Origin of the sequence: Streptomyces sp. NPDC051064 (assembly GCF_044455985.1) — a bacterium.
In the GTDB taxonomy this organism is placed as follows: Bacteria; Actinomycetota; Actinomycetes; order Streptomycetales; family Streptomycetaceae; genus Streptomyces.
Genome location: NZ_JBITFK010000003.1, coordinates 570,987 through 628,657, shown reverse-complemented (window position 1 = coordinate 628,657; position 57,671 = coordinate 570,987). Strand labels below are relative to the sequence as shown.

At 71.2% G+C, this 57,671-nt stretch carries 33 protein-coding genes and 2 pseudogenes (1 of these 35 only partly in view); 27 read left to right on the top strand and 8 right to left on the bottom strand.

The genetic code is table 11. From position 1 onward, the window contains the following. Both eccD and eccB read left to right on the top strand, forming a co-directional pair. Positions 1-1,261 carry the 3' portion of a type VII secretion integral membrane protein EccD gene (gene eccD / locus ACIBCU_RS14550; RefSeq protein WP_362933374.1) on the top strand. It extends 146 nt beyond the left edge of the window, so the window shows 1,261 of its 1,407 coding nt (coding positions 147-1,407); its start codon lies off the left edge, out of view; the stop codon is at positions 1,259-1,261. 48 nt (positions 1,262-1,309) lie between these two features. Next, a complete protein-coding gene (gene eccB, locus ACIBCU_RS14545; protein WP_362933371.1) occupies positions 1,310-2,890 on the top strand; it encodes a type VII secretion protein EccB in 1,581 nt (526 codons plus the stop codon). Positions 2,891-2,994: 104 nt separating this feature from the next. Here the strand turns inward: eccB and ACIBCU_RS14540 are convergent, their stop codons facing one another. After that, entirely contained in the window at positions 2,995-3,210 is a 216-nt protein-coding gene (locus ACIBCU_RS14540) for a hypothetical protein (protein WP_362933368.1), read from the bottom strand. A gap of 127 nt (positions 3,211-3,337) precedes the next feature. On the opposite strand from ACIBCU_RS14540, the gene ACIBCU_RS14535 reads away from it, so the two are divergent. From ACIBCU_RS14535 to hydA, 17 genes are all read left to right on the top strand, one after another. Further along, positions 3,338-3,673: a hypothetical protein gene (locus ACIBCU_RS14535; RefSeq protein ID WP_362933365.1), complete on the top strand. Its 336-nt coding sequence runs from the start codon at positions 3,338-3,340 to the stop codon at positions 3,671-3,673. 89 nt (positions 3,674-3,762) lie between these two features. Beyond that, on the top strand, positions 3,763-4,071 hold the full coding sequence (locus tag ACIBCU_RS14530) for a WXG100 family type VII secretion target (protein ID WP_399231581.1): 309 nt from the start codon (positions 3,763-3,765) through the stop codon (positions 4,069-4,071). 139 nt (positions 4,072-4,210) lie between these two features. Further along, entirely contained in the window at positions 4,211-4,684 is a 474-nt protein-coding gene (locus ACIBCU_RS14525; protein ID WP_399231579.1) for a type VII secretion system-associated protein, read from the top strand. Between the two features lie 127 nt (positions 4,685-4,811). Next, positions 4,812-8,267, top strand: a complete 3,456-nt coding sequence (locus ACIBCU_RS14520; protein ID WP_399231577.1) for an AAWKG family protein — start codon at positions 4,812-4,814, stop codon at positions 8,265-8,267. Positions 8,268-8,448: 181 nt separating this feature from the next. After that, positions 8,449-8,904: a YbaB/EbfC family nucleoid-associated protein gene (locus tag ACIBCU_RS14515; protein WP_362933352.1), complete on the top strand. Its 456-nt coding sequence runs from the start codon at positions 8,449-8,451 to the stop codon at positions 8,902-8,904. 2 nt (positions 8,905-8,906) lie between these two features. After that, entirely contained in the window at positions 8,907-9,275 is a 369-nt protein-coding gene (locus ACIBCU_RS14510) for a hypothetical protein (protein WP_399231575.1), read from the top strand. Between the two features lie 81 nt (positions 9,276-9,356). Continuing rightward, positions 9,357-31,187, top strand: a complete 21,831-nt coding sequence (locus ACIBCU_RS14505) for a hypothetical protein (protein ID WP_399231573.1) — start codon at positions 9,357-9,359, stop codon at positions 31,185-31,187. Between the two features lie 36 nt (positions 31,188-31,223). Continuing rightward, entirely contained in the window at positions 31,224-31,721 is a 498-nt protein-coding gene (locus tag ACIBCU_RS14500) for a hypothetical protein (protein WP_399231571.1), read from the top strand. Between the two features lie 70 nt (positions 31,722-31,791). Continuing rightward, a complete protein-coding gene (gene ggt, locus ACIBCU_RS14495; RefSeq protein WP_362933340.1) occupies positions 31,792-33,597 on the top strand; it encodes a gamma-glutamyltransferase in 1,806 nt (601 codons plus the stop codon). 163 nt (positions 33,598-33,760) lie between these two features. Then, on the top strand, positions 33,761-34,435 hold the full coding sequence (locus tag ACIBCU_RS14490; RefSeq protein ID WP_399231569.1) for a glycoside hydrolase family 75 protein: 675 nt from the start codon (positions 33,761-33,763) through the stop codon (positions 34,433-34,435). A gap of 136 nt (positions 34,436-34,571) precedes the next feature. Beyond that, the gene (locus tag ACIBCU_RS14485) at positions 34,572-34,865 is read left to right on the top strand and encodes a helix-turn-helix transcriptional regulator (protein ID WP_362933334.1); all 294 of its coding nucleotides are present in this window, start codon (positions 34,572-34,574) and stop codon (positions 34,863-34,865) included. A 19-nt stretch (positions 34,866-34,884) separates the two neighbouring features. Continuing rightward, entirely contained in the window at positions 34,885-35,265 is a 381-nt protein-coding gene (locus ACIBCU_RS14480) for a PPOX class F420-dependent oxidoreductase (protein WP_362933331.1), read from the top strand. A 134-nt stretch (positions 35,266-35,399) separates the two neighbouring features. Then, on the top strand, positions 35,400-36,782 hold the full coding sequence (locus tag ACIBCU_RS14475; RefSeq protein WP_399231566.1) for a hypothetical protein: 1,383 nt from the start codon (positions 35,400-35,402) through the stop codon (positions 36,780-36,782). After that, complete coding sequence (locus tag ACIBCU_RS14470) at positions 36,739-37,668, top strand: serine hydrolase (RefSeq protein ID WP_399231564.1); 930 nt, start codon at positions 36,739-36,741, stop codon at positions 37,666-37,668. Before ACIBCU_RS14475 ends, ACIBCU_RS14470 begins: the two co-directional genes overlap by 44 nt. A gap of 42 nt (positions 37,669-37,710) precedes the next feature. Further along, on the top strand, positions 37,711-38,553 hold the full coding sequence (locus ACIBCU_RS14465) for a nitrilase-related carbon-nitrogen hydrolase (protein WP_399231562.1): 843 nt from the start codon (positions 37,711-37,713) through the stop codon (positions 38,551-38,553). Next, complete coding sequence (locus tag ACIBCU_RS14460) at positions 38,550-39,833, top strand: aspartate aminotransferase family protein (RefSeq protein WP_399231560.1); 1,284 nt, start codon at positions 38,550-38,552, stop codon at positions 39,831-39,833. Before ACIBCU_RS14465 ends, ACIBCU_RS14460 begins: the two co-directional genes overlap by 4 nt. 330 nt (positions 39,834-40,163) lie before the next feature. After that, positions 40,164-41,552, top strand: coding sequence for a dihydropyrimidinase (hydA, locus tag ACIBCU_RS14455; protein WP_362933319.1), 1,389 nt, complete (start codon positions 40,164-40,166; stop codon positions 41,550-41,552). A gap of 147 nt (positions 41,553-41,699) precedes the next feature. On the opposite strand, the pseudogene ACIBCU_RS14450 reads toward hydA, so the two are convergent. Then, positions 41,700-41,829 (bottom strand): annotated as a pseudogene (locus ACIBCU_RS14450) (alpha/beta hydrolase); the annotation flags it as partial. Between the two features lie 390 nt (positions 41,830-42,219). Between ACIBCU_RS14450 and ACIBCU_RS14445 the strand changes: the two are divergent. Both ACIBCU_RS14445 and ACIBCU_RS14440 read left to right on the top strand, forming a co-directional pair. After that, entirely contained in the window at positions 42,220-43,071 is an 852-nt protein-coding gene (locus tag ACIBCU_RS14445; protein ID WP_362933316.1) for a SigB/SigF/SigG family RNA polymerase sigma factor, read from the top strand. 568 nt (positions 43,072-43,639) lie between these two features. Then, positions 43,640-43,768, top strand: coding sequence for an LPFR motif small protein (locus tag ACIBCU_RS14440; RefSeq protein WP_280118781.1), 129 nt, complete (start codon positions 43,640-43,642; stop codon positions 43,766-43,768). Between the two features lie 235 nt (positions 43,769-44,003). Here the strand turns inward: ACIBCU_RS14440 and ACIBCU_RS14435 are convergent, their stop codons facing one another. Further along, complete coding sequence (locus ACIBCU_RS14435; protein ID WP_362933313.1) at positions 44,004-44,924, bottom strand: alpha/beta hydrolase; 921 nt, start codon at positions 44,922-44,924, stop codon at positions 44,004-44,006. A 57-nt stretch (positions 44,925-44,981) separates the two neighbouring features. Here ACIBCU_RS14435 and ACIBCU_RS14430 point away from each other — a divergent pair, with 57 nt between their 5' ends. Next, positions 44,982-45,614, top strand: coding sequence for a TetR/AcrR family transcriptional regulator (locus ACIBCU_RS14430; RefSeq protein ID WP_399231557.1), 633 nt, complete (start codon positions 44,982-44,984; stop codon positions 45,612-45,614). A gap of 156 nt (positions 45,615-45,770) precedes the next feature. On the opposite strand, the pseudogene ACIBCU_RS14425 reads toward ACIBCU_RS14430, so the two are convergent. Further along, positions 45,771-46,079, bottom strand: a pseudogene (locus tag ACIBCU_RS14425) (transposase family protein); the annotation flags it as partial. Between the two features lie 297 nt (positions 46,080-46,376). Here ACIBCU_RS14425 and ACIBCU_RS14420 point away from each other — a divergent pair. From ACIBCU_RS14420 to ACIBCU_RS14400, 5 genes are all read left to right on the top strand, one after another. Next, complete coding sequence (locus tag ACIBCU_RS14420) at positions 46,377-47,855, top strand: aminotransferase class I/II-fold pyridoxal phosphate-dependent enzyme (RefSeq protein ID WP_399231555.1); 1,479 nt, start codon at positions 46,377-46,379, stop codon at positions 47,853-47,855. Between the two features lie 509 nt (positions 47,856-48,364). Continuing rightward, entirely contained in the window at positions 48,365-49,153 is a 789-nt protein-coding gene (locus tag ACIBCU_RS14415) for a VOC family protein (RefSeq protein WP_362933301.1), read from the top strand. A gap of 172 nt (positions 49,154-49,325) precedes the next feature. Next, on the top strand, positions 49,326-50,135 hold the full coding sequence (locus ACIBCU_RS14410) for an SDR family oxidoreductase (protein ID WP_399231553.1): 810 nt from the start codon (positions 49,326-49,328) through the stop codon (positions 50,133-50,135). 17 nt (positions 50,136-50,152) lie between these two features. After that, the gene (locus ACIBCU_RS14405; RefSeq protein WP_399231551.1) at positions 50,153-50,356 is read left to right on the top strand and encodes a DUF5133 domain-containing protein; all 204 of its coding nucleotides are present in this window, start codon (positions 50,153-50,155) and stop codon (positions 50,354-50,356) included. A gap of 184 nt (positions 50,357-50,540) precedes the next feature. Further along, positions 50,541-51,599, top strand: coding sequence for a YihY/virulence factor BrkB family protein (locus ACIBCU_RS14400; RefSeq protein ID WP_399231549.1), 1,059 nt, complete (start codon positions 50,541-50,543; stop codon positions 51,597-51,599). 74 nt (positions 51,600-51,673) lie between these two features. Here ACIBCU_RS14400 and ACIBCU_RS14395 read toward each other — a convergent pair whose 3' ends face one another. The 4 genes from ACIBCU_RS14395 to ACIBCU_RS14380 all read right to left on the bottom strand — a co-directional run bounded on the left by ACIBCU_RS14395 (position 51,674) and on the right by ACIBCU_RS14380 (position 57,506). Next, positions 51,674-52,168 (bottom strand): hypothetical protein, encoded by a 495-nt coding sequence (locus ACIBCU_RS14395; RefSeq protein WP_399231547.1) that lies wholly within the window; start codon positions 52,166-52,168, stop codon positions 51,674-51,676. Beyond that, positions 52,165-54,651 carry a molybdopterin oxidoreductase family protein gene (locus tag ACIBCU_RS14390; protein WP_399231545.1) on the bottom strand — a complete coding sequence of 829 codons (2,487 nt, stop codon included), beginning with the start codon at positions 54,649-54,651 and terminating at the stop codon, positions 52,165-52,167. The genes ACIBCU_RS14395 and ACIBCU_RS14390 overlap by 4 nt, the downstream gene beginning before the upstream one ends. Before the next feature lie 253 nt (positions 54,652-54,904). Beyond that, entirely contained in the window at positions 54,905-55,231 is a 327-nt protein-coding gene (locus ACIBCU_RS14385) for a plasmid stabilization protein (RefSeq protein ID WP_399231543.1), read from the bottom strand. 457 nt (positions 55,232-55,688) lie between these two features. Continuing rightward, the gene (locus ACIBCU_RS14380; protein ID WP_399231541.1) at positions 55,689-57,506 is read right to left on the bottom strand and encodes a thiamine pyrophosphate-requiring protein; all 1,818 of its coding nucleotides are present in this window, start codon (positions 57,504-57,506) and stop codon (positions 55,689-55,691) included. Between the last annotated feature and the right edge of the window lie 165 nt (positions 57,507-57,671).

Sequence of the window (57,671 nt, the reverse complement as noted above, 5' to 3'; positions counted from 1 at the left end):
CGGACTCGACCACGCGGGCTGGGTGCTCCAGCGTCTCGGCGACGCCCCGCTCGACGAGGAGACCACCCTGGCCCGCGCCGGGCTGTCCGACGGTGAGGTGCTCTACCTCCGCCCGCACACCGAGGCGTTGCCCGAGGCGCGACTCGACGACCTGGTGGACGGGATAGCCGACACCGCGGGCCGGCGGCTGCACACCTGGCACCCCGGGGCGTCTCGCGGCCTGTTGGCGGGCACAGCGGTGGCCACCGTGGCGGCCGCTCTTCTGATGGTGTTCTGGCCGGGGGTCTCCGGCTCCGCCTCCTCCCGGGCCGCCTGCGCGGCCGTGGCCGGAATGCTGCTGCTCGCGGGCGCGGGCTCCGCCAGCCGCGCGGTCGGCGACCGCCTCTCCGCGACCGCGCTCGGGCTTCTGGTCGCCCCGTGCCTGGCCCTGGCCGGCTGGGTGCTGCCCGGCGGCGACGTGACCGGCCCGGACGCCACGCAGGTCGTAGGCGCACGGCTGCTCGCGGCCGGCGCCGCGGGCGCGGGCGGCGCGGTCATCGCGCTCGCCGTCACCGCGGTCGGCGCCCCGGCCCTGCTGGCTACCGCGGTGGTCTCCGTGGCCACCGCCGTCGCCGGGGCCCTGATGGGGTACACGGGCCTGGGTGCACCGGCCGCGGTGGCGCTGGTGGCGGTGGTCGTCGCGCTCGCCGCCGGGACGGTGGCACCGTTCGCCTTCAAGCTCGCCGGGATGCGGATGCCCGCGCTGCCGTCCTCCGCCGGCCAGCTCCAGGAAGGCATCGACCCCTACGCGGGCGACGAGGTCGCCGAGCGCACCGAACTGGCCGGGCGCTGGGTCGCAGCGCTCTTCGCCGCGACCGGCATCATCGCCGCGGCCGCCCTGGTCGTCCTCGCCGAACACCCCGACCTGCCCGAGGTGCTGACCGCGCTCGCGCTGAGCCTGCTGCTGCTCCTGCACTCCCGCGGCCTGGTGCACACCGGGCAGCGGCTGACCCTGGCGGTGCCCGGAATCTGGGGGCTGCTGCTGCTCGCCCGAGCCTGGGCGGTGGACAGCGAAGGCGACGGGCGCCTGGTGGTCTTCGCGGTGCTGCTCGCCGCGGCGGCCGGACTCGTGACCGCCTCCTGGACGGTGCCCGGTCGCCGGGTGCTGCCGTACTGGGGCCGTGCGGCCGAACTGGCCCACACGCTCATCGCCGTCGCGCTGCTGCCGCTCAGCCTGTGGGTGGCGGGCCTCTTCGGCTGGCTGCGCGGACTGTTCGGCTGAGTACACCCGCACGCGGGGACATGGGGAACGAGTTGTTGAGGAGAGGCAGTGCAGTCCAAGCGCGACCAGGTACAGGCCCACAGTTTCATGATGGGCAGACTCAGCTCGGGGCTGCTGACGGCCGATCCGGACGCCGCCGAGAGCCCCCTCGGGCGCACCACCCGAGGGGTGGTCTTCGGCGTACTGGTGACCGTCCTGATCGGGGCGGGCGCCACCGTCTTCGGGCTGCTGCGTCCGGGCGGGAACGACGGCTGGCGTGACGGTGAGCACCTGGTGGTCAACCGCGACACCGGTGCCCGGTACCTGTGGACCGGCACCGACGGCGTACTGCACCCGGTGCGGAACTACGCCTCGGCGCGGCTGATCGGAGGCTCCGACCTGGCGACCGCGGACGTCGCCACCGCCTCGCTCCAGGACATCCCCGTGGGGGCCCCGGCCGGCATACCCGGCGCGCCGGACGCCGTGCCCGGTCCTGGTCAGCTCGACGGCGGGGCCTGGCACATGTGCGTCACCGGTCCGGACGGGGCGCTGCCCAGCACGTCGGGCGCCGTGTCCGGTACCGGTGTGGACAAGCCGGGGGTCACCACCGTGGTCGCCGGGGCGCCGCTGGACTCCCAAGGCATCGGCGGGGACCGCGGGGTGCTCGTACGCGGCCCGGGCGACAACGAGTACCTGGTGTGGCGGGGCAGCAGGCTGCCTCTGGACCGCGCCTCCGACGCCCGCAACGCCCTCGGCTACGGCTCCGAGACGCCGATGCCGGTCTCGGCGGCCTTCCTCGACGCGCTGGCGCCCGGCCCCGCCCTGAAACCGCCCGCGGTTCCGGGGCGCGGTGAGGAAGGCCCGGCCCTCGGCGGCGAAGCCAGCCGGATCGGCCAGGTCTTCAACGTCAGCGTGCCCGGCGGCGGCAGCACCTACCACCTGCTGCAGAAGGACGGGCTGATGCCGCTGACCCGGCTCGGCGCGGCCCTGGTGCTGGGCGACCCGGCCACCCAGAAGGACGCCTACCAGGGGCAGTCGCCCGAGGCGCGCGCCGTCGGCGCGGACGCGCTGCGCACGCACCGGGCGAAGGACTCGGTCGCCGCCGGGTCCGCGGAGCTGCCGGACAAGCCACCGGTCCCGCAGTCCGCGCCGCGCGGCACCGCGCTCTGCGCGCAGGTGGACGGCGACGACGGCGGCACCCGTATCAAGTCGGTCCTGGCCCCGCTGACCCGGCTCGCCCCGGTCGTGGTCTCGGAGGGCACCGCTCAGCCGCTGAGCCCCGCCTGTGTCAGGACGGACGCCACAGTGGTACGGCCAGGGCACGGCGCCTTGGTCCGCGCCCTGAACGCGAGCGGCGCGGCGCACGCCGGCACCACCTATCTGGTGGCGGACAACGGCGTGAAGTACCGCGTACCGGCCAAGGGATCGCTGGCCGCTCTCGGGTACGCGGAGGGAGACATCGGCTCGGTCCCGGCACCGCTGCTCGCCGCTCTTCCGACCGGCGCGGACCTCGACCCGGCCGCAGCCTCCGGAGCCTCGAAGCCCAGGGTCACGGCTCCGCAGTGCGGTGCCGAGGTGCCGGAGGGTGACGAGGAGGCGGACAAGGCAGACACCGGGGGCGCTCCCGGCGTAGCCGACTCGGCACCCTGATCCGGTCAAAAGGTGTATACGGCATCGAAGAAATGGAAAAGGTGGCAGACGGATAACTCCGTGCCGTAGGGCCGATTCTTCACGGCCCAACGTGAGGGGGAACCTCAGATAAAGCTCAGATATTCGCCCCGGCCGTTGCCCGTGGAATCCCGTGGATGCGCGCACATGCCCGTAAACGGGCGGCCCGGATGACCGTTCGCCTGTTTTGGCTGCCCGTTTTCCGGGGCAGTCGCGTTGCCCTGCTGCGAGTTGACCTCCCTCGGTCCGAGGCTCGGGCGCGGGTTCATCCCGAGGAAACATTGGAACAACTTCGTTGCCATGTAGGGATTCTGCTGAGCTGACCTATGCTCAAATCTTTCCCACACGCGTTGCGCGGAACGCCGGGTTCTCTTTAGCCTCGGCGGGGCAACGGTGCGACAAGACTGGCCTGTAGGAAGGGAGCGCGACATGGCGGACACTGGCGCAAGGAAAGCGGACTATGCCAAGGGCTTGGGGGGTGTCTCCTCCCTGGAGTCGGCCCGGAGCGCAGTCGAGAAGATCCAGAACAACGTCGCCGAGATCGCCGCGCGTTCGGGCGTCGGCGGCGACGAGGGCCAGGCCCTGCTGAAGCTCTTCCGGAGCTGGAACGGCGAGGCGCAGAAGGTCGTCGTCCAGATCAGCAAGATGGTCGAGGCGCTCCAGGAGAACGTGACCTCGGCCGACCGTCTGGCGAAGGAGAACCAGGACCTGACCGAGGTACTCAACAGCAAGACCAGCCAGGGCGTCTTCGAAGCGCTGCGCTGACCCACCCCCGCGGCACCGGCCCCCGCAGGGGGGGCCGGAACCGGTGAGCGGCCCGGGCCCCGGCGCCCGGCCATCCGAGAGGAGATGTCATGGCTGACGGCATCATCGATGTGCAGTACTCCACGGTCCGGAACGCGATCGAGGAGCTGAAGGGCCAGACCCAGCAGATCATCACGACCCTCAACAACCTGGAGGACGAGCTGAGGCCGCTCGTGACCTCCTGGGAGGGTGACGACCAGCAGATGTACCGCGGTGTCCAGGCCGAGTGGGACCAGGCCACCAAGAACATGGCGCTGCTCCTCGGTGACAGCGGCGACCTGGTGCAGAGCATCCACGACAACCACTCCCGTGACGAGCGCAGGAGCGCCGACAACTGGGGCAGTGTGCGGGCCCGCTAGGCCGCGGCCGGGGCTCGCCCTCCGCATGGACGGAGGACGAGCCCCGGCGTCCGTGCTCCCGCCGGGGCGTCGGCCCCGCAGAGGCCCAGCCCGGCCGCCCCGTACCCCCGTCCGGCACCGAACCGCAGGAGGACGTCCCATGGCTGGTGAGAAGGCCGACGTCAAGCATTTCGACCTCAAGCAGATGGAGAACTTCCGGGACAACGAGGTGCACCCGGCTTACACCGCCGCGAAGAAGTACCGCGAGGACGGCAACGGGTCCGACGTCCGGCCGCTCGGTGCTCTCATCGACGGGCACACCACCGAGGGCAACCTCGACCAGGACAAGCAGCTCCTGCGCATCGGCAAGATGGCCACGGACAAACTGGTCTCGGGGCCGGCGCTGGTGGAGGACATCCGTACGGCCGCCACGGCCATCGACAAGCTGCTGGGCGACCAGATGGAGCTCTTCAAGGAGTTGAAGGCGGCGCTCACCGACACCATCGAGGAGGCGAACAAGACGAAGGACAAGAACCTCGACGCGATCGACGCGCAGACGCTGCTCCAGACCTTCGAAGAGGTCGACACGCTCACCAGCGGATCATCGACGACGACGGGCGAGGAGACCACCTGAGCCCGTGGCGCCCGTGCCGGCCGGCACCCCGGGCGCCCGGTGCGCCGTGTGCGGAACACCCCCGCCGCGCACCCCACGAAGGCGCCGTGCGCCGACATGACCGACAACCGACCAGAGAGGGCGCCCGGTGGCGGAGGACGATCGGTTCGAAGACTCCAAGGACAGTATCGGAGATCTCAAAGACAAGTCGGACCTTTCGGCCGACACCTGGGCCACCCTGGTCACCCACATCACCGGCTATCCCGTGCCGGACCGCAGCACGATCTTCGACACACTCCGGTCCGACCACGGCGGCAAGCTCTTCCGCATGGACATCCAGGAACTCGACCTCAGCCTGGCGGCCAAGGACTCCGGCTTCCTTGTGAACAAGGGCGAGGACTACGACATCTATTTCTTCGACCGCGACAAGACGATGAGCATGATGCAGGCCCGCATCGTCTTCGAGGGGCGTGTGAAGGCCGGCGACGAAGTCATCTTCGCCCATCCCGGATCCGACAACGTCCACGACGCGGACGTCCGCGGAGGCAACGAGTTCACGGACTACAACAAGGACAAGATGAGCAGCATCCCGCTCGCCCGGTACATGAACGGGCCGCGGGCGGCGCTTATCAAGCTGCTGGAAGGCAACACGACGGACGCCAGGTTCAGCGACCTGGGTGTGCCGACGGCCGACATCGTGGACCTGACGTCCTTCAATTCCACCGGGGCTTCCTTCGACCACGCGGCCAAGTTCTTCAGGGAGCACGCCGAACTGCTGAAGGACTGGGAGGACCGTTTCAGCCGGGACGACGCGAGCTGGAAGGGTGAGGCGGCAGACATCTTCCGCGGCCTGCTGAAGAAGGTCCGTGAGAACTACGACAGCTATGTCGAGACCTTCAACGCCACAGCCGGCACCGAGGGCGAGACCGGCACCGGCAAGACGGTCTACTCGCGCGCTCTGTCACTGGGCCGCACCTACCTGGAGAACGCGGCCAGGGAACTGCTGCAGGCGTGGCTCGACTGGGCCAAGTCCGACTACTACGACCCGCACAAGGTGCTGCGCTACGTCCTGGACGAACTCGCGTCCTGGGTGAACCAGAACAACGTGGGCATGACGGAGGTCATGGCGACGACCGGCGGAGGAGGGTACACCACCTACTCCTACGTCTACCACCGCCCGAAGGAAGGCTTCAGCCAGGGGCCCACGGAGCCGGAGATGAACTACGGCGACCTCACGGACAAAGCGAACTGGGCGAAGGTCGGCGACAGGGCGGTCAAGCTCTGGACCCAGGGCGTCGAACAGCACCTGGGCGCGGCAGCCGCGAAGGTGCAGTCGGCCCTGAACAACCACTTCCTCGATCTGGGCAACGACTTCTCCGACAACATCCCCGAACCCAAGTCGACCGGTACGGCCTCCGAGGACTACGCGGACAAGAAGCTGGACGACGAGAAGGACGAGGCGGACCGCAAAGCTGCGGAGGACAAGGCCTACGCGGACAAGTTGCGCGAGGAGGCGAACGCGCAGCGGGCGGCGGACAAGGCGGAGGCGGACAAGCTGCGCGAGGAGGCGAAGGCGCAGCGGGCGGCGGACAAGGCGGAGGCGGACAAGCTGCGCGACGAACAGAAGGCAGCGGCCGATGAGGCCAAGCGCCAGGCCGAGGAGCAGGCAACGGCCCTGGGGGCGAGCCTCGACGGCCTCAACGGTCCCGGCAACGGTTCCGGCGGCGGCAACGACCTGAACCTCAGCGGTCTCGGCGACTTGCTGAACGGAAACAAGCCGGTCACCGAGAGCCTCGGCGACCTGGGTGGCCTGAACAATCCCGGCGGCGGGGGCCTCGGCGGCCTGGGTGACGTGAACAACCCTGGTGGCACGGGCAACAGCGGCCCCGGTGACGTGAACAAGGCGGTCACCGAGACCCTGAACAACCTGGGCGGCGAGATCGGGAACCAGCAAGGGGCCACGGCCCCGCCCCCGATAACCCAGCCCCTGGGCGGTCCCGGCACGCTCAGCAACAACCCGGGCGGGACCAACCGGGCCTCCGACGACGCCAACCGGGCCATCACCCAGAACCTCGGCAGCCTGGGTGATCTGAACAACGTCACCGGCGGTTCCATCGACACCCCCACCGGCGGCAGCAGCCAGCTCGACGGCGGCAAGCTCACGTCGGACTTCCCGGACGGCAGCAGCAGCACCTTCGACCCGGACAGCGGGCTGGTCACCACCACCCACCCGGACGGAAGCGTCACCACGCGAGACCTGGGCAACGGCACCGGAGTGACCAACCCGGACGGGTCGGTCACCTCGCTCGGCGACGACGGAAAGCTGACCACCACCTTCCCCGACGGCACCAGTCAGGTCGTCGACCCCACGACCGGCCAGGCCACCACCACCGATGCCGACGGCGCCACCACCACCCAGAACCTCGGCAGCCTCGGCGACCTGAACGGCCGGAGCAGCCTCGGGGGCCCGACGGACCTGGGGGACCTCGGCGACATCAACGCGGACCTGCCCACCCAGTCGATCAGCGACCTGGACCTCGGGCGACTGAACCCCGGCGGATCCGGCCTGGAGACTCCGACCGGCGGGCACACCGCGCTCGTCAACGACGACTTCGCCACCACGTTCTCGGACGGCAGCAAGGGTGTCTTCGACGCGGACACCGGGGCGTTCACCATGACCGGTCCGGACGGCTCCAGCGTGACCACCGACCTCACCCATGGCGCGACGGTGACCAACCCGGACGGCTCCACCACCGCCCTGGACAACGGCCAGCTGGCGAACACCTTCCCGGACGGCAGCAGGCAGATCATCGACCCGGACACCGGCATCGCCACCGTCACCGACCCGCAGGGCAGGACCGAGACGGTGAACCTGCACGACCTGAACTCGGCCGGTGAGACAGACAGTTCGCGCATCCTCGACGGGCTCGGGGATCCAGGCGGCCTGAACGGGACGAGCGGCCTGGGCGACCTGGGCGGCCTGAACGGGTCCAGCGGCCTGGGTGACCTCGGAGGCCTGAACGGGTCGAGCGGCTCCGGAGGGATCGACACGTCCGGCGGCTCCACCACCAGGGAGGTGCCGCTCTCCGACCTGGGTATCGGCGGGAGCCAGGCGGGCACCAGCGGCCTCGGCGGTGGCCTCTCCGGGGCCGGCTCCCCCTCCCCGGACGGCTTCGGCGCGGTCGACCCCCTCTCGGACGGCTCCGCAAGCAGCGCCGGCACCCCGGTCGCCGGTGCAGCCCAGGCCGGTACGCCAGGAGCACCGGGCACACCCGGCAGCCCCGGCATGCCGATGGGCGGCGGCATGGGCGGCATGGGTGGGGGCGGTGAGAAGGGCAACGGTGAGCGGGTGCGTGCCGTCCTGGTCGACGCGACGGAGGAGAGCGAGCGCCGCAAGCGTCGCCGGCGCAGCCCGTGGAACCGGCAGGAGGAAGGCGACACCTTCCTGGCTCCGGCCTCCCGGGTGGCGACCACCGGCGGCGCCTCCTCCGAGGAAGAAGCGGAGCCGCGACGCGGCTCCACCAGTTCCGCCGGCTACCTGGAAGAGGACGAGGACGTGTGGGGCACCGAGGAGGGCGGCGCCCCAGCCGTGATCGGGCGGTGACGGCTGCTCAGGACGCCCGCTCTCATGGCGCGGAGACGAATCCCACCTGGTTCCGGGTTTCATACAGGCGCCTTCACCAGGCAAGATCGACGGAGCGGTCGATGGGCCGGGGGCCAGGGCGGACGCCAGGACCAGGACGCCCGGACGCGCGAAGAGACCGACGGACCAGAGGGGAGCGGACGTGACGGAACCGCTGGAGAAGCGCCTGGAGAAGGCCATGGCCGAACTTCAGGCGGCCCAGGAGGCGGTCGCGCGCACCGAGCGCGAGCTGCGGACGGCCTCGTTCGCGGCGCTCTCCTCCGACCGTGCGGTGCGTGCCACGTCGGGTCCGCAGGGTGAGCTGGCCGGGATCGAGTTCCTGGAGAACAAGTACCGCGACATGTCTCCGCAGGAGCTGGCCGCCAGCGTCCTGGAGGCGGCGGACGCGGCGCGTCTGAAGATGAACCGCCATGTGATGAAGGCCATGGCGCCCTTCGCCGAGCCCAGCAGCAACGTGCCGGAGCTGAAGGGCTTCGAACTGGACTGGGAGCGCATCTTCGGTCCTGACGTGCTGCGCGAGGACGACGAGGACCCGGCACGCGGTGGCCGGGCCGCTCCCGCCTGGCGGGACGCGCTCGGCGAAGAAGGAGAGGACTGACGATGGGACAGCGGTACTACGTAGACCCGGAGCGCATCGAGGCCCTGGCCGGTCAGCTGGAGGAGATCGGTGCCCTGACCAGGAGCATGACCGAGGAGTTCCTCGACGAGCTGGCACCCACGGTGAGCTGGCCCGGCACGGAAGGCGACTTCGCGGAGCAGGCCAAGCCGCAGGAGCGGAAGGAGCGGCAGACCACCAAGGACACCATGATGTCCATCCGCGAGGCGCTGGTGGGCATCACCGACGCCACGGTCAGCCAGGTCCGGATGATGAAGGACACCCGCGACCACAACATCGAGCAGGTCGCGAAGGGCACCAGCCGCATCGAGACCGACGGACTCGACGGCACGGCCGGGCATGGCCGCCGCTGACCTCCGCACCGTCGGCCGCTCCCGCACCATGCCGGGAGTGGCTGCTCCGTCCTGCCCGCGCAGGCTTCAGGACGGTCCCCGATGAGCATTCATGTGCCGTCCGTGGTCGACGAGATGATCTTCCTCCTCACCGGGCAGAGGCTCTTGGACGCCGACGAGGACCTCGCCTTCGACAGCCGTCTGCCTTACTCCGGACTGGGGCGCAAGCTGGAGAGACTCTCCGCACTGATCGACAAGTCGATCCACGACATCGGTGAGTCCATGCCGGACGACCTCTCCAAGTCGTACGGCCAGGCGATGGGCATGCTCGTCGACGACGGCGGCAAGAACTACCTGAAGGACTTCGCAGGGCAGCTCGACCTGATCGCCGAAGGCCGGCGCAAGACCTCCATGGACATCATGGAGTCCAAGTGGCAGGTCATCGCCGAAATCATCCGGCTGCTCATCGAGATCGCCATCTACCTCGCGATGTCCTTCTTCACCGGTGGCGCCTCGGCCAGCCAGATCCTGCTGGCCAAGCTGCGCAGCCGGTTCTTCATCCTCACCACGCTCAGTCATCTGCTCCAACGGCTGCACCTGGCGCCCTCGTTGACCGAGGCGCTCGCCGAAGCGTTCACCACCTTCGCGGTGCGGCTGGCGATGATCAACTTCGCCCCGGACGGCCGCCGTCCCGACGGCTTCGACTTGGACGCCATCCTCAAGTCCGCTGCGTTCGGGGCCGCGGCCGGCGGCCTCACCAGCATCTTCGACGGCTTCGCGAAGAACATCGTCAACGGCTACGGCAACAACTTCCTGAAGAACGGGCCGGACCTCGGCTTCAAGAACAACCCGAACCTGGGGAACACCCCTGGCCCGGACCCCAAGAACAACATCGGCCCGAACCCCACTCCGACCCCCACCCCGACGCCGCCCCCCACCCCGAAGCCGACCCCCACCCCCGCGCCGACCCCCACCCCGACTCCCAGCCCCAGGCCGACCCCGAGCCCCACCCCGTACGCGAACGGTCCCAACCTCTCGAACACCCCGCCGGTCACCTTCCGGAACGATCCGCTCTCCTTCCAGAACAACCTCAACCTGTGGCGGAACAACCGGATCCTGCTCGACAACGCCGACCGGCCGGGCGCGCTGGCCGGGTACTACGGGCTCAAGGGGGCAACCGACTTCCTCGCAGCCGGCTCCGGGGAGGCGCTCGCCGAGATCCTGATCAAGGGGGCGTTCGACGGCGACTGGTCCACCAGCTGGTCCACATTCGTGGGTGCGGGCATCAGCAGCCAGGTCGAGTCCACGCTCACCGACACCGCCGTGAACAGCGCCGCTGAACTGCGTCACATCATCGACAAGTTGGGCACCCAGCCGCCCACGGTCCCGAGCGGCGCAGGTGACTCCGACAGTTCTCCGCGCTCCGGCGACGGCTCCGGTCGCACCGACGGTTCCCCGCGCAGGGACACCACGGGCGCCGACGGGCCCGCGCTCAGCTCGCCCCCGCCGACCGTCCGGACCACCGGACCGGGCGACGTCACCGGCACCCAGTCGCCCCCGCCCTACGTCGGGGAGAACTCGCCGTACACCACCCAGGCTCCGCCGCCGTACGCCACGGAGTTCCCGCCGGCCTACTCCCCGGGCTCGCCGCCCGTGACCGCTGCCGAGAACGAGCTGTGGCAGCAGGTCCACAGCGGATCCGCCGAGGCCCGTGAGCAGGCTCTGAACGATCTCGCGGCGCTGCGCGGCACCCAGCAGCCGCCCGGCGGTACCGAGATCGGCGTCCGCGACGGCCTGCACGGCAACCTGTCACAACTGCCCGAGGTGCGGGTGGTGCCCGCCGGTAGTGGCCCCGCCACCCAGATCGACACCGACGAGGTGCGCCGCACCCTCGGCGGCTTCGACACCCCGGTCACGATGGACCCCCCGCTCGCGGTTGCCCCGGACACCCACGGCCACAGCCCCCTCACGACCACGACCACGCCCACGACGACGACCACGGCCGACTCCGCCGGAGGCGCCGCGGGAAGCGACAGGCAGGGTGCCGCCCCCGATGCTCCGCCGCCGGAGAACGCGGTCGTGGACGTGCCGGAGAACTCGTCCGTGACAGCTCCGGAAAGCCCTGGAGCCACTGCCCCGGAGAACCCAGGAGCCACGACGCCCGAGAACTCGGCCGTGACCTCGCCGGGGGACACGACGCCGGGGGACACGACCACGACCGTGTCGCCCCCGGAGAACTCGCCCGTGACGTCCGACGGGAACCCGGAGGCCGACGGGAACCCGGAGGCCGACGTCACGAGCCCTCCGGGCGGGTCGGCCGAACAGAACGACCGTACGGCTACGCCCTCAGGTCAAGGGGCGGGTGCTCCCGTCGCCACGGGCAACCCCACCGCCTCCGCGACACCCGGCACGGGCGGCGGTGCCCGGCCGGGTGGCGCCCCCAGCAGTTCCCCGGCCCCCTCCGAGTCCCCGAGCACCCGTACCCCGGACGTCACGGCCCTGGGGGACGGCTCACAGGCAGTGCCGGACGACTCCTCGCGGACGGCACCCGCTCCGGAGGTGACGGCCGCTCCGGACGCCGTCGACCCGACAGGGGGAGAGGGCGCATCCGAATCCACTGAGAACGTCGTCACTCCCACACCCGGCACCACCACCGACCCGGCCGCCGAGTTCGCCGCCACCCCGCCGAAGGTGAGCACCGTCGGATCGTCCTTCGGTGCCGGCGACGCAGGCGACACCACCGCCACGACCGATGTGCAGGCAGGTCCCACCCGCGCCGGGGGGCACGAGCCCCAAGCGGCGCCGCTGACGATCGTGGTGTCGGAGGTGGCGCCGCCGGGGGAGGGATCGCCCGAGGCGGTCGCGCTCCTGGACGGTGCCGGGACCGACCGCGCCGTCGTGCTCGGGCCGGCGGTCGCGCCGGACGGTGCGGGAGGCCCGGTACGCACAGCGGCGGAGCTGACCCGTGAAGGGCCGGGTGCGCCTGTCCGAGTGCGCCCGCTCACCGGCCCGCCGCCCACCGCGATGCCGGACGGCACCGCGGACACCGTGTTCCCCGGCGCGGACGTGCTGCTGCCGCTCGCCGACGCGCTCGGCCCGCCCCCCGCCACCGCGGCGCCCCGCCCCGCCGTGCAGAGCACCGCGCCCTCCGGCGCCGCCACGGCCACGCCGCCGTCCGGCCAGGAGCCCGCCGGGAAACCGGTCCGTACCGAGTCCGCACCGCGCGGCACGGACCCGGTGCCCGCGACGGTGCTTCCGTCCGGGCCGACTCCCGCGACCGTCACCGAAGCCGGCCCGGACGGCGAGCCGACGGTCACCACGACCGCTACTGCCACCGACACCTCCGGCAGGGCTGAACCGGTCACCCCGTCCCGTCCCTTGACGGAGACGGCCACCGATCTGCATGTCGAGTCGGGGCGTGGCGACGGGCACCGGCCGGAGCGGACGCGGCAGCGCGGGACGCTGCGCGACTTCCTGCCGGAGAGCGAGTGGTGGAAGTTCTACATCGACCCCAAGAACCACGACGACGCGCTGGCCGCCTTCCCGGACGATCCCGGCTCCTACTACGACCACGACAGGTCCCCAGGCTTCCAGGAGGGCATGGTCGCGGCCTACACCCGGTTCCTGGACGACCCCGACACGGTCGCGGCCCCGATGGACTCCTCCGCGTACCAGGTCATGCACGGCCTGGCGACCGGCTACCTCAACCGGACGATCGGCTGGTCCGGCGGCCCTCCCACTCATTTCCCGTTGCGTGGTGAGGCCCTCGCTCCCGACATCTTCGACGAGCACATCGCGGACCGCGCTCTGGTGTACGACATGACCACCCACGACTGGTCCAAGCGGCTGGCCTCACCCGGGCCGGTCACCATCTTCACCCGCTTCATGAGCAGTAACCCCTCGCTGTCGACCAACTATCAGTTGGACGACACTCCCCGGCTCGTCGACACACTGTTCCAGCAGCATTACGAGCGGACCGGCCGGCCCGACGCCGACGCCGACGCCAAGCTCGCCTCCATCGCCCGGACCATCCGCGCGCTGCATGTCGTCCACCCCTTCCAGGACGGCAACCTGCGCTCCAACGTCCAGATCCTGCTGCCCAAACTTCTTCTGGAACAGGGCTTCCGCCCCGTCGTGCCCGACAACATGTACAGCCTGTTCCAGGGCGGCCGCGCGGTACCGGAGATGGTCGACTCACTGGTACGCAACGGTGTCCTGGACACCGGCCGGTCCGGCCCGTCCCAGGACCAGGCAGCGACGGGCCCGCTCCTGGAGTCGGGACGCGGCGACGTGGACACCTCGGCCGGACAGGGCCCCGGCCGCGGCGACGCCGACACCACAGGTGGAAACGCCCCCGCACCCCGCTCGGGCGATCCGGTCGTCACCACCCTGGACGGTCGCACAGTGCCCGTCGCGCAACTGCGGCGCCTGGTGCCGGAATCGGCTGTGGGGCCCCGGCCGGGGGCACCTGTGCAGACGTTGACCATCTCGCAGAGCCCGGCCGAGGACGGTACGGGACGGAGTGCGGGGCGCAGGGCGCTGCTCGGCCAGGAGACCTTCCGTGGCGTGCGTACCACCTCCGGGGCTCCGACACCCGGGACCACCACGGCCCCACCTGCCCCCCGGACGGTGTTCACCGGGCCGCCGACGGCACTCCCCGGTTCGGGCACCGGGCGCGGCGCCGACTACTTCGTGACGCACGGCACCCCCCGTACCGTCACACTCGCTACCGAGGACGCGGCGCGGCCCACCGTGAAGGTCAGCGGTGTGCAACTGGGCGAGGTCCTCAAGTCCTGGGCGCAGGGCGGCCGTCAGGACCGGCCGCTGGTGCTGTTCTCCTGCGAGACCGGGCGGCAGCCGGAGGTGGCCGGGCTGCCGGTGGCCCAGCATGTGGCGAACCGGACCGGACGCCAGGTGTACGCGCCGACCACGGAGGCGGGCACGGCCCGGGACCAGGACGGCCATGTACGCGCGGTGCTCACCGAGGGCCCGGAGGGGCCGGGACGGTGGCGGCTCTTCACGCCGGAGCCCAGCGGTGCCGACCTGGAGGGCCTGGCGCGCGACGCGGGCCTTCACACGGGCCCGGAACCGGCCGACGCCTTCGCTCTGGCCCGTACCCTCCAGCAGGTGCGCACCTTGCGCGAAGTACTCGGCCCCGACGCCGAACAGAACCCGGAGAACCGGGAACTCCTCGCAGGAATCGCCTTCGTGGACGGCCTGCGCTGGCGCAGCCCGGACACCGCGGCCCGCTACGGCGACGGCCGCATGACCCCTGACCTGCTGCGCCGGATGGTCGCCGACCGTCGCGGTGCCACCGGCTCCACCACCGGCGATCCTTCGGCCGAACCGACGGCCGAGCAGTACGGCGACTTCCTGCGCGCGGCGGCCGAGCTGCGTTCCACCGCCGGGCCCGACACCACGCTCGAGGCCCTGTTGCCCCCGCCACCGCCCGCTCTCCCGCCGACCACCCTGGTCTCGCCGGAGGACGTACGCGGTCTGGCCTACGCGCCCACCGCGCGGGTCACCTGGTCGCTCTCCGACAGCCCGCTGCCGCTGTCCGAGCTCGCCCTGAGCCCCGAGGACGTCGCTGAACTCGCCCGTCGCAAACCCGGCCTGGCGCCCCCGCAGAGCCGCCCGGAGAGCCCTGCCGAGGACGTGGCCCTCCTCAGCAAGGCTGCCCCCGGTACCGCGGACACCCTGCACGCGGACGGAGCGGCCTTCAGGCGGCTGGACACCCCCGGCGGTGGGAACTGCCTCTTCCGGTCGCTGCTCGACAGTGCGCGCAGCCAGGACATACCTCCGGCGTGGGCCGCGGGGAACGTCGCCGGTCTGCGTGGCATGCTGCGCGACCGGATCACCGGGTCCGAGCTGGGCGACGCCGTGGCCGTGGCGATCCCGGACCCGGTGTTCGCCGTGGTGGACGACCTGCGGATGCGCGCCGTCGCGGGGGTCCAGGACCCGGCCGAGCTGGACCGGATCACCCGGCACTGGAACCGGACGGCTCGGGACATCGTCACCGACGGCGATTCCGCCGCATGGCGGCGGATCCTCCGGGACAGCGACTACCCCCACCTCGCCGATGTGGCGCCCACCCCGGCCGAGGCGTGGCGGCTCGGCACCAAGGAACTCGTCGCCTCTGCGGCCGAGCTCCCCGCGCTGTGGGCCTCGCCCTTCGCCGACCTGCTGCCGGAGTCGCTGGCGCACACCCTCGACCTCGACCTGCGGCTCGTCCAGCCCGACCCGCAGGCGCCGGGGAGCACCTTCGTCAACACCCTCAACCCGGGTGGCCAGGGCGGTGCCCTGCATCTGGCCTACAACGGACGGGACCACTTCGACGCACTGGTCCCGGCCTCGGCCCCGCTCACGCCCGAGTCGGCTCCGACCGCCACCCAGGACCCTGCCGCCCAGGACCCGCCCGGCTCCGGCCCCCTCGGGGAGTGGCTTCGCAGCATGGGCGGGATCACCGACCTCGACAGCCCCGGCACCGAGACTCCCGACCGTGGCGAGCGGGTACCTCTGGAGACCCAGCTCGAACGGCACCGCCCGGCACGGCTGATGACCGGCCCGGACGCCCGGCCGCCGGGTCCGGCGCCGGCCACCGTCACCTTCGAGGACGGCAGCCGACTGCCCACGGTCCTGCTCAGCCCGGACGCCGACCCTGCGGACGGCACACCGGGCGGCCGGACGGACAGGGCCACGCGGAGTGTCCGGACCGGACTCTTCACCGGCCTGGGCAAGACCACCCTGCGCTCGCCCGAACAGGTTGCGGAGGAGATCCTGGGCAAGCTGCCTGCGAAGCTGCGCGCCCAGTTCGACGAGGCGGACCTGCTGCGGCTGCTGACCGACCAGCCCGGCGCCTTCACCGCCCCGCGTGGTGCGCGTTTCGTGGGACGGGAGAAGTCCGGGGTCGGCCACGAGATGACAGTCGAGGCCATCCCGTACCACCGCTGGGAACGCTTCTCCAACGTGGACGGTGCGACCGTCCGTCTGGACACCATGCGACGCGGCCAGGCAGGCACGGGCGGCGGGCGCAGCGTCGGCTTCGGGCGGCGGATCGCGGGCGGGCTGAGCATGGGCCCGCCGCTCAACTGGCTGCTCAAGCTCGGCTTCTCACTGGGCTGGACCCGCAGGACCGACTTCGCGCAGGGCACACAGGCGTACAACCAGTCCGAGTGGCGCAACTGGGAGGGCTCACACCTGCACCTGGACGACGTCCACTACCGGGTGCGGGTGGACCGCGTCACCGAGGCACCGGCGTCCGCCGGACCGGACAGCCGGCCCGGCGACCCGTCCGTATCGTCGGGCTCCGCCTCCACCCATCCGGGCTGGCGACGCACCCAGGTGCACACGGCGGAGTTCGCGGTGCGCGACGGGCTCAGCTGGCGGCTCCCCGACGACCTCACCGTGCCCTACAAGGGGCCCCGGCTGGCCCCGAGGACGCTCACCTTCCCGGACGGGACCGAGCCGCGGATCACCGACACCACGGGGCTGCACCTGACGGACCCGCCGGAGGACGTGGCTCTCGCCATATCCGGTGCGCGGCCCGGGAGTTCGGCGCACCGCACTCTGGTCTCGTATGTCAGGCCGGGCCGGCTCCTCGCACTGTTCGGCCGGCTCTCGGGGCCGGTCACCGGTCCCGAGCTGACCCGGGGCAGCGGACAGCACCCGCTGGGGCACCTGATCGTGGAGCGGTCGGTAGCGCACCGGGCCACACTGGTCACCGAGTCCGTCAAGACGGAGCTGCGCGACCTCACCCAGACCACGTACCAGAACGAGCGCGGCCACGTCCGTGACACCCGTCTGGGCTTCCAGGTCACCGCCGGACCCAACTACACGCTCACCGGCGCGGAGACCGACGTACGGCTGCAGGGCGGCCCGCTGGCCCGCGTGGACCTCTCCACCGGCCGTAGTCACCATCTCGGCGCCGACGCCGCGCGGAAGACGACCGGCCGCGTGCGCAACCACCCGGTCGCGCTCTACCGGGTCGAGCGCACCCTGATGGTGCGCAAGCCCGGCGAGCTCCCGTCGGCGGCCCGCCCGGTCCGGGTCGTCACCCTGGACTGGATCTCCACCCAGGACGCTCGCCGCCTCGCGGGCTGGGACAGCCGCACCCCCGGCCGTACGGGCCCCCACCCGGATGCCGAGCCGCCGGTGCCCTGGTACCTCACCCGGGAGGACCCGGTCCACCTGAGCGGTCAGGTACGGGCTGAGGGCTTCCGCCCCAGCCGACCGCGGACGCAGGTCCAGCCGCAGCCACTGACGGAGACCCCTGTCCAGCCCCAGCCGCAGCCGCAGGTCCAGACCCAGCAGTCGCATACCCTGTCGCCCGTCCCGACAGCCCAGCCCGCCCCCCAGGACCCCATGCGGGCCTTCGCCGACACCGTCCTGGACACGCTGCACCACTCGTACCCGTCGCTGTTCGCCCCGCCGCTCATGCTGCGGCACCCGCGGCTGGCCAAATTCTGGTACGGCGACGGGCGGATGCGGACCGCGCTGCACAACGACCGCCAGGTGCGCGAGGCACTGAACCGGCCCAGCCTGGCGCAGAGCCTGGACGACCTGACCACCACCGGAGTGCCGGTCACCCTCACCGAGGACGGCAAGGTGCGCCGCGGCCACCACACGCTCGTCCTCAGGGCGCGCCTCACCGACCGGCGGTTCGAGACCACCATGAGTGAGCGCTCGCTGCGCAACGCGGTGATCGGCACCGAGGTCTCCGGCCAGGGGCAGCAGGCAGCCGTCACCCTCTCCAGCGGTGTGGAGCTGGGCATCTCGCCGCGCGACCACGACAAGGTGCCCGAGGCGGGACTGCCCCGCCAGACCGGGAGCGCGTCGGTCGGGGCCCGTCACGCCCGGACCGACACGAAGACCACCAGGAACACAGTCGCGGTCACCCACGACCACCTGATGTTCCAGACGGGTGCCGATCTCTACAGCTACCAGGTGAAGTTGGGTGCCTCCTTCGAGGGCCACCGGAGGCCGCGCGGCTGGGCACGGCTCGCATCGGTCGGCCTGCTGGGCGCGGGTGTCTTCGTCAGCAAGGTCGAGGAACGGCCTCTGCTCACCGAGGGCAACGAGACGGTGGGCCGGGTCGAGCTCGCCGTGCCGGCCGCGCACGGCTCCGAGCGCCACACCCCCGCCGACCCGCCGGCCGCCGGGCCGGCACCGGACGCACCGCAGCAGCTCTCCTTCGCGGAGGCGGACCAACTCCTCGACGGCATCCGCCCGCTGCCGAGGACGGACTCGTCCGACCGGCAGCTCACCGAGAAGCTCCTGAGCGCCCCGCACGTGGTCCTCAGCACCGAGGGCGGCCCGCAGCGCCAACGGTTGGTGCAGGACACCGCCGACCGTGCCTCGAACACCTCCTGGCACGTCAGTGCGCCCGGCGCCCCGGTGCGAACCGCACTGCGCCGGGCGATGGCCAACCTCAGCGTGGCCGGACAACTCGGCCAGTATCTCGGCCCGTTCGGTTCCCGTGTCACCGGCCTCAACGGTGCCGGACCCTTCCGGACGCACTACCTCAAGGCGGCGATCCGCGGCGAACTGAGCAACTTCCGGGTCAGGAGCGACCCCAAGCCGGCCAGCCTCGAGGCCACCGTCGGCAACGAACACCGCGTCAACGGCAGTGCGAGCACCGTCTCGCGCACCACCGTCGGCCTCCAGGGCGCCGACATGCCGCTGCAGCAGGCCCCCGGCCGGCCGGCGGTCGTCGGCTCCTACTCGACCGCCATGCAGTACGCCTGGGGCAAGGGCCGCAGCGTCTCGCAGACCCTCACCCGGGGACGCAACACCACCCTCAGCTACGCCGGGCGGATGTACCTGGTGGTCGCCGACACCACCGAGACCATCGCGGTGCGGGACCGCTGGACGGCGGCGATGGGGGCGGTGGGCACCCGCGCCGGGGCCCTTGTCAGCTCCCTGGCCGGAAGGCTCTCCGAGGGCCTCGGCAACAGCCTCGCCCCGCGCCGCGCCGCCGCCGCGCTCCAGCGCATCCGCGACGCGGTGATGTTCCACCTCCCGATGCAGGACGTCATCGAGGCCGGGCTCGCCCCGGACGGCCTCGCCACCACCACCCCGCGCAACCTCGGCGGCGGTTACCGGGTGCCGCCCTACCTGCGCGGCCGCCGATTCCCCACCCACCCCAGCGGTCAGCTCGACGCCGGCCCCGTGGCGCGGCAGCTGATGGGCCGGCTGGAGAAGGCCGGAGTGCCCTCGCACGACCGCGAGCAGGTCCTCCAGCGGCTCTCGCCGGACTTCCTCGCCGCGCACCTGCACGAGCTGACGACCGACGGCATGACTCTGCCGGTCCGCTACCGGGCCTGGACCAGCCCGTTCCACCTGCCGGTCGGCGGCAGCCCCGGACAGGTCACATTCAAACTGACCCCGGTCACCACCACCGTGGACAGGCTGCGCACCGGCTACGAACTGGAGGACTACCGCACCACCGCCCGCGACGACGCCGGCGGCACCTCCCTGGACCGCGGCGCCGACGGGACGCTCAGCGCGGGCGAGCGCGCGGCGGACAGCGGCCTTCTCGTCGCAAATCCCTCGCTCCAGGGCACCGCGGCCAAGCAGCGGTCGAGCGTCCGGACCCGGGCCTCCGGCACCACCGCGATGCCCAACATCGCCACCACCCAGGCCCACGCCGAGATCGTCACGAGTTACACCCTGACCGTCGCCATGACGGACGCGACCGGTGACCCGCTCGCCCCCGGCGCCGCCGCCGTCCCCGTCGGCAGCCTGCACGAGACCCTCCCTGCGAGCCTGCTCACCCCGGACGGCGACGGCGCCGACGGTGCGCTCACCGAGCAGGACGTGCCGGCGCCCGAGCGCGCGGTACGGATGCTGACGGCCGACCAGGCACGCGCCGAGGGCATCGCCGCCTGGCGCACATCCACCGGAGACACCGGCGGCAGCGCCGATCCTGACGTCCTGCCGTTCGACGACGAGATCGGTTCCGGCATCCTCGCCGTGGACATCCGGGGCGCCGCCAACGTGCGGGACGCCCTGACCCTGGCCACCGCCCGTGCCGACGGCCTCGGCGACAGCGACCTCGGCAGACGGTACACCGGCGCGGCCCTCGACGGACGCGTCCGCACCGCCCGACTCACCCCGCTCACCGGCCTCGGAACCGCCCCCGCCCAGGCCCAGCAGGAGGCCACCAGCCAGGGAGGCCTGACCTCCGGCTTCCGCGAGGCCCTCGGCGCGAACGGCGCATCGCTGCCCACGCAGGCATCCGCCCACCTCTTCGGCCAGTCCCACACCGCCGATTCCCGTCTCTACGCGAGGATGCACCGCCACGGGGCCCGCCTGCTCGCCGTGGAGAACAAGCCGCGCATGGAGGCCATGCAGCGGGCGAAGACCTCCGACGCGCTGGACGCCGGCATCACCGACAACGTCGAGGGCGCGGCGGGCACCGCGCCGCTGGCGGGCAACAGCAACGCGGGCGTCACCAACCCCGGTGCCACGGCCCCGATCGGCGGTACGAACGACGGCACCACACTCAAGGGCACCGCGGACACCACCCTCGGCACCCACACCAAGGTCGTCACCGACCGGAGCATGCTCTTCGCACTTCCGGTGAGCTGGCTGTCGGTGGCCGAGGTGGACCACCGGATCACCGAGAGCCGTCCGCTCCACGCGCTCGGCAAGGCCAAGCGCGGGCCGCGCGCCGCCGAGGCCGGGACCACCGCGCTCGTCTGGCTGCGCGAGGACATCGCCCGCGACTACGGCCTCCTGGACGACTCCACCTTCACCGACGAGGTCCTCGCGGCCTGGGACGGCCAGGCCAAGGCGGCCGGCGACCTCGCCACGGCCGAGAAGGGCTACTACGACGCCCGCGCGCGGGCCCGGGAGGCCTGGCTCGGCCTGAGCGCGGACGAACAGACCGCTCTGGACCGGGACAACTCCGGGCAGGCGGTGACCCCTTCCCCGGCCGTCTCCGCCTGGCAGGCCGCGCGCGACGAAGTACACCTCTGGGAGCAGCGCACCGACACCGCCGCAGCGGACCACCACCGGCTGCACCTCGCCGCCTCCCGCCTCACCGCCCACCACCAGGGCTCGGCCTCGGTCCCGGTGAAGGACCTCCCGCAGGAGTACGCCGAGCCGGAATGGCGCTCCGAGGCGCCCGCGCCGTACGGGATCACCGACGGCGCCGGCTCCGCCCCGCGCACCCTCACCTCGCCGGACGGCACCACGGTGCGCGAGGTGCACGACATGCCGCACGACGGCGCCTCGTTCTTCCACGCGTTGCTCGCCGCCGCCCAGGACCGAGGCCGCCTGCCCCACCTGCTCGTGACCGACCTCGCCGACCGGTTCGCGGGCGACCCCGGCGACCCGGCGGTCACGGCCGAGGCCGTCGGTGCCGCTCGCGACCGCCTGGCCTGGGCGTTGGGCCAGGACGGCAACGAGGACCTGCTCGACGCGCTCGCCCTGGACGTCGCGGACACCTTCACCCAGGCCGAGATCGATGCGGCCGGGATACAGCTGACGGCTGCTCAGCAAGCCGAGTTCGATGCCTTCGGACGTCTCCCGGTGACTGTCTGGCCGACCCCCGCACAGCGGGTGGCACTGGCCGGTGCGGCGCTCTCCCGCCCGTTCGCGAGCGAACCGCGCCAGGACGCCGCGGACGGCGAACCTGCCCCGCCCGAGCGCCGAGCCGGCGATCACGGCGGCGCCGACCTGCTGCCCGCACTCGCTGCCCGGGTCCTTGGCACCCCGCTCACGGTGGTCACCGGCGAGGGCCGCGTTCAGGTCTTCCTCCCGCACCGCACCGACCCGGCCGCCGTGGACCCGGCCGCGGACCCCGTCCTCTTCGCCGCCGGCGGCTTCTTCCACGCCGCCCTTCCGCCGGGCTCCCCGGCTCCGGTCGTCACGCCGCTGCCGCCCCCGGCGACCGAGGAAGACGCGGGTACGGACTCCGCACTTCCCGCATCCGAGCAGCCGCCCGCGCACCGCAGTCACGTCACCCCGCCCTGGATGCCGCCCGCGGACAGCACCGCCCCGCGCTTCCGCCTCGACCGGGACGGGTCCCTCACCGCCCCCGACGGTTCCACCTACACGCAGGGCACTCCCGCCGGGCGTGGCAACGGCTTCTTCGGCGCGCTCTCCACGGCCCTGCACCTGGCGGCGGCGCAGCCCGGGACGGACCGCCACGAGGCGGCACGGCTTCGTCTCCGCGCCGGGGCGCCGCCCGCCCAGCTGATGCGTCTGAACGGACTGCCCGGCGACCCCGGCGAGCGTGGTTCCCTCTTCACGCCGCCACCGATGAACACCCGCCCGGGCGCGCCGACTCCGAGCGCGGAAGCCGAGGAGGGCCACCTGCGCCGCCATCTCGCCACCGCCCCCTGGGGGCCGGAGGCCGACCGGGCCGTCGCCGAGTGGGCCGCCGCGGCCACCGGCACCACCGTCACCCTGGTCGAGGAGAACGGCACCGCCCACACCTTCCCCGGCCCCACCGCCGACGGCCCCTCTCTCCGACTCCGCCGCCGTGGCGGCGACTTCGTCCCCCTGCTTCCCCGCACCCCGGCACCGGAACCGAGGACGCAGGCCGGCACTCCCGTCGGTACCGCCCCGGCAGTACCACCGCAGGACCCGGCCGCAGTTCCGCTGCCTCCCTCGCCCGGGTCCCCGGCCGGCAGCGACCTCCCCGGGCTCACGGGCGACGAGGAGGCGTACGAGCTGAGCACGCTGTCGGGCCAGGACGCCGGCAGCGACGGGAACGTCGCGGGCACGCTCGGCGTGTACGGGAGCGGCCACGTCGAGGGAGTCGACGCACGCCGGGCCGAGCCCCTGACCACGACGGACTACGACGTCGTGGACAACACCGGCACAGGCGTGATCTTCCGCAGGCCCGGCGGGATCCGGGAGAGCCGGCAGACCCCGCGGGCCCTGACGGGCACGGACGACGCACCCGAACTCGCCCTACCCGTGCAGGACTACCACGAGACGCTCGTCACCGAGCGGCCCGTCCTGCGGATCTCCTCGGACCGCACGCTCGCGGTCGAGAGCGGGACGTACGGGCAGCAGGTCTTCGCAACGCAAGAGGCCGTCGACCGCGCGTCGGTCAAGCTGTCGCGTGCGGGCGCCGCGGTGCGTCTCCGCATCGACCAGGACCTGAGCGTCATCCTGCCCACCCCCGGCGGCGGCAGCAGGCAGCTGTTCCAGGTGACCCCCGTCTTCCTGACGCGCTCCGGTCGGTCCACCGAGGAGGTCTGCCGGGACTTCGCCGACATGCTCGCCGACACCTCCCGCACCTCGCACATGGTCTTCCGCACCCCCGGGGCCGGCCCGGTGGTCACCGCGCCGGTCAACGCCTCCGACGGGGTGGAGGTCACCGGTACCCACCACCTCGCCGACGCGCTGGGCCACCTCGCGGACGGGGACACGCATCCGGACACGGCGGATCCGGAGTGGGCGGCCGCGCTCGTCCGCCAGGACGACCGTCCCGCGGGCGGTGACGGCGGTCCCCTGCCCGGCCGCCCGTACGGCAGCGCGTTGAGCCTCGCCCAGGAGGACGACCCGCGGCGCGACGCCCTGTCGGACGCGGCCGGCCGGATCGGGGTCAACGAGCACGCGTGGGCCGACATCGGCGAGGGCTACGTCGTGCAGTCCGTCGCGTCCCCCGGCGAGCAGGGCCAGCCGAGCCTGGAGCACAACTTCGCCAGACCGCAGGAGGGGCCCGGCGGCGCGCACTACGGCTACCACTTCCTCACCGTGGTCCTGGCCAGCGAGGACGGCAGCCATCAGGTCTCGCTGGAGAACCGCGCACGTGTCTCCGGACGCAACCACCGGCACCGCGAAGCGGTCCAGGCGAACCTGCGCAACCACGACCTGGCGGATCTGCGGGAGATCGCGTCGCGACTGCGCCAGGAGATCGAGAAGCGGCCGGACGCGGGTGCCGACAAGCACCTCGTGGAGCTGCGCGGCTACCACGACCTGACCCTTGCCCTGATCAGGGCGAAGCAGGCCCGGACGGACGCGCTGGCGGCGCCCGCCGGCTCACCGGAACGTGCCGAGGCCGAGAAGACGCTGGAGGGCGCCACCCGCGCCGCCGCGCTCCGTATCGGACAGCTCGAAGCGGTCATTCCGGGCAAGCACCAGTGGGACATGCGGATGTACTCGCAGCGCCCGGGCGAGTCGGCCCATGACGCCAACGCGGACCTGCTGGGTGACGGGCCTTCCACCAAGGCCAATCCGCTGACGGCCGTCGTGCTCCGCGGCCAGCAGGCACTGCCGGTGGCCATCTCCTTCGACAAGGGTGTCCAGCAGACGCCCGAGGGCGCGAAGCACTCCATCCGGTACCTGGCCAAGGTGGTGGCCAGGACGGCTCTGTGGAACGAGACCAACGGCCTGCCGCTGCCGGACGTCCAGGTCACAGGCCGGCGCGGTGCCCGCCTCCTGGGCCGGGACATCGCGAAGGTGCGTGCCGAGGCGGTCGCGGCCTCTTTCCGCCAGGAGCTCCGCGCAGCGCTCGCGGAACTCCAGGACGGCACGCCCCAGCCGCACGTCACCGTCGGCCGCTTCACCGTCGAGCCGGTCTCGGTGCGCGACGGCTGGACATCCACCGGCGGCTCCGCGGCTTCCACCGTGAACATCACGGTCGACGACCACCGCGGAGGACCGCGGCACGTCACCACCCGAGGGCTGCGCGGCGGCTCCCTGCCGGGAGGCCTGCCGGGCGGCTCGCGCGAGGACGGTCTCGACCCGGTCGCGGAGCAGTGGCCCATCGGCCGCCCCGTCACCGTCATGCGGCCCCGCTTCGGCGGTGTCGAGCCGGGTTCAGTCGTGTCCGTCGCCGTGGTACCCGCCGCCGCTGTGGCCGCAACAGACGTGTCCTCGGGCACCGCGAGCGCGGACACCGGGAAGGGCAAGGCCCCGGCCGTCGCGACCGCGGACGACGCGCCGGCCGCCGTGGGACCGCAGCCGAACCGGTGGTTCACCTACACGCGTCCCGCCGATTCCCGCTCGGAGCCCTTCCGTTACGAGGTCGCCGACACCGGGCACATCAGGCTCCCCGGAGGGGAGGAGATCCCGCCGGACGGGTGGACGCGCTTCGGCCACGACTTCGTCCACGGGGCGACGGGCACGATCCTGCGGGGCGACAGCGGCTGGATCGGCCGCGTGGCCAACATGGACACGCTCTCGCTCGTGATGGAGGACTTCGATCAGGATTCCGCGCCCCACCGGGTCGTGGCGGACTCCTCGGCCCTCTACCTGGTGCCGGAGGGCGACGGTGACACGGCCGTCCGCATTCCGCTGCGTGAGGCCGACTCCGGTGACACGCCCGTCACCGGGCAGGAGCGCCGCGAGGCCACGGTTCCGAAGACCCCGCCGCCGGCCGGCGCGCCCCGCGCCCGCGTCGACGACCGGCCGCGCATCGTCGTGCGGTCCGCCTTCGACGTACGGCGGTTCACCCACGGCGGCGAGACCGTCACCGACCTGACCGTGCGGCTCGCCTTCCGTGCCACGGACGGGCAGGCCGACACGGACGCCGTCCTGACGCGGGTGCTCCAGGGCGTGGAGGAGTTCTACAACGGGCCGGGGCACACGCTGCCGAACGGCGACCGGCTGCACGTCACCGTCGAGCCCGTCCAGCCCGACCGGAACCCCCACCTGACCGTCGAACTCGTGGGCCGGGACCAGCAGATGAACCAGCGGGCGTGGTGGGCCGACGCCGACCCGGTGGACTTCGCGCACGAGCTGGCGCACCAGCTGTTCCTGCGGGACGAGTCGCGCGACGCGAGCAACCCCGGCCGGCTCGACGCGCCCGGCAGCCTGCTGGGCCCGTTCCGCGAGCAGGCCCCCGATGGCCTGGCGCAGAGCGGACTGCGCCCCCGCCACCTCCAGCTGTGGGCCGCCGTGGCCGGCGAGATCACGCCGCACACCCCGCCGGACGGGACGAGCTGGGACGACGCGAGGACGGGCGCGACGGCGGAGCTCCGGGAGCCGGTATGGGTCGACCCGGTGTCGCTCCCCGCCGCCTCCCCGCAGACCGGTCCGGACGGCGCCGTGCCGCCTCCGCTTCCCCCCGGAAACGTCCTGCCCACACTGGCGGAGGCATCCGACGAGTCGGAGTCCGACACGGACTCCGACTCCGAGGCGGAACCTCCGGTCTGGGCCGGCCAGGGCTGGCTGAACACACTGTTCGGCCCCCTGCTGGGCAGCGTTCCGCGCGACCGGCTCGCGGAGACCTCCGAAGCGCTGTACGACCTCGTCCTGGCGGAGGCGGGCCCGAACCCGTCGCCGCAGGCGCTGCGCAACGGCCTGATCCGCGTCACCCGGCACGTCCTGCACATGGGGAACGGAGCCCGGCCGGGCTCCGCGGATCTCCAGCTGCTGGGTTCGCTGGCGCTCGACGCCTCCTCGGACGACCTCGCGAGCACCGACGACCTCGCCTCGTACTTCGTCGACCGGCAGATCGAGACCGGGCGGGGCGCCCTGGACGAGGGCACGCTCCTGCGCGACGACGACAGGAACGCTCTCGGACGCGACTTCACCGGACCGGGGCGGCCCGCTCCCGAGACCGCGTCCTACGCCGTGCGTGGCCGGGGCCGGGTCGTCCCGCGGCCCGCTCCGTGGCAGAACCCGTACCTGGTCGTGGCAGAGGGAGCCGGCCACGGCGTCGAAGTCGTCATACCGGGACGGACCTTTTGGGTCGAGAGCCCCGAAGAGCTGGCCAGGCTCATCTCGTACGACTCCCGGCGGCCCCGAGGCGCGGACATCGTCCTGGCGCTCCCCCCGGAGTACGCCGCGATCGTCGCGTCCCTCGTCGCCGGGACCACCGGCTGCCGCGTCTGGCACCCCGAGGCGCCGGTCGGTGTGGCCACACATCCGACTGCCGGGACCCGCCACCTCATGCTGGACCTGAACGACGGCAACACCGGCGCGAGCTGGGCCTCGACCGACCCGCCGGAGGACGGGGGCCTGCCCGGAGCCCGTGACCTCGGCAGCGGGAGCGACACCGACAGCGTGTCCGACCCGGACAGCGACGACGACCGGTCCAGCAGCGACGACGGGGACGCGGAGTTCGACCGCCTGGCCGATCAGGCGGTCCGCGAGAGGCAGATCGAGGCGCGCCGCCCCCGGCCGCTGACGACGCGCGACTACGGCGTCATCGACCGGCGCGGCACGGGGGTCCTGTTCACCCTGCCGCTCCCGCGGTCCGTCGGAGAGGTCCGGGCCGGGGACGGCACGGGGCCCGACGCGCTGGTCCTGCCGCGCCAGGACCACGGCGACGTCCTCATGGCCGACCGGCCGCCGCTGCACATCTCCGGGGACCGGACACTGGCCATGTACGCGGCGGGCGACGGCGATCCCGGCCGTAGCCAGCAGGTGTACGCCACCCGCACGGCGATCGAGCGCTCGTCGGCGCGGCTGGCAGCGGCCGGGGCAGGGGTGCGGCTGAAGGCAGACGAGTCGGTGGGCGTACTGCTGCCCAAGGAGGACGGTTCGTACGGCGAGCCGCTCTTCCGGGTGGAGCCGGAGTTCCTGACGGCCTCCGGCGGTTCGGAGCACGCCTTCACACGGGACTTCGCCCAGATGGTCGCCGGCGTGACAGCCGCGCCCCTGTCCCACGTCGCCTTCCGGGGCCCCACCGGCGGCATCGTCGCCACTGCCCCGGTGAACGGGATGCACGGCCGGGAGGTCACCGGCACCCACCATCTCGCCGAGGCACTGGCGGACGTCGCCGAGGGCACGAGCCCCGCCACCGACGTGACCCCCCGCTGGGCCGCACGCCGCACGGGCCTGGACAGCCGCTTCACCGGAGGTGTGGTGGGTGCCCCCACACCGGGGGAGCGCTACGGCAGCGCCCTGAGCTACGAGCCCCAGGACAACCCGGCCCGCACCCGGCTGGCCACCGCCGCGCGACGTATCGGCGTCAACGAGTACGCCTGGGCGGGGGTCGGCGAGGGTTACCTGATCCAGTCGGTCAGCACCACGAACCAGGGCGGCGGTCAGCTGTTCACGCACAACCACGCCAAGCCCGGAGACCGGGTGGGCCCGCACGCCCCGTACCACTTTGCCCAGGTGGTCCTGGCGGCCGAGGACGGTACGCATCAGATCACGCTGGAGAACGAGACCCACTCCAGGAGCGAGATCCCGGCAGAACTCCTCGACGACGTCATCGACGAGAACCTCGACCGCTACGGCGAGGACGAACTCACCACGCTGGCCGCCGGAACCGAGCGGCGCCTCGCCGAACTGCGGCGCAGCGGTGCGGACGAGGCGGAGATCTCCCGCACGGAGGGCTTCGCGTCGGTGGCCAGGGCCCTCGCCGACGTCCACCAGGCGGAGCAACTTCCCTGGTACTTCGACGAGGGCCGCCCCGAACACGCGCTGGCGCTGCGCGAGGTGGACGGGGCGCGATCACGCGCCAAGGAGCTGATCCGGGCCGCCGCGCCGGTGATCGAGAACAAGGACCAGTGGTTCTTCCGGGCGTACAGCAAGCGCCCGGGCGAGTCGGCGCACGAGATCAACGCGAGCCTGCTGTCCGAGGATTCGCCCGCCGTGGCCAACCCGCTGACGACGGTGGTGCTGCACGGCCACACGCCGCGCCTGCACCAGCGCACGATCCACTTCGAGGAGAAGCGGCACGACGCCCCCGCCGACGCGGACGACACGCTCGACGGCCTCGCCCACGCGCTGGCACGTGCGGGGCTGTGGAACCGCGCCCACGGCCTGCCGATGCCGTCGGTCACCGTCACCGGGCACGGCAACCGCTCACAGGCCAGCGGCCGGGCGCGGGCCGACGCCGTCACCACGGCGCTCGCGGCCAGGCTGGCCCGGATCCTCGGCACCTTCCAGGCGGGAGCGGACGGACCCCGCGTCGGCGTGAGGGACTTCGGCCTCACCAAATCCGCGAAGCGGATGCGCAGCGCCGTTGACCCCGCCCGCGGACGCGTGGTGACGATCGACATCGACGACCACCGCACGGTCACGCCGACGCCGTCCGGCCGCACCACGCCGACCGGGGAACCGGCCCCGTCCGGCGATCCCGTGGCCACGCCGCCGACGACCACCGAGCCCGCGCCGACCGCCGAACCGGCAGTCACCCGGCCCGCGACCCCGGAGTCCGTGACCACCACCGAGCGTGAGAGGTCCCTGCCGCCGGGCCGTTCCGCGCAGCCGAGCCCGGAGCGCAGGAACAGCGAGGCGCCCCCGTGGGTCCTGGCGCGTATCCGCTATGCCGAGGAGTCCGTCGCCTTCGACACGCGGCTCGGTGAGTATCTCGCCGAGCACGAGGCGGTGACGAAGGAGTTCCGGAAGATGGCGAGCGCCGCGTGGGCGACGGCGCGCCGGCGGTATCCACGCGAGCTGGCGACGTTCGGCGACATCAACAAGGCGAAGGCGGGTGTCGTCGGCAAGACCCGCGATGCGCTCCAGCGTGTGGTGAGGAGCGGGAACCTGCGGGAACTCGTGGCGTTCCTGTACGAGGGGATCTCCAACGATCTCGTGCCGGAGATGCTCGGCGGCCCCGAGGAGATGCACCCTGAGATCACCGCGGAGCGGCCGAGCCGGCGGCAGCGGGAGGTCTACGCCGAGTTCATGCGGCAGGCCATGGAGATCCAGGCGTCGGACATGCCTCTCGCGGAGAAGGAGGCCGCGGTCGCGGAGTTGCAACTGTCGGTGGTGACCCCGGCGGACCCGGACACCGCGCGTCCGCCGTTGAGCGCGGCGGAACGCCGGTTCGCGGTCAACGAGGCCGGGCTGACCTGGATGCCGGCGAGGTCGGTGTACGACCTCCCGATGAACACCGGTTTCCAGGGCGGTTCCGAGGACTCGGGCGGCCTCGTGGCGACCGGCACCGCCGGATCCACGTACCGCTTCATGCTGCAGGCGGCCCGGATGCGGGAGCAGTGGGGCGTCGACCTGGATCTCGGTCTGATCCGGGCCGGAATGCTGGCCATCTCGCTGACGGTGGGCCACCACACCGTCCACGAGGTGATGCGCGGAGCCCAACTGGCGCTGAACGACGTACCGGGCCACGATCCGGCCCTGGACTACACGGACAACTGGGGCCGGTACTGGAACATCCATCCCCTCACAGAGCAGGAGTTGCGCGAGAACGTCGCTCGGGACGGGCTCTTCCCCGACGAGCACGCCCAGGCACTGCTCGACGAGATCACCGGGCCCGCCACGGACACGGGGACGCGTGAAGGCGGAGCGGGCACCCACACCGTCCTCCCGCACCGTCCGGGACCGGTCCGGCCGATCCCCACCCGGCCCGTCGCCGAGCCGGACCGCCCGGTGCCGCAGGCGCCGAACCCGCCCGGAGTCCCCGCCACCGGCCGGGCCGCCGCTTCCACGGCCGAGGCCGTGGACGAAGCCGCCGACGCGGACGAAGAGACCCCGGTCGTTCCGAGGGACGCAGGCCTGCGCGGTTGGATCGCGGGACAGCTGACCGAGGGGGACCTGCCGCTCGCCCCGCCGGGGCCCGCCGAGGGCGAAACGGTGGGCCGGGATGAGCTGGGTGCCGTCGGCATCACGCTCTCCCAGGGGCAGCGGACCGAGATGGCGCTGCGCGGCGACGGCCGGTTGCCCGCGGGCGAGCTGTCGCCGCTGGACCTGTTCCGGGTGCGGATGACACGCCCCGGTACCTGGTCGGACACCATGGACAGGGCCGCCGCCCGGGCGTCACGGCGGCTGTGGGCGCAGGCCTACGCCGACTTCGAGGACGCGGCACCCGACGGAACGGACCCGACCGACACCACCCGTGCCTGGGCCGGCGCCGTCTCCCTGGTGCTGCCGGCGGAGCCGCACCCGGTGCTCGCCGACTCGCGGTACGCCGGCGACGGCTTCCGCGACGCGGTGCGCCGTGTCGCCGGCCACCTGCTGGGCGGGGCGACAGGCACCGGGGTCGCGGCGGAGCTGGCCGACACCCTCCGCTCCGGGCTGGGCCTGCCGCAGCGCCGGACCCCGCCCGCCACGTGACCCCCCTACGCCGTCCTGGCCGACGGGCGCCACGACATGGTGACGGCACGGCTGCCCGACGGGACGACGCGGGACCTCGACGCCGACGACTTCGCCGAACTGGTCGCGGCCGACCTGGAACGGCAGGGCGTGCCGGTCACGACCCCGATGGTGCCGGCCGTCCCCTTCGCCGGGGAACGGCACCTGGAACTGCCGAGGAAGCTGGCGGAGCGCACCGGCCACACGGTCCGGGCGCACAGCGGTCTGGCACGGCGTCACCCCGATCCGGCCGGACCGAGCACCATCGCCGTTCCCGGTGGCCGTCTCCACCGACCGGCACACCGTGTGGGGCTACGGCCAGGACGATCCGACTTCCACGTGTTCATGGCGGAGATTCCGTCGCTCGGACTGCGAGGCGAGTTACAACCCCGGCGGTCCCTCCGCCTGAGGCGCCACCGACATGACCGGGCGGGTGTACTCCGAGGGGCCGGCCTGGGACTGGTACGCACGTCGTCATTCATGAGCGGGGATGGCAGCGGCCGTTCGGACGTGTGACCGAGGCGATCCTGACGAGGCGGGTGTTGCGGCGTTACCCTGCGCGGACGATCCTTCACAGGAGGTACGGATGCGTCATTCCGTCGGCCGGAATGTGTCGTTCCCACTCGTGATCGCCGTCATCGGTTCGCTCGGTGCCGCGGCCCCCGCGGCCTCGGCGCCACCCCCACCGCCTCCCAAGTCCCCGGTGGCGGTGGGGTACGGGGGAGCGGTGTCGAGTGTCGACGCGGACGCCTCGGCGGCCGGTATCGAGGTGCTCCGCAAGGGTGGCAACGCCGTCGACGCGGCGGTCGCCACCGCCGCCGCGCTGGGCGTCACCGAGCCCTACTCGGCGGGCATCGGAGGCGGTGGGTACTTCGTCCACTACGACGCGAGGACGGGCAGGGTACAGACCATCGACGGCCGCGAGACCGCGCCCCGCAGCGCGGACTCCTCGCTCTTCCTGGAGAACGGGAAGCCGGTCCCCTTCGCCGACGCCGTCACCAGCGGACTCGGGGTCGGCACACCCGGCACGCCCGCCACCTGGGAGAAGGCCCTCGACGCCTGGGGCACCAAGTCGCTCGGGCGGCTGCTCGAACCGGCCGAGCGGCTGGCGCGCGACGGCTTCGTCGTGGACGAGACCTTCCGCTCCCAGACCGCCTCCAACGAGGCCAGGTTCGCCGACTTTCCCGCCACCGCCGAACTCTTCCTGCCCGGCGGCGAGTTGCCGGTGACCGGATCGGTGTTCAAGAACCCCGACCTCGCCCGTACGTACAGGACGCTGGGCCGCGAGGGCGTCGACGAGCTGTACCGGGGCGACCTGGCCCGGGACATCGTGTCGACGGTACGCAAGCCGCCCGTGGACCCGGCGTCGACGCGTGTGGTGCGGCCGGGAGATCTGACGACCGGGGACCTGAAGTCCTACCGCGCACTGCGCCAGGCCCCGACGAGGACCGCCTACCGGGGCCTCGACGTGTACGGCATCGCGCCGTCCTCGTCAGGGGGTACGAGCGTGGGTGAGGCCCTCAACATCCTGGAGTCGACGGACCTTTCGAAGGCGAGCGAGACGCAGTACCTCCACCGCCTGATCGAGGCGAGCAGGATCGCGTTCGCCGACCGGGGACGCTGGGTGGGCGACCCCGCATTCGAGGACGTCCCGACGCGGGAGCTGATCAGCCAGCGCTTCGCCGACTCGCGGGAGTGCCTCATCAAGGACGACGCGGTCCTCACCAGCCCGCTCGCCCCCGGCGACCCGCGCCACCCGGCCCGCTGCGCCACGGGGGGCAAGGCCGCCCCCACGACGTACGAGGGTGAGAACACGACGCACCTGACGACCGCCGACAAGTGGGGCAACGTCGTCGCGTACACCCTGACGATCGAGTCGACGGGCGGCAGCGGTATCACCGTGCCGGGGCGGGGCTTCCTGCTCAACAACGAGCTGACCGACTTCTCGTTCGCGCCCGCCGACCCGGCGGTCCACGACCCGAACCTGCCGGGCCCGTCCAAGCGCCCGCGCTCGTCGATCTCGCCGACGGTGGTGCTGGAGCACGGGAAGCCCGTGCTGGCCCTGGGGTCGCCGGGCGGTGCCACGATCATCACCACCGTCCTCCAGTCGCTGACCGGCCACCTGGACCGGGGGCTGCCGCTGGTCGACGCGATCGCCGCGCCCCGTGCCAGCCAGCGCAACTCCCCGACGACCGAGATCGAGCCCGGACTGTGGGACAGCCCGGTGCGCGGAAAGCTGGAGGCCCTCGGGCACGTGTTCAAGGCGAATCCGGAGATCGGGGCGGCCACCGGCGTCCAGCGGCTCCCGGACGGGCGCTGGCTCGCGGCCGCCGAAAAGGTGCGGCGCGGCGGTGGCTCGGCCATGGTGGTGTCGCCGGGGGGTCGTTCGTGACCGGCCGGCGGTAGCAGTGGCCTCGGGGCCGGTATGTCGCGCTCAGCAGCGTCGTACCGGCCCCGAGGTCTTTACACGGCCGGCCGCGTCCATGGCGCGCCGCCCGTCGGCAAGGAGGCGCCCGCCGGGGTTCCTCGCGTCCAGTGAAAGGGCATCCACGACCGTGCGTACGCGAATGCTGGTCCTCTCCGCGCTCTCCGGTGCCGCTCTGCTCGCCTCGGCACTCCCCGCCGCCGCGGCCGGGGACGGGGGGAGCCCGGTCGGTGCGGCCGAACTGCTGGCCAAGGTGAAGAAGTGCACCCGGATCTCCCAGGGGAAGTACCGGACCGACCAGGGCGCCGCAGCCACGGTCCCGGTCTGCGGGACCGATGAGGCCGTGTTCTGGGAGGCCGACATGGACATCGACTGCGACGGCCGGATCACGACCGCCTGCAACACCAGGACCGACCCCGCGTTCCAGCCTCAGACGGCGTTCCAGGGGTCGGACGGCAAGCCCCTGGACTCTGCCCGGGTGCCGTACGTCGTCGTCCCCGGCCCCGGGCCGCTGTGGAACTACACCAAGTCGGGGATCAAGGGCGGTGGTGTGGCCGCCGTGATCCACGACGGCGAGGTCCGCTACGCCGTCGTGGGGGACACGGGGCCCACCGGGATCATCGGCGAGGGTTCGTACGCCCTGGCCGAGGCGCTCGGCATCGATCCGGACCCCCGGACCGGGGGTACGGCGTCCGGCGTCACCTACATCCTCTTCAAGGACTCCGAGGTGTCGCCGATCGAGAGCCCCGCCGCCGCGGTGAGTGCCGGTGAGACGCTCGCCCGGAAGTTCGCCGGGGGAGCCTGAGCGGCGTGGGCCGCCCGGCTGCCCTCACTCGTACGGAGGGTCCAGCCGTCCCGGTCCGGGTGGAGTACGTCGCCGCCGCCGACGATCAGTGTCGCGCCAATTACAATACCGGTCCTAGCGGTATTAGAATGACGGCATGGTAAGGAATCCCCTGACACCAGAAGAGCGCCGTCGCGGCGAGCGGCTAGGCGAAGTGCTGCGTGAGGCGCGCGGCGGACGCAGCATGGTCGCGGTCGCGGCGAGCGCGGGAATCTCGGCCGAGACACTCCGCAAGATCGAGACGGGCCGGGCCCCCACCCCCGCCTTCTTCACGGTCGCGGCGCTGGCGGGAGCCCTCGGGCTGTCGATGGACGAGCTGCTCGCGCTGTGTGTGCCGGTGCCCGTCCCCGGGCCGCTGCCGGAACCGGGGGAGCTGCCGCTCACGGCGTAGGCCGAGTAGGGTCGCGCCCGTGACTCTCCAGGACTTCGCCCGCAGTGAGTACGTCAGCCTGACCACGTACCGGAAGGACGGCACGCCCGTCGCCACGCCCGTCTGGGCCGCGGCGGACGGTGGTGTGCTGTACGTCTGGACGCGGTCCGACTCCTGGAAGGTCAAGCGGCTGCGCAACGACAGCCGTGTCCTCGTCACCGTCTGCGACGTCCGCGGCCGCGTCGCCGAGGGCGCGCCGAGCGCCGAGGGGACGGCCAGACTGCTCGACGGCGACGGGACCGCGGCGGTCCGCAAGGTCCTGGCCCGCAAGTACACCTGGAAGTTCTGGCTCGTGGACTGGCCCGCCACGGTCGCGCGACTCGGCAAGCGGCCCCACACCGGGATCGCCGTCACCCTCTGACGGGGCGCGCCGGCTCCGGCCGCGCTTCGGACGCACCCTGCCGGAAAAGCGTGCGTAGTCCTCCCGTAACACGCCTGCGGTCGAATGCCCGCGGACTGGAACGCTCCAGTCCCTGGCGACCGGTGAGGGCGACGGTGACAGTGGATCAGCATGCTGTGGAAGTAAGGGCGTTCGCGGAGTACCTACGGGACCTTGCTGACCTGCTCGATCCCGGGCAGGGCTGGTACGGAGTCTTCTGCGCGCGCGACCCCGACGGCATGCGCGCCTGCTTCGACGGCTCGGAGGTCCCGCCCTGGGACGTGGTCGAGTCGCTGCTCCAGGACCTCGCCGCCGTGCGCGGCACCGCGTACGCCGCGCGGGAATCCGTACGCGCCGCCGCGCTGTGTGCCGCGTCGGCGGCCGCCTACGACAGGCGGCCGGGCGGGCGGCAGGCCCTCGTCGACCGGCTCGGCGTGATGCTGCGGGAGCAGTCGTACGCGGCCCGGCGGATGCGGGCGGCCGGGGCGGACGGGGCGCGTGAGGCGTACGGGGAGACGGAGGCGATGGCCTGGGCGCGGGACGACCACGCCCGTGCCTCGGCCCGGTGCGCCGAGCTCCGCAACCGGCTGGCGGCCGTGGAGATGACGGTCCCGGACGACTGGTTCCGGGGTCAGGGGGGTACGGAGGCGACGGCCCCCGACGGCGCGGCCGCGGTTCCCGGGCCCAGCCTCCCGGAGGAGCCCGGGGCTTACGGTGTACAGCGCGGTCCACAAGCGGGACCGCAGGCGGGGCCCGCCCCCGTGAAGAAGCGCGGGAAGCCGCGCGGGGCGCGCTTCGCGGGCCTGGACCTCGGCGACGACACGGAAGCCGGGCCGGTTCCGTCGGGCGTGCCCGTGCTGCCGGTCCCCCCGCAGGCCGCCTCCGTCCCGCGCGGGGCCCGCTTCGGCGGCGCCACGGCCCAGGACGGTGCCGGCCGGACCGCACCGCGGGCGGCGGAACCCGACCCCGCCGCCCGCCGGACCGCCGAGGACGCCGTCGCGCTGCTCGTACGGCTGCGCGCGGAAGGCCGCACCGGAGAGGCGCACGTCGTGCTCTGCGAGGCCGCCGCGTGGCCCGCCGGGCATCTGCCGGTGCTCGCCGTCGCGCTGCACGAGGCCGGCCTGGACGCAGACTGGGCGACCCTGCTGTGGGAGGTGTCCTCACTGCCGCCCGCCGAACTCGCCGCCGCCGCAGGTGCGCTGGCCGCCGCGGGCCGTGCCGACGACTGCGGGCAGCTGCTCCGGCAGGGTGTCGCCCGGCCCGCCGGCGAGATCGCCGACGCCGTGGTCGCACTCGACCGGGCGGGCCTGGAGCCGGAGGCGCGTGCGCTGCTGGGCGCGTTCGTCCGCGTCCGGACCCCGCAGGACGCGGCACGCGTCGCCGAGGGCGGACCGCGCCACCTCGTCCCCCAGCTGCTCGCCGCGGCACGGGAGGTGTCGGCGGCGCGCGAGTGGGATGTGGTCCACGCGCTGCGGGTTGCGGGCATCGCGGCACCGTAGCCGAGGCGCGCCACCGCGGTCCTGCTCGCCCGGCTCTCCGGGGACGACACCCGGAGCGCCGTCGCGCCCGCACCCGCGGACGACGCCGGGCCCGGTCCTGCCGAGGACTGGAGCGGCTGCTCCGTGCGGATGGCCCAACTCGCCCCGCTCGCCACCTTCGGCCTCGACGGCCCGGTCCACGAGGCGGCCGCTCGGCCGGGCGGTACGCAGCGGGTGGCTCAGCAACCCGTACGCCGGTTTCTCCGAGGACGACCTGCTCGCCTCGCTGCGCCGTACCCGGCTACGGCACCGGCCCGGCAGCTGGGTCCTGTACTCCACCTTCGGCGGCGGTCTGCTGGGCCACGTACTCGCGGGGGCGGCCGGCGGGACCGGGGCGACCATCCGGCCCTGCCGGCCGAGCGCGTCACCGGCCCGCTCGGCCTCGCCGACACGGACCGGGACCCCAACCGCCCTCAGATCACCGGGCGTTGGCACGGCCGCCTGCGGCCCCCCTGCTCATGCCGGACTCACGGCCGCCGGAGCCGTACGGTCCAGCGCCCGCGACCTGCTGCGCGCCCTGGACGCACTCCTGGACCCGGACACCGCGCCGGCCGAGGTGCAGCGACCCCGGCTGAGCATCCCCAGAACCGGTTCCCGGCTGTGTCTCATCCGGAACCACCGCCCGCGCCCGTCCGGCGCCCAGCTCCATCACTCCGGGGGCACCCGCGGCTTCACCGCCTCCGGTCCGCCTACGGAGCCCTGCGGGACTGGACGCCGCCCCCTCCGGGACGGTGTGGACCGCTCGGGTACGAAACATGATCGACTCCCCCGCTTCACGGCGATGGTCTTGCCCCGTTGTGTGACGGGGCTTACGTTCTCCCTCTATGCACCGCGTCTACGGGCGTAGAGAACGTAGAGGCTCTCTGACGCCGCGTCGAAGGAGCAGCTCATGTCCCACGTCGTACGCGCCGCACTCGTCCAGGCGACCTGGACCGGCGACACCGAATCCATGATCGCCAAGCATGAGGAACACGCGCGCGAGGCCGCCCGGCAGGGTGCGAAGATCATCGGCTTCCAGGAGGTGTTCAACGCCCCTTACTTCTGCCAGGTCCAGGAACCCGAGCACTACCGCTGGGCGGAACCCGTCCCGGACGGGCCGACGGTCGTGCGCATGCGCGACCTCGCCCGGGAGACGGGCATGGTGATCGTCCTGCCGGTGTTCGAGGTCGAGCAGTCCGGCTTCTACTACAACACCGCCGCGGTGATCGACGCCGACGGCACGTACCTCGGCAAGTACCGCAAACACCACATCCCACAGGTCAAGGGGTTCTGGGAGAAGTACTACTTCAAGCCCGGCAACGTCGGCTGGCCGGTCTTCGACACCGCCGTCGGCAAGGTCGGCGTCTACATCTGCTACGACCGGCACTTCCCCGAGGGGTGGCGCCAACTCGGACTCAACGGAGCCCAGTTGGTCTACAACCCGTCCGCCACCTCGCGCGGTCTCTCCGGCTATCTCTGGCAGCTCGAACAGCCCGCGTCCGCCGTCGCCAACGAGTACTTCATCGCAGCGATCAACCGGGTCGGCCAGGAGGAGTACGGCGACAACGACTTCTACGGTACGAGCTACTTCGTCGACCCGCGCGGGCAGTTCGTCGGTGAGGTGGCCAGCGACAAGGAGGAGGAACTCGTCGTACGCGACCTGGACTTCGGACTGATCGAGCAGGTGCGGCAGCAATGGGCGTTCTACCGGGACCGCAGGCCGGACGCGTACGACGGGCTGGTGGAGCCGTGACCGGACTGCATGAGCGGCACCTGGCCGTCAGCCCCGACTGGCTGGCCCTCTACTACCGGCACCCCCTGGAGCTCACCCACGGGGAGGGCCGCCACGTCTGGGACGCGGACGGCAACCGCTACCTCGACTTCTTCGGCGGCATCCTCACCACGATGACCGCGCACGCCCTGCCCGAGGTGACCAAGGCCGTCTCCGAGCAGGCCGGACGGCTCATCCACTCCTCGACCCTCTACCTCAACCGTCCGATGGTCGAGCTCGCCGAGCGGATCGCCACGCTCTCCGGCATCCCCGACGCCCGGGTCTTCTTCACCACTTCGGGCACCGAGGCCAACGACACCGCCCTGCTGCTCGCCACCGCCCACCGCGGGTCGAACCAGATCCTGGCGATGCGCAACAGCTACCACGGCAGGTCGTTCTCGGCCGTCTCCATCACGGGCAACAGGTCCTGGTCGACGACGAGCCTGTCCCCGCTGCAGACGCTGTACGTCCATGGCGGGGTCCGCACCAGGGGACCGTACGCGGAGCTGAGCGACGAACGGTTCATCAATGCCTGCGTGGCCGACCTGGAAGACCTCCTCGGGCACACCCGGGGCGTCGCGGCGCTGATCGCCGAACCCGTGCAGGGGGTCGGCGGGTTCACCGCGCCGCCCGACGGGCTGTACGCCGCATTCCGCGAGGTCCTCGACCGGCACGGCATCCTGTGGATCTCCGACGAGGTGCAGACCGGCTGGGGGCGCACGGGCGACCACTTCTGGGGCTGGCAGGCGCACGCTTCGAGCGGGCCGCCGGACATCCTCACCTTCGCCAAGGGCATCGGCAACGGCATGTCCATCGGCGGAGTCGTCGCCCGCGCCGACGTCATGAACTGCCTGGACGCCAACTCCATCTCGACGTTCGGCGGTTCCCCGGTCACCATGGCCGCCGGGCTCGCCAACCTCTCGTACCTGCTGGAGCACGACCTCCAGGGCAACGCCCGGCGGGTCGGCGGCCTGCTCATCGAGCGGCTCCGGGCGGTCGGCGCGGGCTCACCGGCCGTACGCGAGGTGCGCGGCAGAGGGCTCATGATCGGCATCGAGCTGGTGAGGCCCGGCACCGACGAGGCCGACCCGGACGGAGCGGCTGCCGTACTCGAAGCGGCCCGCGCGGGCGGGCTGCTCATCGGGAAGGGCGGCGGCCACAACACCAGCGTCCTGCGGATCGCGCCGCCGCTGTCGCTCACCGTCGCCGAGGCCGAGGAGGGCGCGGAGATCCTGGGCCAGGCACTGCACGCGGCCACCTGAGGGCGGGAGCCCCGCGGCGCTACCCAGCCGGGGGGAAGCCCGCTTCCCCGTACGTCATCACGCACCAGGCCTGCGTGTGCAGGCCGGTCGCGCCACCGCGAGGAGAGGTACATGAGCCGCTCAGTCATCCACGGCGGCTCGTCGTCACCGCGTCGGACGTGACCACGAATCTTCACCGTGGGAAGCCGGTCCGACCTGTGGGAACGAGGGCCTGTCCTGATCTTCGGAGAGGGGCCGGCCCTCCTTCCTCCTTCGTGGCCGGCCTGACCTGCAGTCGGTGCCGGGGCACGTGGATGCGAAATCCTGATCCAAAGCGAATGGAGCTGAGCTGTGGCAAGCACTCTGATCACCGGTGGTCTGGTCATCACCGCGTCCGACGAACTCCATCTGGACGTGCTCGTCGACGAGCACCGGGTCGTCGCACTGGCCACTCCCGGCAGTCATGGATGGACAGCCGACCGGGTCATCGACGCGACGGGGAAATACGTCATCCCGGGAGGGGTGGACGGCCACACCCATATGGAGATGCCGTTCGGTGGCACCATGTCCTCCGACACCTTCGAAACGGGAACGCGGGCGGCCGCCTGGGGCGGCACCACCACGATCGTCGACTTCGCCATTCAGTCGAAAGGGGGCTCACTCCGCGAAGGACTCGACACGTGGCACGAGAAGGCCGACGGCGCATGTGCCATCGACTACGGATTCCACATGATCATGTCCGATGTGAATGACTCGTCCCTCAAACAGATGGACAAACTGATCGAGGCCGGCGTGACCTCGTTCAAGCTCTTCACAGCGTATCCCGGCGTGTTCTATTCGGACGATGGCCAGATTCTCCGGGCCATGCAGCGAGCGGGCACGAACGGCGGCCTGGTCATGATGCACGCCGAGAACGGCATCGCTATCGACGTCCTCGTGGAGCAGGCCCTCGCGCGAGGGGAACGCGACCCGCGCTATCACGGCGAGGTCCGCAAGGCTCTCCTGGAAGCCGAAGCGACGCACCGCGTCATTCGGCTGAGTCAGGTCGCTGGTTCTCCGGTCTACGTCGTTCACGTATCAGCTCAGGAGGCCCTGGCGGAATTGACTCGGGCCCGCGACGAGGGTCTGCCCGTGTTCGGCGAGACGTGCCCGCAGTACCTTTTCCTGTCCACCGACAACCTTGCCGAGCCGGACTTCGAGGGAGCCAAGTACGTTTGTTCGACGCCCCTCCGGCCGAAGGAACACCAAGCGGCACTGTGGCGGGGGCTGCGGACCAACGACCTGCAAGTCGTATCCACGGACCACTGCCCGTTCTGCTTCAAGGGTCAGAAAGACATGGGTATCGGCGACTTCTCGAAGATTCCCAACGGCATGCCCGGTGTGGAGCACCGGATGGATCTGCTGCATCAGGCTGTGGTGGACGGGCACATCTCGCGCCGGCGCTGGATCGAGATCGCGTGTGCCGCACCGGCCCGCATGTTCGGTCTCTACCCGAGGAAGGGGACGATCGCGCCGGGCGCGGACGCGGACATCGTCGTGTATGACCCGGAGGCCGAGCAGGTGCTGTCCGCCGGCACGCATCACATGAACGTCGACTACTCGGCGTACGAGGGCAAGCGGATCACCGGACGCGTCGAGACGGTCCTGTCGCGCGGTGTCCCAGTCATCGAAGGCGGCACGTACGTGGGGCGTGCGGGCCATGGGGCCTATGTGCCCCGGGGGCTGTGCCAGTACCTGTGAGCGGGGGAGCACTCGGTCCGTCCGGTCGTGGGTGTCGGCGGTGGCGATCGCGGCAGCATGGAGGACACACCATTCGGCACTGGCACGGTGGTCCATGTGTGCCGCAGGTCCTGCGGACTGCAAACCGTCGCCGGACCGCGCGGATGGTCAGGCTGCCGGTGCGAAGGCCGTGATGGCGTCCACGAGGTGGGCCGGAGCTTCCAGCGGGATCAGATGACCGGTGTCCGGGATCACCACGAAGTCGGCTGGGGGAGAGGTAGGGCACCAGGGCGCGGCGTCGACGAACGGCCGGTCGGCGTCGGGAATGCTCCAGTCCGCGACCAGGTCCGCGGACGCGACGAGCTCCGGGCCGGCGCCGACGCTGCCCGCACCGAGGCATCCGCCCCGTCCGGGGACACTCCGACGGAGCTGCCCGAGATCTCGCTCTGCGCCTCGGTGCCCGCCTCGCCGGGAGGCCGGTCGGCCCGGGTGATGCCGTCATCGCGGGGGACGACCGAGCCGTCCGGTGCGGTTCACCAGCCCCGTCGGGCGCCACGAACAGGGGACCCTCGTACTTCGTCGACTCTTTGAATCCGGCGGGTGTGGGCTGTTCCGGCGCGGGTACCCGCCGATTCGCCTACAGGCGACATGAGAGACGTGGAGGGGAAAAGCTTCGATGTCGATATCCATGCAGGCTTCGGTTGCGGACCCGGCGGTTCAGACACTTCCACGGATTGACGATCCGCAGAAGATCGCGCCGAAGGACGCCCGCACACTGGGCAGGGTGTTCTTCGACCGGCTCCAGGTACTCGAAGAGGGGACCGCAGAGTACCAGTACGCCCGCAACACGTTGATCGAGATGAATCTGTCACTGGTCAAGTTCGCTGCCAAGCGCTTCCGAAACCGCGGTGACGGACAGATGGAAGACGTCATACAGGTCGGAACCATCGGCCTGATAAAAGCGATCGACCGCTTCGAGCTCTCCCGAGAGGTCGAGTTCACCTCCTTCGCCATCCCCTACATCGTCGGCGAGATCAAGCGATTCTTCCGCGACACCACATGGGCCGTCCACGTCCCGCGCCGACTCCAGGAACTGCGGGTAATCCTCGCCAGGAGCAAGGAAGAGCTGGCCGCGAAGCTGGACCGGGACCCCACGGTCGCCGAGATGGCCACCCACCTGAACATCGACGAAGAAGAGGTCATCGAGGGCCTCATCGCAGCCAATGGCTACACCGCGGGCTCCTTGGACCTGCCTGTGAGCAACGCGGAGGAGACCAGTCCCGGCAAGGAGGGGCGGACGTTCGCCGAGATCGTCGGCGACCTGGACCCCAACATGGACCTGGTGGAGAACCTTCACGCTCTGGCTCCCTTGATGGAGTCCCTGAACGAACGCGAACGCGCCATCATCCAGCTGCGCTTCGGCCAGGAGCTGACGCAAGCCCAGATCGGCGAGCGCCTCGGCCTTTCCCAGATGCAGGTCTCGCGTCTCCTCACCCGCATTCTGGCGAAGCTCCGTGCCGGTCTGCTCGCCCAGGAATGACCCTCCCTTCAGGCACGCGACGCCGCGGGGGGCGGCGTCCAGCCTCCTTTTCCGTGCAACGCTTCCGGACGCGACTGCGAACCGCCGTTGGCATCGGCAGCCATCAGTGCCGGCCGCCAAGGGCTTCTCGGACTGTTTCAGAACGCTGTTTCTGGGTGCCCCCGGCAACAAGGCCAGGGGGCCACCCGGGTCGCGCCTTCCTGCTTGTCGGCGTCCTTCGCGGCTTCGAGGAGGGCTTCGCCGGGTGTACCGGAATTCCTCAATGAGCCGCGTCGCCTCGACGACCAGGGGAGGAACGGCTGGCGGGCCCCCGCGGTTCCCAGTAGGGGGGCACATAGCGGGACTCCGGTGAATGTGGAGTCTGGGCTGCGGTGTGTAACGGATCGCGAGCGCACCGAATTCAACTGCCACTCAGATGGCTTTCCACTTATCATGGGCGCGACGAGCCGCTCTGCTCTCCGGTCGCCGGAAAGCGCGGGGTTTCCCCCTAACGCGACCGGGTACGAGCCGGATGAACATCATTACGGCGTCCTCAGTGGCGCCGTGGCATCTCAAGGGAGGATCTCGCATGCTTAAGGCCATCGCTGACGTTATCCGCTCTATCGGCGGGGCCATCGCTACCGTCGTCACCCTGCCCTTCCGTGCCGTCGCACGGCTTTTCGGTGGTGCCTCCGACACCGCGCACGGTCACCACTGACCAGAACCGTCATATCTGACTCGCTCAGCCCATGGGTGCTCGGGCCGGACGTCACGTCCCTCAATCCGGGGGACAGAGTGGTCATTCAAGCGGTACGGACGCAGTGGAACGACGGACGACCGACGGTGGAGCGAGTCCTGACGTGCCGATGTGTGCCGCAATGGCCGTCGGCGTGCGCAGAGCCACCATGAATGGCGGGACAGTGAGAAGTGGCGTAGGCGGTTTCGGTGGTGTGTCAGCCGTGCGGCACGCCTGCTACCGGTTCACCACCGAGGAAGTCCTCCAGAATTTCGGTAAACCGCTCCGGCTGCTCCTCAGCCGGATAATGGCCGCAGTCGTCGAGGACCACCCCGGTGACGTCGTCGGCCGCCAGCCGCATCGTCTGGGCGGCATTCGCGCCGCTCCACAGCGCGCCGCCGACGGCGAGCACCGGCAGCGTCAGCCGGGTCTTGCTGCGCTGCTCGTTCTGCGCGATCGTCTCGTCCAGCGCCCGGTAGTACGCGAAGCTCGCCCGCAGCGCGCGAGGATCCGCGGCGATCGCGTCGACATAGACGTCGACGGCGTACGCGGGGATCGCGGCCGGGGTGGCGGCCTTGGTGGCGAACTGCCAGCCGAAGAAGAGCCGCTCCCGCCCTCGGACCAGTTCCTCGTTGAGCTCGGTGAGCCGGTTGAAGCCGAACTGCCAGAGCTTCTGGTTGACCGCGGCCGGGCTGAAGACCGGCGGGGACGGCACGAGTCCGGGGATCACGGCTTCGACGACGGCGAGCCGGCCCACCCGCTCGGGGTGATCAGCAGCGAGGGCGTATCCGGTCCACGTGCCGATGTCGTGGCCGACCACGTCGAACCGGTCGTGCCCGAGCGCGGCCATCAGCGCGACCAGATCGGCGGCCAGCGTGCCGGCGTCGTAACCGTCGTCCGGCTTGTCGGAGAGCCCGGCCCCGCGCGAGTCGACGGCGACGACGGTGTGTTCGCGGGCGAGCGCGGGCATCACCTCCCGCCAGGCGTACCAGGTCTGTGGCCACCCGCCGACCAGCAGCACCGGCGGACCATCCCCGCCGGTGACTGCGTGCAGCCGCAGCCCGTTCAGCTCCACGAGCTGGCTGGTGAAGACGTCTGTGAACCCGTCGGGCAGCTGTAGCGAATTCAAGCTTGTCATGCCGACGAGCCTACCCATCTTGAAACGATCGGTGCAAGATGTGTAGGCTGACGAACCATGGCGGGCCGCAAGCAATTCGACGTGGACGAGGCGCTACGACGTGCGATGCACGTCTTCTGGCGCTGGGGCTATTCGGAGGCCTCGATCGATCGCTTGACCGAGGGCACGGGCCTGGGCCGGAGCTCGCTCTACGGCACCTTCGGCGACAAGAGCACCCTCTTCCAAAAAAGCCTCCAACGGTACGCGCAGACCTACCACCCGCTGTACGACCAGGCACTGTCCGGCCCCCACCCGAGCCCTAGCGCCGTTGTGGCCGCCTACCTGCAGGTCACCCTGAACCGCATCGCCGACCCGACGGTCCCGGATGGCTGCCTGCTCACGGTGTCGGCAACGCAGTTCCCGGCCCTCGACGCACAGGGCCAGGCGATGGTCCGCGCCATGATCGACGGTTTGCGGGCGATGCTGGAGCAGGCGTTGCTGGCGGCGGGGGCCAATGAGCAGGAGGCGGCAGAGCTGGCGTTGTGCACGCTGGCAACGAACAAATCCCTGGCGGTGCTGAGCCGCGCCGGCTTCTCGAGCGACGACCTGGCAACCGTTGCCGCAGCCGCCGCCCGTATCCCCGGGGAGACCACAGTTACTACCTTGAGTAGTGCGATGGACACCCAGGGCCCCGGCAAAGTCGTTAGGTGATGCCGAGTAGCGCCAGTGGTCGGGTGCTGTCGCGGGCGTGGGTGGCGGTTGGCGGCGGATCCACGCGGCGAGCTGTGCTGGCCGGGCCTGGTGCACGTGTAGGTTCGTGATCGCGTAGACGGTCTCGGTGGTGAAGCGTTTCGGCTGGTCCAGGCGGTGTCGTCGGCGGCGGATCATCGTCTCGGACGGCCTGCGATCAGGGTTGAGACCCAAGGCGAGCATGGTCGCGGCTGGGACGTCGTTGATCCATTCGGCGATCGCCGTGTAGGAGCGGTAGCCGGCCACAACGGCGCAGACCGCCGCGCTGACTACGACCGGCAGTCGGTGCCGCACGCCGCGGCGGGCTCGTGGATCCGGTAGATGTGCCAGGGCCGTGGCAGCCCGGCAGGGTCGGGCGCGGTGCCACCCGCTGGAGGATATGACAGTGCAGAGATCAGCGATGATGGTGGCGCGGGCAGGGCTCACTTCGGACGGATCAACAAGGCCTCAAGAGCCTGAGGACGCTTGGTGATCAGCGACGAGCATCGCCGCGGACCGGCCGGGAAGCTCCACAACACCGCTGAGGACGCGCGGATCCAAGCCTGTCACCGCAGAGTGCTCGCGCGATGGGCGGACACGTGGAGCAGGCGGCGAAGACCGTGCGGCACAGAGCGTGACCGCGAACCGCTGCACCTGCCTGAACGGCGAGGCTATGCCTGGGCCGCCTCCCCGGGGCCTTCATCCGTACCGTTTTCGCCCTCCCGCTCTGGGAAGCCGCACATCATGGACCACTCGAAAGCTCCCGTTCTCGAAGCTCTGAAGGCGTACCAGGCGCAGGAACAACTGCCGTTCACCCCGCCCGGTCACAAGCAGGGCCGGGGGGCCGACCCGAGAGTACGGGCTGTCCTGGGAGACGCAGTCTTCAGTGCGGACATGCTCGCGGTGTCCGGTCTGGACGACCGGACACAGTCGCAGAAGGTATTGGAGCGCGCGGAAGACCTCATGGCCGACGCCGTCGGTGCCCAGCACACGTTCTTCTCCACCTGCGGCAGTTCGCTGTCGGTGAAGGCTGCCATGCTGTCCGTTGCCGGGCCGCACGAAAAGCTCCTGGTCGGACGCGACGCGCACAAATCGGTCATCTCCGGCTTGATCCTTGCCGGTATCCGCCCGGTGTGGGTCGATCCCCAGTGGGACCCCGATCTGCATCTTGCCCACCCGCCGGCCCCCGAGGCTTTCCGGTCGGCGTTCGAGCAGCATCCGGATGCGCGGGGGGCGCTGGTCACCAGCCCTACCCCTTACGGAACCTGCGCTGACATCGGAGCCATCGCGACGCTGTGCCACGAGCATGCGGTACCGCTGATCGTGGACGAAGCGTGGGGTGCGCACCTGCCTTTCCACCCCGAGCTGCCCACCTGGGCCATGGACGCCGGCGCGGACGTGTGTGTCACGTCCGTCCACAAAATGGGCTCCGGGCTCGAGCAGGGGTCGGTGTTTCACCTGCAAGGCGACCTGGTCACCGCCCCGACCCTCGCCTCCCGCGCCGACCTCCTGGACACCACCAGCCCCTCGGTCCTCATCTACGCAGCCCTCGACGGCTGGCGTCGCCAGATGGTGGAACACGGCCGCGAGCTCCTGGACGACGCCCTCTCCAGGGCGCGACGTGTGCGCGAAGCCATCGAGGACATCGAGGGCCTGCACGTCAACGACCGCGACGACTTCTGCGCGCCCGGGCGCGCCTTCGACCTGGACCCCCTCCAGGTCTTCATCGACCTGAGCGGAGTCAAGTTCAGCGGTTACGACGCCGCCGACTGGATGCGGCGGAACCATCGCATCAACCTGCACACGTCCGACTACCGGCGCATCAACGCCCTGCTCACCCATGCCGATGACGACTCGACGACGGCGCGGCTCCTCGACGGCCTGCGTGACCTCGTTGCCCGCGCCGACGAGCTGCCACCGGCACCGGACATCCGCATCCCGGACCCTGGCGACCTCCGTCTGCGGCAGGCGACGCTTCCGCGCGACGCCTTCTTCGGCGATGTCGAGCAGGTCCCCGCGGACCAGGCGGTCGGCCGTGTCTGTGCCGAGATGCTCACGCCCTACCCTCCAGGGATCCCCGCAGCCCTTCCCGGCGAGCTGCTCGACCAGGCCGCAGTGGATTACCTGCGGACCGGTGCCGGCGGGGGGATGCTCATTCCCGACGCCGCCGACAGCACCGTCGGCACGATTCGCGTGTCGGTGCACGACGTCGGCGCCGACTGACCGGGGCAGAAGGCGGAAGACCGCTGCTCGGGTCGCGGCGGACCGTAGGCACATTCACTCTGAATGAGGTGGGCGCGCACCGGGCGGGACGAACAAGGACGCGCACTGTTCGTACCCCATGGAGGCTCCAGATGACGACCGGTGCGGCGGCGGTGGCTTACGTCGCAGCACGGGGGCATGCGGCTGCGGCTCCTCTGTGTCCTCGTCGGGGTGAAGCAGGCCCTGGGTGCGTAGTCGTGGCAGCCGGTTCTGTGATGACGGGCCCGAAGGGCACCTGGGCCGGTGTGTCACGGAGCAGCGCATGCCGGTCTCGGCCAGCCGTCTGAGTGTCTCGTCATGGGCCCCTCCCAGCGGGTCTGTCGGCTGCCGTCGACAGCCGCGTCGGTGGTGGTGACCCCCGTGCGGGTGGTGTCGTCGTCCTTGGCCTTGATTGCACGTTCTGTGTGCGCCCTCATCTCGATTCGCGTACCGGGCCGGCCGGGTGTAGGAGTGGCTGCGGAGGAGTGGTGATGTCTGAGTCTGCGGATTACGTGGTGCCGGTCTCGGGTGTCCCCTGCTGGGTCAACCTGATGGTCAGCGATCTGCGCACCGCCCAAGCCTTCTACGCGGCAGTTCTCGGATGGGAATTCCGAGTAAGTTCACTGGGCGACAAGTTTCTCGTCGCGTCGGCCGACGGCTCGCCCGTGGCGGGTATCGGGGAGCGGCATCCGGGTTTCACTCCGGCCTCGGTGTGGACGCCGTACTTCGCTGTGCGTGACGCGGATCTGGCGGCGGCGCGGATCCAGGAACGAGGCGCCACGCTGGCGGTGGGTCCGGTGGCGCTGGGTGAGGGGCGCGCCGGCTTGGCCGCGGACCCGGACGGCGCCGTATTCGGGTTCTGGGAAGGGCATGCGCTGGCGTGGTCATCGGGTGAGGGCCTGGCCCCCGTCCGTGTCGACCTACAGACTCGCGACGTGTTCGACGCCTCTGCCTTCTACGGAGAAGTCTTCGGGTGGGCCACCGAACCTGACATCCAGGTCGTCTACCGGCACGATCACGTCGAGGTCGACCAGGGGGGACAAACGGTTCTTTCCCTGCAGGGCGGCGGCATACAGACATCTGCCCAGGCACACCTGCGACCACGCTGGCGGGTTACCTTCGCGGTCGACGACGTCGAACGCGCGGTGGCCGCTGCGCTCGATGCAGGCGGCAGCAAACCGAAGCCACCAGCCGCTGCCCGGTCGCCGCAGGGGTTCTCGCGGATGCTCCAGGATCCCGACGGAGGAGTGTTCACGCTCACCCACCGCGTTGGAGAGTGATCAGCGCCGGTCGAATGCGCTGGGGAAGCGGATCGGCCTCACGCGGCTCCGGCGGGTGTCGACCACCGGGTCTGGAACAGCCCGGGGCGGACGTGAGGGTTTGGCGATGTGAGCGTGTGGTACCCGTCTGTCCGGCAACCCGGGAGCAGCGTTGACACGCCCAGGAGGACATATGACCGAGGAAGCTCCGGACGACGCCCCTGTAGCCCTGGTCACAGGGGCGGATTCGGGTATCGGCAGAGCCGTAGCCGTACGGCTCGCGCAACAGGGCATGGACGTCGGTATCACCTGGCACCGCGATCACGATGGGGCGGAGAGCACCGCGGTTGAGGTACGCGCCGCCGGCCGGCGCGCTGCGGTGGCCCGCCTGGACCTGTCGGATCTGCCGGACGCCGCCACGGTGGTGGACACGCTGGCGGACGAACTGGGCCGCGTCGACGTGCTGGTCAACTGTGCGGGTACCGGCACGTCCACCCGTTTCCTCGACCTCGACCACGCGACGGTCCGGCACGTCATCGACGTGGACCTCATCGGTCCCTTCCTCTGCTCACAGCGCGCGGCCCGGCGCATGATCGCTCAGGGCGAAGGGGGCCGCATCGTGAACATCACCTCCGTGCACGAGCACCAGCCGAGGGTCGGCGCGGCCCCCTACTGCGCCGCCAAAGGCGGTCTGGGACTGCTGACGCAGGTGATGGCCCTGGAACTGTCCGAGTACGGCATCACCGTGAATTCCGTGGCTCCCGGTGAGATCGCCACCCCCATGACGGGCCAGGAGGACACGGACGTGCAGGCCGTCGACCGGCCCGGCATTCCGCTCGGGCGGCCCGGTGACGCCCGGGAAGTCGCCTCCGTCGTGTCCTTTCTGGCCGGCCCGGAGTCGTCCTACACGACCGGGGCGTCCTGGGTGGTGGACGGCGGCATGCTGCGTATGGGGCCGCAGGCGGGATCCCATCTGCCCTCCGGCGACTGGCGCCGCCCCTGATGGCCCACCCCGCGGTGATGCGGAACCTTGTCGAGCAGTTCGACACCCTGCGCATTCCGCAGGCGGAGAACGGCGACACGGAGGTGCAACAGCGGATGGACGACATCGCCTACACGCTCTGTGTGGCCACTGGCACCCGGGACGTGGACGCCGCTCTGATCGCCGCACGCCACCAGCTGCCTGGCGCACGCCCCCGGGACGACTCCCTCATCCGCAGTTGAGAGAAACCGGGCCCGGAGCACCCGTGGACGGGGCGAAAATGCGGCAGCGTGCCGTCGCGGAAAGGCGCATCCGGCAGCCGTGCGTGCACCCTGCCGGCACCTGGATGGGGTAGCTCGTCCGTCCAGGTGCACGGGGCCCGCTGCGAAGTCGCGCAGCGGGTGAGCGTGGGATTGTCTGATTCACATGCCGAACGAACAGAACAGCCAGGGCAGCACGGGGCCGCGCGGGGGTGGGCGTGCGGGGCCGGACCCGCAGGTGGAGCGCGACGCACCGGACACGCCTACGAAGTTCGGTAGAGCGTCGTGGGGAGCGGTGCTGCGGCGTACGCTCAAGGAGTTCAAGCGGGATGAGCTCGCCGATCGGGCGGCGGCACTGACCTACTACGGCATCCTGGCGCTGTTCCCGGCTCTGCTGGTTCTTGTCTCCCTGCTCGGCATCGCCGGTGAGTCGAACACCCAGACCGTGCTGAACAACATTCAGAAGCTTGCTCCCGGCGCGGCGCGTGACGTTCTCAGGAACGCGGTGACCCAGTTGCAGTCCAGCAGCGGCACGGGGCTGGTCATGGCCATCGTGGGGCTGCTGGCCGCGCTGTGGTCCGCCTCCGGTTATGTGGCAGCGTTCATCCGGGCCTCCAACGTCGTGTACGACGTGCCCGAGGGGCGGCCGGTCTGGAAGGTGCTCCCGGTCCGGGTCGGCCTGACCTTGGCGCTGATGGTGCTGGCCTGTGCCAGTGCGCTGATCGTCGTTCTCTCGGGTGGCCTCGCGCGACGGCTCGGTACCGCACTGGGTATCGGCGACACCGCCATGACCGTCTGGTCGATCGCGAAATGGCCCGTCCTGGTGGTGCTGGTGACCATGCTGTTGGCGATCCTCTACTGGGCAGCGCCGAACGCGAAAGGGCGAGGCTTCAAGTTCGTGTCCTTGGGCAGCCTGCTGGCGCTGGTGATCTGGATGGTCGCGTCGGCGGGCTTCGCCTTCTATGTCGCCAATTTCGGGTCGTACAACCAGACTTACGGTGCCGTGGCCGGCGTGATCACCTTTCTCGTCTGGCTGTGGATCACGAACCTGGCGATCCTGCTCGGTCTTGAGTTCGATGCCGAGTTGGCTCGTGAGCGGGCCGTCATCGGCGGCCATCCACAGGGGGAGGAGCCGTATGTCACGCCCCGGGACACCAGTAAGTGGACGGAGCAGGATCTCAGGGGCATGGGGGACACCGGTCCCCAGGAGCCCCGCTCCCACTGACTGGACCGCGCGGTGGAGATGCCGGAAGCCAGGTCGCCCCGTGTGGCTCCCGGGGTCACGGTCCGGCGCCGACGTCACAGACTGCTGAGCACCTGCGGCGACAGGGTTTTGATCATGGTGTTGGTCCAGTGCATCTGGCGCAGGGTCTGCGGGTGGCAGGATCCCGCGAGGGTGAGCGCGTCGGCGGCTTCGGTGGCCTGGGCCACCTGGGCGAGCATCTCCCAGTGCAGCGAGTTGTGCGTCGCGGCGAGATGCAGGTCGTGGAGATCGCCCAGGAGCAGCAAGCGAGGGTCGGACCCGCGGCTCCCTTGCTCCGGGGGGTTGTGCTGGAGTGCCCGGAACACGCCGGCCGACGAGCCGTTGTACGGTCCGTCGAGCTCTGCGCCACCGTAGCGGGCGGATGCTTCGGCGAGACGTTGCACGTGTTCGAGCGACCAGGCGGCGATATCGGTCGCCACATGGTGGACCTCATGGTCTGTGCGATGTCGGTCCGCCACGGCCATGAGCTCCGTCGCCATATGTTTTTCACCGCGGTGCAGGGTGCTCAGGGCGAGCTGGATCCCGGTCATCGGTCGCCTCCTGGCAGGTCCCAGGTGGTGTCCCGGGCCTGCGACGCCTGCGCGTCGGACCCTCCGACCGTGGGCCGGAGGCCCGCGGGGTCGGCGGGTGCGGACGCGGTGGTGGTGGGAGCGGGTGCCTGCGTCCCGTCGCCCCGTTCGACGAGGGCGAGAGCGGCGGCCGCCGTTTTGAACAGCGGTTGTTTGGAGACGGGGTCCCAGTCGGTGATGGTTGCCTCGTTCGCCGCCCGGCCTGCTGTGGTGGAGTTCGGACCCGAGCCCGCGGGCGTGTCCCAGTAGCCGTAATGGAACGGCACGAAAAGCAGTCCCGGCCGGAGTTGTGTGACACGCAGCCGGCCTCGGAGCGCGCCGCGCGGTGAGCGGACCTCGACCAGGTCGCCCTCCGCAAGTCCCTGTGCGCCGGCATCCGTGTCGCTGATCTCGACCCACACCTCAGGTGCCGCTTCGTTCAGCTGGGGTGCGCGGCCGGTTTTGGTCCGGGTGTGGAAGTGGTAGAGGGTGCGGCCGGTCGTCAGCTGGAACGGGTACTGCTCGCTCGGCTGCTCGTGCGCCGGAACATAGCCGGCGGCCTTGATCATCGCCCTGCCGTCCGGGTTGAGGGACCGATACGCCGCTTCGTCGTTCACTGCGCCCGTCACGAGGTCCTTGCCGTAGGTCTCGCACATGTCGGGGTCGGCCCAGCTGATGCCCTCGGTGTAGAGCCGCTCGGTACCCTCCGGCGCCTGCTGGTTGACCGGCCACTGGATTCCTCCCACGTCGCGCAGCTTCGCGTACGTGAGGCCGCTGTAGTCGCAGGGGCGGCCCTCACTGCACCGCTTCCAGGCTGCGAACGCCGATTCCGGGTCCTGCCAGGAGATCAGAGGCCCGCCGTCCTTGTCGCGGAGATCCATGCGTGCGGCGTAGTCCAGGAAGATGTCGAGGTCCGGCCGGGCCTCGCCCGGCGGGTCCACGGCTTTGGCGGTCAGATGTACGGTGCGGTCGGCGTTGGTGAACGTGCCGGTCTTCTCGCCCCAGGTGGCAGCAGGCAGCACGACATCGGCGAACTGGGCCGTCTCGGTGAGGAACAGGTCCTGCACGACGACGAACAAGCTCTCCTGGGCGAGGATCGAGCGTACGCGTGCGAGTTCGGGCAGCGATACGGCCGGGTTCGTGCCACTGATCCACAGCATGCGGATCGAGCCCTGTTCGGCATAGCGGAACATCTGCATGGCGTGGGTAGGAGGCGCGTAGTGCGGGATGGTGCTCGGCGCCACGTTCCAGACCTCGGCCAGCTCTGCCACGTGTGCGTCGTTCTGCCAGTTACGGAAGCCCGGCAGGTCACCGTTGGCTCCGCACTCACGGGTGTTCTGCGCGGTGGGCTGCCCGTTCATCTGCAGCACGCCGGCCCCCTCCCGTCCCAGCATGCCCCGGATGAGATGCAGATTGTTGACCTGGACCGCGGCCGCCGTCGCCTGATGGGACTGGTAGAAACCCTGCAGCACGGTGGAGAGCAGCCGGTCGGCGGTTCCGAGGAGTTCGGCTGCCTCGCGGATCCGCGAGACCGGGACGTCACAGATGCTTGCTGCCCACCCCGGGGTGCAGTCCTTGACGCCGGCGCAGAGTTCCTCGTAGCCGACCGTGTTCGCCTCGATGTACGCGTGATCGACGCGGTCGTTCCGGATGATCTCGTGCAGCAGCGCGTTGAGCAGAGCGACGTTGGTGCCGAGGCGCGGGGCAAGGTGAACGGCCGCCCTCCGGGCCACCTGGGTGGGACGCGGGTCCACACACAGCAACCGCGGGGGCTCGGAACCTTCCAGGCGATCGAGGATCCTCATCCACTGCACGGGCTGGGTCTCGGCGATGTTGTGACCGAAGAGGGCGATCACATCGGCGTGGTCGATGTCGTCGTAGCTGCCGGGCTGTCCGTCACACCCGAAGGACTCCTTGAGGGCTTCCGCGGCGGTCGAGGTGCACAACCGGGTGTTGCCGTCGAGATGGTTGGTACCGATGCCTGCCCTGGCAAGGACCGCCAGGGTGTAGTACTCCTCGAGGAACAGCTGGCCCGAAGTGTAGAAGCCGAGAGATCCTGGGCCGCGCTCGTCCAGCAGTTCGTGCGAGCGGGTGACGATGCGGCTCATGGCGGTGCCCCAGTCGCTCTCCACCAACCGCCCGTTCTCACGCACCAGGGGCCGGGTCAGCCGGTCGGGGGAGGCGTTGGCCTGCCAGCCGAACAGATCCTTGGGGCCGAGCCTGCCGCGGTTGACCCGGTCGGTGGCTCGTCCCCGTACACCGACCATGCGGCCGTCCATGACGGCGATGTCCATCGCATCGCCGTCCGAGTGGAGGATCGAGGCGGCTTGCACCCACTCCTGCACCATTGCGGGCTCCACGCCCTCGGAGAGGAAGGTGTCCACCCGGGCGGACCAGCTCTTGTGCCGTCCGTGGGGGACCCGGCTGCCCCAGGGATCACCGATCCGGTCGAGCGAGGATTCCATCGTCGCCTCCTGACAGTCGCTCGGAGCCCGGGTACCCGAGCGACAGACTCCGATGTCAGCCGCCCTGGACACACCTTTGGCGTCGCCTCCTGACGGAGCGGTCCGGGCCCAGTGCCGGGGGCATTGTCAGTCGGTGGTCTCGCGATCACCGGAGCCGGGCTCGGTCACATTCCGGTGTGCCTCGGATTCGGCTGGACCAGGGAGCCCCTTGCGCCGGCGGGCCGACCGTGGCGCGAGGTCCTGAGGTGCGCTCTCAGCGGCCCAGTGCCTTGCTCAACTGCTCCTTGGTCATCGAGGAGCGGCCTTCGATGTTCTTCTTCTTGGCTTCCTCGTAGAGCTGGTCCTTGGTCGGTCCTCCGGGGCCGCTGTGCGAACGCTGACCGCCGCGCTGAGAGGCTGATTTCGGGTCCCTCTTGGACGCCTTGCTCGCCGACTCCGACTCTCCCGAGCGGGCCCGTTCCTTGTTGACCGTACGGGCGGCGATCTCCTTCGCCCGCTTCTCGGAGGTTCCGCGCTTCTCGGCACCTTCCTTGATGTGCTCGTACTGGCGCTCACGCTTGGGACTGGATCCTGCGGGCATGGCACCCTCCTTCTCTCGAGCGAGCCGACAAGCGTCCACGACTTGCGGCAGATGAACGGCTACCCCCATCACACGCGCAAAACCCGGCGCTCGCGATCCGAGCGCACCCCGCCCGGCGGGACACCGGCGGGACGGTCCGCGGCCCGCGAGGCCGGTGTGCCGCTCGCCGAGTACCCCGTCCGGCTGTGGCACTGGGCGCGCCCGGAGGACCCTCGGGTGCCCTGGGACCAGGCGGCGTGACTCACCCTGCCCGCCGGGATCCAGGCCCGTGAGCGGCACGTTGTGGAAGCCTTCGCCTCGCAGATCCGGGCGCTGGGGCCGGGTGCGGAGGAGGCGGCGGTCCTGCCGCCGGAGGAGCTCGCTCACCATCTGCGTCCTCGCGAGGTGGTGTTCCTGTGAGTACCCCGGCCGGACTTTCCGGCCTGGATGAGCGGGACTGCCCCGGCCGGCGCCGACGTCACCCCCCGGTCTGCGTGCCCGGGGCGTCGTCGCGGTGGCGATGTCCGGGGAGCATTTCCTGCACCTTGGCCTTGAGCCCCTGCTTGATCAAGCCGCCGCGGTCACTGTCTCCCTTGACGATGGAGGAGACGACCGCCTCGGCCTGTTCCCGGGTGGCGTGCGGGGGAATGGGCGGTACGGCAGGGTCGGTACGGAAGTCGATCACGAAGGGACGGTCGGAGCCGAGTGCCTCCCTCCATGCCGCCTCCACCTGGTCCGGCTTCTCCACGCGGACGCCACCGAGACCGATGGACCGGGCGAAGTCGGCGTAGGGCACGTCGGGGAGCGCTTGGGAGGGCAGGAACTGGGGGGCGCCGGACATGGCGCGCATCTCCCAGGTGACCTGGTTGAGGTCCTGGTTGTTCAGTACGGCGACGATCAGCCGCGGGTCCTGCCACTCCTGCCAGTACTTGGCGGCGGTGATGAGTTCGGCCATGCCGTTCATCTGCATGGCGCCGTCGCCGACGATCGCGATGGCCGGGCGCCCGGGGTGGGCGAACTTGGCGCCGATGACGTACGGCACGCCAGGTCCCATCGTGGCGAGCGTGCCGGACAGGGAGCCGCGCATCGTCCCGCGGATGCGCAGATGGCGCGCGTACCAGTTGGCGGCCGAGCCGGAGTCGGCCGCCAGGATCACGTCGTCGGGCAGCAGCGCATCAAGGGTGTGTACGACGTACTCGGGATTGACGGGGTCCGCCTCGACGGCGGCTCGCCGCTCCATGACGTCCCACCAGCGGGCGGTGTCCTTCTCGATCTTCTTGCGCCAGGCGCCGTGCTTCTTACGCTTCAGCCGCGGCAGCAGTGCCTTGAGGGTTTCCTTGGCATCCCCGACGAGGTTGACCTCGAACGGGTACCGCATTCCGACGTTGTGGGGGTCGATGTCGATCTGGACGGCGCGGGCCTGGCCGAACTCCGGCAGGAACTGGCTGTAGGGGAAGCTGGAACCGACCATGAGGAGTGTGTCGCAGTCCTGCATCAGCTCGTAGGAGGGCCGGGTGCCGAGCAGGCCGATCGCTCCGGTGACGTAGGGCAGGTCGTCAGGCAGAGCGTCCTTACCGAGGAGCGCTTTGGCGACACCGGCCCCGAGGACGTCGGCGAGTTCCTGCACCTCGGCCCGGGCGCCTCGCGCGCCCTGGCCGATGAGGAGGGCGACCTTCTCGCCGGCGTTCAGGACTTCCGCTGCGCGGGTGAGCTCCGCGTCGGCCGGGACCGGCGCGTACGAGGGCATGCCGAGACTGGACGGCACCATCTTGAACGCGTGGGTGGGCGGGGAGTAGTCGAGGTCCTGGACATCGGCCGGGATGATCACGGCCGTCACCGTCCGCCTGCTGCAGGCGGTGCGCATCGCCCGGTCGAGGACGTTGGGCAGCTGTTCGGGAACCGTCACCATCTCGCAGAACTCGGAGGCGACGTCCTTGTACAGGCTCAGCAGGTCGACCTCCTGCTGGTAGGAGCTGCCCATGGCGCTGCGGTTGGTCTGCCCGACGATCGCCACGACGGGGACGTGGTCCAGTTTCGCGTCGTACAGGCCGTTGAGCAGGTGGATCGCGCCGGGCCCCGAGGTCGCGGCACACACGCCGACCTTGCCGGAGAACTTGGCGTAGCCGACGGCTTCGAACGCGGCCATCTCCTCGTGCCGGGCCTGAACGAACTCCGGCTTGTTCTCGGCGCGGCCCCACGCCGACAGGAGCCCGTTGATGCCATCGCCCGCGTAGGCGAACACATGGTCGACCTCCCACTCGCGCAGGCGGTGCAGGACGTAGTCGGAGACCTTCATCTGACGTTCCTCTCATGTGCTGGTGTTGCAGGCGGTCACGAGCAGGGAGCGACGGCGCCGGGAGTGATCCGTACCACCGCCTGCCCGCACGTGAGGCATACCTGGTGCCCGCCGAGGCGGTTGCCAGACACTGAACAGGGCTGACGAAACGCCCCCGGGGGGAAG

Excerpts from the sequence above, each read along its gene's own strand:
- ACIBCU_RS14435 (WP_362933313.1), bottom strand. The coding sequence starts at position 44,924 with ATGACAAGCTTGAATTCGCTACAGCTGCCCGACGGGTTCACAGACGTC.
- ACIBCU_RS14395 (WP_399231547.1), bottom strand. The coding sequence starts at position 52,168 with ATGACCGGGATCCAGCTCGCCCTGAGCACCCTGCACCGCGGTGAAAAA.
- ACIBCU_RS14485 (WP_362933334.1), top strand. The coding sequence starts at position 34,572 with ATGGTAAGGAATCCCCTGACACCAGAAGAGCGCCGTCGCGGCGAGCGG.
- ACIBCU_RS14390 (WP_399231545.1), bottom strand. The coding sequence starts at position 54,651 with ATGGAATCCTCGCTCGACCGGATCGGTGATCCCTGGGGCAGCCGGGTC.
- ACIBCU_RS14525 (WP_399231579.1), top strand. The coding sequence starts at position 4,211 with ATGGCTGGTGAGAAGGCCGACGTCAAGCATTTCGACCTCAAGCAGATG.
- ACIBCU_RS14385 (WP_399231543.1), bottom strand. The coding sequence starts at position 55,231 with ATGCCCGCAGGATCCAGTCCCAAGCGTGAGCGCCAGTACGAGCACATC.
- ACIBCU_RS14445 (WP_362933316.1), top strand. The coding sequence starts at position 42,220 with ATGCAGGCTTCGGTTGCGGACCCGGCGGTTCAGACACTTCCACGGATT.
- ACIBCU_RS14505 (WP_399231573.1), top strand. The coding sequence starts at position 9,357 with ATGAGCATTCATGTGCCGTCCGTGGTCGACGAGATGATCTTCCTCCTC.
- ACIBCU_RS14420 (WP_399231555.1), top strand. The coding sequence starts at position 46,377 with ATGGACCACTCGAAAGCTCCCGTTCTCGAAGCTCTGAAGGCGTACCAG.
- ACIBCU_RS14530 (WP_399231581.1), top strand. The coding sequence starts at position 3,763 with ATGGCTGACGGCATCATCGATGTGCAGTACTCCACGGTCCGGAACGCG.
- ACIBCU_RS14400 (WP_399231549.1), top strand. The coding sequence starts at position 50,541 with ATGCCGAACGAACAGAACAGCCAGGGCAGCACGGGGCCGCGCGGGGGT.
- ACIBCU_RS14540 (WP_362933368.1), bottom strand. The coding sequence starts at position 3,210 with ATGGCAACGAAGTTGTTCCAATGTTTCCTCGGGATGAACCCGCGCCCG.
- ggt (WP_362933340.1), top strand. The coding sequence starts at position 31,792 with ATGCGTCATTCCGTCGGCCGGAATGTGTCGTTCCCACTCGTGATCGCC.
- ACIBCU_RS14430 (WP_399231557.1), top strand. The coding sequence starts at position 44,982 with ATGGCGGGCCGCAAGCAATTCGACGTGGACGAGGCGCTACGACGTGCG.
- ACIBCU_RS14415 (WP_362933301.1), top strand. The coding sequence starts at position 48,365 with ATGTCTGAGTCTGCGGATTACGTGGTGCCGGTCTCGGGTGTCCCCTGC.
- ACIBCU_RS14410 (WP_399231553.1), top strand. The coding sequence starts at position 49,326 with ATGACCGAGGAAGCTCCGGACGACGCCCCTGTAGCCCTGGTCACAGGG.
- ACIBCU_RS14405 (WP_399231551.1), top strand. The coding sequence starts at position 50,153 with ATGCGGAACCTTGTCGAGCAGTTCGACACCCTGCGCATTCCGCAGGCG.
- ACIBCU_RS14440 (WP_280118781.1), top strand. The coding sequence starts at position 43,640 with ATGCTTAAGGCCATCGCTGACGTTATCCGCTCTATCGGCGGGGCCATC.
- ACIBCU_RS14465 (WP_399231562.1), top strand. The coding sequence starts at position 37,711 with ATGTCCCACGTCGTACGCGCCGCACTCGTCCAGGCGACCTGGACCGGC.
- ACIBCU_RS14380 (WP_399231541.1), bottom strand. The coding sequence starts at position 57,506 with ATGAAGGTCTCCGACTACGTCCTGCACCGCCTGCGCGAGTGGGAGGTC.
- ACIBCU_RS14500 (WP_399231571.1), top strand. The coding sequence starts at position 31,224 with ATGGTGACGGCACGGCTGCCCGACGGGACGACGCGGGACCTCGACGCC.
- ACIBCU_RS14470 (WP_399231564.1), top strand. The coding sequence starts at position 36,739 with ATGTGGTCCACGCGCTGCGGGTTGCGGGCATCGCGGCACCGTAGCCGA.
- ACIBCU_RS14510 (WP_399231575.1), top strand. The coding sequence starts at position 8,907 with ATGGGACAGCGGTACTACGTAGACCCGGAGCGCATCGAGGCCCTGGCC.
- ACIBCU_RS14535 (WP_362933365.1), top strand. The coding sequence starts at position 3,338 with ATGGCGGACACTGGCGCAAGGAAAGCGGACTATGCCAAGGGCTTGGGG.